66 protein-coding genes, 6 tRNA genes and 1 pseudogene (1 of these 73 running past the window's edge) are annotated in these 57,671 nt (G+C 44.4%); 1 reads left to right on the top strand and 72 read right to left on the bottom strand.

Annotation, left to right across the window (positions count from 1 at the left end):
- The 11 genes from ACZQK9_RS10170 to ACZQK9_RS10120 form a co-directional block, all read right to left on the bottom strand.
- Positions 1–209, bottom strand: partial view of a sensor histidine kinase gene (locus tag ACZQK9_RS10170; RefSeq protein WP_483270485.1) — the beginning only. It extends 1,015 nt beyond the left edge of the window; only the first 209 of its 1,224 coding nucleotides appear in the window; its start codon is at positions 207–209; its stop codon lies off the left edge, out of view.
- Positions 202–864, bottom strand: a complete 663-nt coding sequence (locus ACZQK9_RS10165) for a response regulator transcription factor (RefSeq protein ID WP_118374750.1) — start codon at positions 862–864, stop codon at positions 202–204. The genes ACZQK9_RS10170 and ACZQK9_RS10165 overlap by 8 nt, the downstream gene beginning before the upstream one ends.
- Before the next feature lie 8 nt (positions 865–872).
- A complete protein-coding gene (locus tag ACZQK9_RS10160) occupies positions 873–1,751 on the bottom strand; it encodes a DUF4097 family beta strand repeat-containing protein (RefSeq protein WP_483270484.1) in 879 nt (292 codons plus the stop codon).
- Positions 1,752–1,754: 3 nt separating this feature from the next.
- Positions 1,755–2,348, bottom strand: a complete 594-nt coding sequence (locus ACZQK9_RS10155; RefSeq protein ID WP_483270483.1) for a DUF1700 domain-containing protein — start codon at positions 2,346–2,348, stop codon at positions 1,755–1,757.
- Positions 2,341–2,676 carry a PadR family transcriptional regulator gene (locus ACZQK9_RS10150; RefSeq protein WP_483270482.1) on the bottom strand — a complete coding sequence of 112 codons (336 nt, stop codon included), beginning with the start codon at positions 2,674–2,676 and terminating at the stop codon, positions 2,341–2,343. Before ACZQK9_RS10150 ends, ACZQK9_RS10155 begins: the two co-directional genes overlap by 8 nt.
- 118 nt (positions 2,677–2,794) lie before the next feature.
- Entirely contained in the window at positions 2,795–4,477 is a 1,683-nt protein-coding gene (locus ACZQK9_RS10145; protein ID WP_483270481.1) for a methyl-accepting chemotaxis protein, read from the bottom strand.
- 330 nt (positions 4,478–4,807) lie between these two features.
- Positions 4,808–5,206 (bottom strand): 30S ribosomal protein S9, encoded by a 399-nt coding sequence (gene rpsI, locus ACZQK9_RS10140; RefSeq protein ID WP_021984664.1) that lies wholly within the window; start codon positions 5,204–5,206, stop codon positions 4,808–4,810.
- 17 nt (positions 5,207–5,223) lie between these two features.
- Entirely contained in the window at positions 5,224–5,658 is a 435-nt protein-coding gene (gene rplM / locus ACZQK9_RS10135) for a 50S ribosomal protein L13 (protein ID WP_021984665.1), read from the bottom strand.
- A 327-nt stretch (positions 5,659–5,985) separates the two neighbouring features.
- Complete coding sequence (gene truA / locus ACZQK9_RS10130) at positions 5,986–6,723, bottom strand: tRNA pseudouridine(38-40) synthase TruA (RefSeq protein WP_483270480.1); 738 nt, start codon at positions 6,721–6,723, stop codon at positions 5,986–5,988.
- Between the two features lie 167 nt (positions 6,724–6,890).
- The gene (locus tag ACZQK9_RS10125; protein WP_118734893.1) at positions 6,891–7,670 is read right to left on the bottom strand and encodes an energy-coupling factor transporter transmembrane component T family protein; all 780 of its coding nucleotides are present in this window, start codon (positions 7,668–7,670) and stop codon (positions 6,891–6,893) included.
- Between the two features lie 29 nt (positions 7,671–7,699).
- Entirely contained in the window at positions 7,700–9,607 is a 1,908-nt protein-coding gene (locus ACZQK9_RS10120; RefSeq protein WP_483270479.1) for an energy-coupling factor transporter ATPase, read from the bottom strand.
- A 309-nt stretch (positions 9,608–9,916) separates the two neighbouring features.
- Between ACZQK9_RS10120 and ACZQK9_RS10115 the strand changes: the two genes are divergently transcribed.
- Positions 9,917–10,459 (top strand): hypothetical protein, encoded by a 543-nt coding sequence (locus ACZQK9_RS10115; RefSeq protein ID WP_483270478.1) that lies wholly within the window; start codon positions 9,917–9,919, stop codon positions 10,457–10,459.
- Positions 10,460–10,628: 169 nt separating this feature from the next.
- Here the strand turns inward: ACZQK9_RS10115 and ACZQK9_RS10110 are convergent, their stop codons facing one another.
- From ACZQK9_RS10110 to ACZQK9_RS09810, 61 genes and pseudogenes are all read right to left on the bottom strand, one after another.
- Positions 10,629–11,258, bottom strand: a complete 630-nt coding sequence (locus ACZQK9_RS10110; RefSeq protein WP_483270477.1) for a type II secretion system protein — start codon at positions 11,256–11,258, stop codon at positions 10,629–10,631.
- 97 nt (positions 11,259–11,355) lie between these two features.
- Positions 11,356–12,189 carry a S66 family peptidase gene (locus ACZQK9_RS10105; RefSeq protein ID WP_483270476.1) on the bottom strand — a complete coding sequence of 278 codons (834 nt, stop codon included), beginning with the start codon at positions 12,187–12,189 and terminating at the stop codon, positions 11,356–11,358.
- A 62-nt stretch (positions 12,190–12,251) separates the two neighbouring features.
- A complete protein-coding gene (locus tag ACZQK9_RS10100; RefSeq protein ID WP_178017658.1) occupies positions 12,252–12,788 on the bottom strand; it encodes a bL17 family ribosomal protein in 537 nt (178 codons plus the stop codon).
- Positions 12,789–12,854: 66 nt separating this feature from the next.
- A complete protein-coding gene (locus ACZQK9_RS10095; RefSeq protein ID WP_177981985.1) occupies positions 12,855–13,811 on the bottom strand; it encodes a DNA-directed RNA polymerase subunit alpha in 957 nt (318 codons plus the stop codon).
- 60 nt (positions 13,812–13,871) lie between these two features.
- Positions 13,872–14,465 (bottom strand): 30S ribosomal protein S4, encoded by a 594-nt coding sequence (gene rpsD / locus ACZQK9_RS10090; RefSeq protein WP_178017659.1) that lies wholly within the window; start codon positions 14,463–14,465, stop codon positions 13,872–13,874.
- Positions 14,466–14,485: 20 nt separating this feature from the next.
- Positions 14,486–14,884: a 30S ribosomal protein S11 gene (gene rpsK / locus ACZQK9_RS10085; protein WP_021984675.1), complete on the bottom strand. Its 399-nt coding sequence runs from the start codon at positions 14,882–14,884 to the stop codon at positions 14,486–14,488.
- A gap of 15 nt (positions 14,885–14,899) precedes the next feature.
- Positions 14,900–15,268: a 30S ribosomal protein S13 gene (rpsM, locus tag ACZQK9_RS10080; RefSeq protein WP_021984676.1), complete on the bottom strand. Its 369-nt coding sequence runs from the start codon at positions 15,266–15,268 to the stop codon at positions 14,900–14,902.
- A gap of 307 nt (positions 15,269–15,575) precedes the next feature.
- Positions 15,576–15,689 carry a 50S ribosomal protein L36 gene (rpmJ, locus tag ACZQK9_RS10075; RefSeq protein ID WP_117781418.1) on the bottom strand — a complete coding sequence of 38 codons (114 nt, stop codon included), beginning with the start codon at positions 15,687–15,689 and terminating at the stop codon, positions 15,576–15,578.
- Between the two features lie 83 nt (positions 15,690–15,772).
- Entirely contained in the window at positions 15,773–15,991 is a 219-nt protein-coding gene (gene infA / locus ACZQK9_RS10070) for a translation initiation factor IF-1 (RefSeq protein WP_021984677.1), read from the bottom strand.
- Positions 15,992–16,021: 30 nt separating this feature from the next.
- On the bottom strand, positions 16,022–16,789 hold the full coding sequence (gene map / locus ACZQK9_RS10065) for a type I methionyl aminopeptidase (RefSeq protein WP_216507930.1): 768 nt from the start codon (positions 16,787–16,789) through the stop codon (positions 16,022–16,024).
- A gap of 20 nt (positions 16,790–16,809) precedes the next feature.
- Positions 16,810–17,451: an adenylate kinase gene (locus ACZQK9_RS10060; RefSeq protein ID WP_021984679.1), complete on the bottom strand. Its 642-nt coding sequence runs from the start codon at positions 17,449–17,451 to the stop codon at positions 16,810–16,812.
- A gap of 118 nt (positions 17,452–17,569) precedes the next feature.
- Positions 17,570–18,883, bottom strand: coding sequence for a preprotein translocase subunit SecY (gene secY / locus ACZQK9_RS10055; protein WP_216507929.1), 1,314 nt, complete (start codon positions 18,881–18,883; stop codon positions 17,570–17,572).
- A gap of 1 nt (position 18,884) precedes the next feature.
- Positions 18,885–19,325, bottom strand: coding sequence for a 50S ribosomal protein L15 (gene rplO, locus ACZQK9_RS10050; protein WP_021984681.1), 441 nt, complete (start codon positions 19,323–19,325; stop codon positions 18,885–18,887).
- A 23-nt stretch (positions 19,326–19,348) separates the two neighbouring features.
- The gene (gene rpmD / locus ACZQK9_RS10045; RefSeq protein WP_021984682.1) at positions 19,349–19,531 is read right to left on the bottom strand and encodes a 50S ribosomal protein L30; all 183 of its coding nucleotides are present in this window, start codon (positions 19,529–19,531) and stop codon (positions 19,349–19,351) included.
- A gap of 14 nt (positions 19,532–19,545) precedes the next feature.
- Positions 19,546–20,055, bottom strand: a complete 510-nt coding sequence (gene rpsE, locus ACZQK9_RS10040) for a 30S ribosomal protein S5 (RefSeq protein ID WP_021984683.1) — start codon at positions 20,053–20,055, stop codon at positions 19,546–19,548.
- A gap of 18 nt (positions 20,056–20,073) precedes the next feature.
- Positions 20,074–20,442: a 50S ribosomal protein L18 gene (rplR, locus tag ACZQK9_RS10035; RefSeq protein ID WP_021984684.1), complete on the bottom strand. Its 369-nt coding sequence runs from the start codon at positions 20,440–20,442 to the stop codon at positions 20,074–20,076.
- 17 nt (positions 20,443–20,459) lie between these two features.
- A complete protein-coding gene (gene rplF / locus ACZQK9_RS10030; RefSeq protein ID WP_178017664.1) occupies positions 20,460–20,999 on the bottom strand; it encodes a 50S ribosomal protein L6 in 540 nt (179 codons plus the stop codon).
- A 43-nt stretch (positions 21,000–21,042) separates the two neighbouring features.
- Positions 21,043–21,444 carry a 30S ribosomal protein S8 gene (gene rpsH, locus ACZQK9_RS10025; RefSeq protein WP_178017665.1) on the bottom strand — a complete coding sequence of 134 codons (402 nt, stop codon included), beginning with the start codon at positions 21,442–21,444 and terminating at the stop codon, positions 21,043–21,045.
- 31 nt (positions 21,445–21,475) lie between these two features.
- Positions 21,476–21,661, bottom strand: a complete 186-nt coding sequence (locus tag ACZQK9_RS10020) for a type Z 30S ribosomal protein S14 (RefSeq protein WP_021984687.1) — start codon at positions 21,659–21,661, stop codon at positions 21,476–21,478.
- Positions 21,662–21,674: 13 nt separating this feature from the next.
- Entirely contained in the window at positions 21,675–22,214 is a 540-nt protein-coding gene (gene rplE / locus ACZQK9_RS10015; RefSeq protein WP_178017666.1) for a 50S ribosomal protein L5, read from the bottom strand.
- Positions 22,215–22,237: 23 nt separating this feature from the next.
- Positions 22,238–22,555, bottom strand: a complete 318-nt coding sequence (rplX, locus tag ACZQK9_RS10010) for a 50S ribosomal protein L24 (RefSeq protein ID WP_021984689.1) — start codon at positions 22,553–22,555, stop codon at positions 22,238–22,240.
- A 12-nt stretch (positions 22,556–22,567) separates the two neighbouring features.
- Positions 22,568–22,936, bottom strand: coding sequence for a 50S ribosomal protein L14 (rplN, locus tag ACZQK9_RS10005; RefSeq protein ID WP_021984690.1), 369 nt, complete (start codon positions 22,934–22,936; stop codon positions 22,568–22,570).
- A gap of 15 nt (positions 22,937–22,951) precedes the next feature.
- A complete protein-coding gene (gene rpsQ, locus ACZQK9_RS10000; protein ID WP_177982119.1) occupies positions 22,952–23,209 on the bottom strand; it encodes a 30S ribosomal protein S17 in 258 nt (85 codons plus the stop codon).
- A 21-nt stretch (positions 23,210–23,230) separates the two neighbouring features.
- The gene (gene rpmC / locus ACZQK9_RS09995; RefSeq protein WP_177981955.1) at positions 23,231–23,440 is read right to left on the bottom strand and encodes a 50S ribosomal protein L29; all 210 of its coding nucleotides are present in this window, start codon (positions 23,438–23,440) and stop codon (positions 23,231–23,233) included.
- On the bottom strand, positions 23,424–23,864 hold the full coding sequence (rplP, locus tag ACZQK9_RS09990; protein WP_021984693.1) for a 50S ribosomal protein L16: 441 nt from the start codon (positions 23,862–23,864) through the stop codon (positions 23,424–23,426). Before rplP ends, rpmC begins: the two co-directional genes overlap by 17 nt.
- A complete protein-coding gene (gene rpsC, locus ACZQK9_RS09985) occupies positions 23,864–24,529 on the bottom strand; it encodes a 30S ribosomal protein S3 (RefSeq protein WP_021984694.1) in 666 nt (221 codons plus the stop codon). The genes rplP and rpsC overlap by 1 nt, the downstream gene beginning before the upstream one ends.
- Before the next feature lie 10 nt (positions 24,530–24,539).
- Positions 24,540–24,926 (bottom strand): 50S ribosomal protein L22, encoded by a 387-nt coding sequence (gene rplV, locus ACZQK9_RS09980; RefSeq protein WP_021984695.1) that lies wholly within the window; start codon positions 24,924–24,926, stop codon positions 24,540–24,542.
- Positions 24,927–24,946: 20 nt separating this feature from the next.
- Complete coding sequence (gene rpsS / locus ACZQK9_RS09975) at positions 24,947–25,228, bottom strand: 30S ribosomal protein S19 (RefSeq protein ID WP_021984696.1); 282 nt, start codon at positions 25,226–25,228, stop codon at positions 24,947–24,949.
- Positions 25,229–25,239: 11 nt separating this feature from the next.
- Complete coding sequence (gene rplB, locus ACZQK9_RS09970; protein ID WP_178017667.1) at positions 25,240–26,082, bottom strand: 50S ribosomal protein L2; 843 nt, start codon at positions 26,080–26,082, stop codon at positions 25,240–25,242.
- Between the two features lie 61 nt (positions 26,083–26,143).
- Entirely contained in the window at positions 26,144–26,443 is a 300-nt protein-coding gene (gene rplW / locus ACZQK9_RS09965) for a 50S ribosomal protein L23 (protein WP_177981945.1), read from the bottom strand.
- A complete protein-coding gene (gene rplD, locus ACZQK9_RS09960) occupies positions 26,443–27,063 on the bottom strand; it encodes a 50S ribosomal protein L4 (protein ID WP_178017668.1) in 621 nt (206 codons plus the stop codon). The genes rplW and rplD overlap by 1 nt, the downstream gene beginning before the upstream one ends.
- A gap of 29 nt (positions 27,064–27,092) precedes the next feature.
- The gene (gene rplC, locus ACZQK9_RS09955; RefSeq protein WP_021984700.1) at positions 27,093–27,776 is read right to left on the bottom strand and encodes a 50S ribosomal protein L3; all 684 of its coding nucleotides are present in this window, start codon (positions 27,774–27,776) and stop codon (positions 27,093–27,095) included.
- Between the two features lie 105 nt (positions 27,777–27,881).
- Positions 27,882–28,193, bottom strand: a complete 312-nt coding sequence (gene rpsJ / locus ACZQK9_RS09950; RefSeq protein WP_021984701.1) for a 30S ribosomal protein S10 — start codon at positions 28,191–28,193, stop codon at positions 27,882–27,884.
- A 387-nt stretch (positions 28,194–28,580) separates the two neighbouring features.
- Positions 28,581–29,408 (bottom strand): DUF6709 family protein, encoded by an 828-nt coding sequence (locus tag ACZQK9_RS09945; protein ID WP_483270475.1) that lies wholly within the window; start codon positions 29,406–29,408, stop codon positions 28,581–28,583.
- Positions 29,409–29,504: 96 nt separating this feature from the next.
- Entirely contained in the window at positions 29,505–30,716 is a 1,212-nt protein-coding gene (locus ACZQK9_RS09940) for a class I SAM-dependent methyltransferase (protein ID WP_483270474.1), read from the bottom strand.
- A 212-nt stretch (positions 30,717–30,928) separates the two neighbouring features.
- Positions 30,929–33,121: a hypothetical protein gene (locus ACZQK9_RS09935; protein ID WP_483270473.1), complete on the bottom strand. Its 2,193-nt coding sequence runs from the start codon at positions 33,119–33,121 to the stop codon at positions 30,929–30,931.
- Between the two features lie 87 nt (positions 33,122–33,208).
- Entirely contained in the window at positions 33,209–35,299 is a 2,091-nt protein-coding gene (locus ACZQK9_RS09930) for an efflux RND transporter permease subunit (RefSeq protein WP_483270472.1), read from the bottom strand.
- A 220-nt stretch (positions 35,300–35,519) separates the two neighbouring features.
- The gene (locus tag ACZQK9_RS09925) at positions 35,520–36,092 is read right to left on the bottom strand and encodes a TetR/AcrR family transcriptional regulator C-terminal domain-containing protein (protein WP_483270471.1); all 573 of its coding nucleotides are present in this window, start codon (positions 36,090–36,092) and stop codon (positions 35,520–35,522) included.
- Between the two features lie 65 nt (positions 36,093–36,157).
- The gene (cls, locus tag ACZQK9_RS09920; protein ID WP_483270470.1) at positions 36,158–37,747 is read right to left on the bottom strand and encodes a cardiolipin synthase; all 1,590 of its coding nucleotides are present in this window, start codon (positions 37,745–37,747) and stop codon (positions 36,158–36,160) included.
- A gap of 77 nt (positions 37,748–37,824) precedes the next feature.
- Positions 37,825–38,688 (bottom strand): class I SAM-dependent methyltransferase, encoded by an 864-nt coding sequence (locus ACZQK9_RS09915; protein WP_178017674.1) that lies wholly within the window; start codon positions 38,686–38,688, stop codon positions 37,825–37,827.
- 174 nt (positions 38,689–38,862) lie between these two features.
- Complete coding sequence (locus ACZQK9_RS09910) at positions 38,863–40,221, bottom strand: citrate/2-methylcitrate synthase (protein ID WP_178017675.1); 1,359 nt, start codon at positions 40,219–40,221, stop codon at positions 38,863–38,865.
- Positions 40,222–40,237: 16 nt separating this feature from the next.
- Entirely contained in the window at positions 40,238–42,646 is a 2,409-nt protein-coding gene (locus tag ACZQK9_RS09905; RefSeq protein ID WP_483270469.1) for a serine/threonine protein kinase, read from the bottom strand.
- A 148-nt stretch (positions 42,647–42,794) separates the two neighbouring features.
- Positions 42,795–43,385, bottom strand: a complete 591-nt coding sequence (locus ACZQK9_RS09900; protein WP_178017677.1) for a metallophosphoesterase family protein — start codon at positions 43,383–43,385, stop codon at positions 42,795–42,797.
- A 5-nt stretch (positions 43,386–43,390) separates the two neighbouring features.
- The gene (locus ACZQK9_RS09895) at positions 43,391–45,466 is read right to left on the bottom strand and encodes a BMP family ABC transporter substrate-binding protein (RefSeq protein ID WP_483270468.1); all 2,076 of its coding nucleotides are present in this window, start codon (positions 45,464–45,466) and stop codon (positions 43,391–43,393) included.
- 569 nt (positions 45,467–46,035) lie between these two features.
- Positions 46,036–46,344, bottom strand: a complete 309-nt coding sequence (locus tag ACZQK9_RS09890; protein WP_483270467.1) for a hypothetical protein — start codon at positions 46,342–46,344, stop codon at positions 46,036–46,038.
- A 147-nt stretch (positions 46,345–46,491) separates the two neighbouring features.
- Positions 46,492–47,265: a hypothetical protein gene (locus tag ACZQK9_RS09885; protein WP_483270466.1), complete on the bottom strand. Its 774-nt coding sequence runs from the start codon at positions 47,263–47,265 to the stop codon at positions 46,492–46,494.
- A gap of 100 nt (positions 47,266–47,365) precedes the next feature.
- Positions 47,366–47,662, bottom strand: coding sequence for a type II toxin-antitoxin system RelE/ParE family toxin (locus tag ACZQK9_RS09880; RefSeq protein ID WP_178017681.1), 297 nt, complete (start codon positions 47,660–47,662; stop codon positions 47,366–47,368).
- Between the two features lie 3 nt (positions 47,663–47,665).
- Positions 47,666–47,914: a type II toxin-antitoxin system prevent-host-death family antitoxin gene (locus ACZQK9_RS09875; protein WP_178017682.1), complete on the bottom strand. Its 249-nt coding sequence runs from the start codon at positions 47,912–47,914 to the stop codon at positions 47,666–47,668.
- A 220-nt stretch (positions 47,915–48,134) separates the two neighbouring features.
- Positions 48,135–49,496 carry an NADP-specific glutamate dehydrogenase gene (gdhA, locus tag ACZQK9_RS09870; protein WP_483270465.1) on the bottom strand — a complete coding sequence of 454 codons (1,362 nt, stop codon included), beginning with the start codon at positions 49,494–49,496 and terminating at the stop codon, positions 48,135–48,137.
- Between the two features lie 353 nt (positions 49,497–49,849).
- A pseudogene (locus ACZQK9_RS09865) lies at positions 49,850–50,296 on the bottom strand (Lrp/AsnC family transcriptional regulator); the annotation flags it as partial.
- Between the two features lie 226 nt (positions 50,297–50,522).
- The gene (locus ACZQK9_RS09860) at positions 50,523–51,392 is read right to left on the bottom strand and encodes an N-acetylmuramoyl-L-alanine amidase (RefSeq protein ID WP_483270464.1); all 870 of its coding nucleotides are present in this window, start codon (positions 51,390–51,392) and stop codon (positions 50,523–50,525) included.
- A 399-nt stretch (positions 51,393–51,791) separates the two neighbouring features.
- Positions 51,792–53,240: a glycoside hydrolase family 1 protein gene (locus ACZQK9_RS09855; RefSeq protein ID WP_483270463.1), complete on the bottom strand. Its 1,449-nt coding sequence runs from the start codon at positions 53,238–53,240 to the stop codon at positions 51,792–51,794.
- A gap of 19 nt (positions 53,241–53,259) precedes the next feature.
- Positions 53,260–54,957, bottom strand: a complete 1,698-nt coding sequence (locus tag ACZQK9_RS09850; RefSeq protein ID WP_483270462.1) for a methyl-accepting chemotaxis protein — start codon at positions 54,955–54,957, stop codon at positions 53,260–53,262.
- Positions 54,958–55,081: 124 nt separating this feature from the next.
- Positions 55,082–56,128, bottom strand: a complete 1,047-nt coding sequence (locus ACZQK9_RS09845; protein ID WP_483270461.1) for a hypothetical protein — start codon at positions 56,126–56,128, stop codon at positions 55,082–55,084.
- Entirely contained in the window at positions 56,125–56,655 is a 531-nt protein-coding gene (locus tag ACZQK9_RS09840) for a sigma-70 family RNA polymerase sigma factor (RefSeq protein WP_483270460.1), read from the bottom strand. Before ACZQK9_RS09840 ends, ACZQK9_RS09845 begins: the two co-directional genes overlap by 4 nt.
- A 198-nt stretch (positions 56,656–56,853) precedes the next feature.
- Positions 56,854–56,939: transfer RNA gene (locus ACZQK9_RS09835), tRNA-Leu, on the bottom strand.
- Between the two features lie 30 nt (positions 56,940–56,969).
- Positions 56,970–57,043, bottom strand: a tRNA-Asp gene (locus ACZQK9_RS09830).
- Positions 57,044–57,048: 5 nt separating this feature from the next.
- Positions 57,049–57,122: transfer RNA gene (locus ACZQK9_RS09825), tRNA-Ile, on the bottom strand.
- Positions 57,123–57,195: 73 nt separating this feature from the next.
- Positions 57,196–57,268 (bottom strand) — tRNA-Thr (locus tag ACZQK9_RS09820).
- A 93-nt stretch (positions 57,269–57,361) separates the two neighbouring features.
- Positions 57,362–57,433: transfer RNA gene (locus ACZQK9_RS09815), tRNA-Glu, on the bottom strand.
- 8 nt (positions 57,434–57,441) lie between these two features.
- A tRNA-Asn gene (locus tag ACZQK9_RS09810) sits at positions 57,442–57,513 on the bottom strand.
- Positions 57,514–57,671 lie beyond the last annotated feature (158 nt).

The raw sequence follows: 57,671 nt of genomic DNA, 5'->3' as shown, positions 1-57,671 counted from the left end.
CTTACCCGTGTAAGTGTCGGATAATCTGACAACTTAATCTGTTCCAAAGGAATTCCTGTTTCCAGCTCCTGTACACATCGTGCCACATCCACCCGGTATGAATATTCATCCTTGGATTTCAGAGCTTGTACCACGAAAAGGTTGCAAATCCCTATCAGACAGATTTCCAGCAATAAGAAAATTATTACAAATCTACGATATTTATTCAAACCGATACCCCGTTCCCCATTCCGTGATAATATGCTCCGGATGTTTTGGATCTTTCTCTATTTTCTGTCTGAGCCACTTAATATGTACCGTCAGTGTCTGCATCTCCGATTCACTGTCGCTGCCCCAGATCGTGCGGAACAAATATTCTTTTTTCAGTGTCACGCCTTTATTTTCCATCAGTAATTTCAATAACTCAAATTCTTTTGCTGTGGAATCAACCTTTTGATCTGCAACATAAATCGTCTGTGTCGCCGTATTCAGCCGGATCGTTCCGGAGATCAATTCCTCCTGTGCGTATTTGCGTTTGAAGATACCATGAATCTTCGCGAGCAGGATATCCATATCGTAAGGCTTTTCAATGTAATCGTCAGCACCCAGATTCAAGCCTTTTAATTTGTCGTTCTTTTCTGTCTTGGCACTCACAATCAGAATATGCGCATTGGATGTCTCACGGATTTTTGAACAGACTGCAAAGCCATCCATCCCCGGCAGCATCAGATCTAAGATTACAAGCTTCGCTCCGTATCGTTCAAAAAGCTCCAATGCAGCCTCGCCATCCTTTGCAACGCTCACAATATAATTTTCTTTCCGCAGAAAATCCGAAAGCAGCTCGCCGATTTCATGATTATCCTCTACTATAATGATATCTAACATATATACCTCTACTTCTGCTTCACATCCACATCGCCACTCGATGTTACAATCTTGCACAGATAGCCGGAATCCGCATCTCCATCCGGAACATCCACAGCTCCGCTATTGGTTTTCGTCTCAAACCGATATGTGCGTCCCGCTGCAATCTCCATATCGACATCACCGCTCGATGTTGTGATATCGAATTTCTCGGCATCACAGCTCTCCAGATCTATGTCTCCGCTGGACGTCGACATACGCAAGCTTTCTGCGGTTATATCCTGCATCTCAATATCTCCACTATTAGCTCCAAGTTCTATCTGCTTTGCTGTTGCATTTTTCAGATCAATATCTCCGGAAGAAGATGTTGCCATAATGGAATCCGGGGCATTTATATTCTTCATATATAGATCTCCACTGGATGCAGATACATTTACAGTTTCTGCATTCACATCCTGAATTGTAACATATCCGCTCAAGGTTGTTACAGAGATTTCTTTGTATTCCGCATCTGCCAGATACAACCGTGCCGTCGTATCTTTTCCAAATCCCAGTGATACAACCGCTTTATGTTTGCCCTTGTCGTCCGTTGTGAATTTCAGCACATGTTCCTTCACATCCACATGACTTGTCCAATCATCCGTATCATAATACTCCACATAATTCTTACCGGTCTTTGATTTGCAGATCTCGATATCCATGCTGCTTGCCCCGGCTATCTCTATTTTATCAAATGCATCCGCAATCTGCACGGTTTTCTTCTCGGCATGAAGTGCTTTCATCGTGGTCAGATCGACCGCTCCATTCGGAAACTTAAATCCACCTATTGCAATTCCGATAAATCCTATAATCACACCGATACCGACTAGCACGGAACCAATGATGACCGCTTTTTTAGTTTTGCTCATATCTTAGCCCTCCTTTACGAACTTTCTTTTGATGCCGCTCACAGCTGCCTTACACAGATTCCAGAATCCAACCGTTACCGGCTTCACTGCGACAAAGAACAGAATCGTAAGTCCGACACCTGCGAATCCGCACCCAAGCATAAATACCGCTGCCGGAACATTGCTGATCATCAGGAATGGAACTACTGCTAAAACTCCCGCAATTCCCGCGACTGCTGCTGATATGACTACTGCATAAAATGTAATCAATAGCGAAAGCACAACGACTACCATACTCAGCACTAAAATCCCGGCAGAGATCAACAGCGGCACCCAAACCGGGGAACCAAGTACAATCAGAACAATCTCCCATGCACGCAGGCGATGCGTCGGTTTGATCTTCTGCTTAACGATTTTGCTAAGTGGCGTATCTTCCAGAATCTGATCCACCGCATCATCCGGTGCATCCATCGTGGCAACCGCCTCTTCCTCTGTCATGCCATCTTCCATCCGGTCATCAATCATCTCACTGTAATAAGCGATGAACCGCTCCATATCTTCCGTCGGCATCTTCGGAATCCGCACCCGGATTGCCGACAAATATTCCTGTTTATTCATGTTTCTGTGCCTCCTTCATAGGTTCTTCCCGAACGATAAACCGATAAATGGATTCCAGTTCCTTCCATTCAGCCTTAAACTCATCGATTCGCGCTCGTCCTGCGTCTGTAATATGATAATATTTCCTAAGTCGTCCGTTATGCTCCACCGATTGTACCGTCAGATACGCATTTGCTTCCAGACGTCTCAAGATCGGATACAGCGTCGACTCAGAAATCGTCACATACGGTTTCATATCTTTGATGATCTGATATCCATAGGAATCTTCATCTTTGATTGCCGCCAGCACGCATACATCCAACATGCCTCGTTTTAATTGAATATCCATATGTATACCTCCTTACGCCATATACTATATAACGCATAGTATTATATGTCAAGTAGTATTTTGTTTTTCTGCATAAAAAAGAGAACCTGAAGATTCAGGTTCTCCAAATATATTTATCTTATTCAAAATACTTCATCATTTCTGCCAGTTCATCCGACACCTTGCTGACATGTCCGGTTGCCGTGTTCATCTGGTCGATTGCTTCGGCAATACTTGTAACATTGGCAGATACTTCCTCGTTGCTTGCCGCATTTTCTTCGGAAATCGCACTGAGATCAGTAATATTTGCTATGATGGACTGCTTGATACCATCAAGCTGCTTTGATTTCTCACTGATACGGGACACCGCCACGATATTGTCACTAATCGTCTTGCTGAGTGTTGCGAAGCTGCTGCATGTTGCAGAGATATCATCCTGCTCTTTTCCGAGCAATGTCTGTACATCACGTACCATACTCACACACTCATTTGATTTCGCAAAGATATTATCAGCCACCTGTTTGATCGTATCCACACCCTCGGCACTCTGCTCTGCCAGCTTCTTGATCTCACTTGCCACAACCGCAAATCCGCTTCCCGACTGTCCGGCACGTGCCGCTTCGATTGATGCATTTAACGCAAGCAGACTTGTCTGTCCTGTAATATCCATAATCAGGTTGACTGCCTCATTGATTGAGAGAATTGCCTGATTCGTCTCTTCTATCTGATTCGTAATCCGACCGATAATTTCCGCCGACTGATTGGAGCTGTCCAGCACAGTCTCCATTGACTTGGTTGCTGTGCTGTTCGCCTTACCCATCTGCTCGGAATTTGCACTTAATACCTGCACATCATTATCGATATCCGTGATTGCATTTCCCATCTCGATGGACTTCGCGTTGACATCCTGCACATTATCTGCCAGTGTCACCGCGGTCACAGATAATTCCTCCATCGCCTGGCTGATCTGTCCGGCACCCTCATTACTGAAATCGGCGCGCTCATTCAGTGAAGATGTATCCTGCTGCAGATTCACGACATGATCATTTACGCTTGTTACAATATTATTCAGTTTTTCCTTCAGTATCTTTGAAGAATCAATCAATGTATCAATCTCCGCAATTGCTGAAGATCCTTCCACGTCCTCTGAAATACTTCCGTTCGCAATCCGTTCAATATGTGCTGTCGTCTTCGCCAGTGACTTCCGGATCTTCAACGCAAGGAGAATCAGGGCACCCAGGTATAGAATGCCTATCGCCGCAGAGATCAGTAACAATGTACGCACAAGTCCCTTCTTTGCCGCGTTGACTGTCGCTGTTTTCTCGCCGGCAAATCCCATTCCAATCACATCACCGGCATCGGAATACACCGGTGTGTAGTATACATAGTAATCTGCGCCTGCAATCTGTACACCATCTGCGTGGTAATCCTTACCCGCCTGGACAGTTTTCCAGATTGCAGCATCCGCCTTTGTTCCCTCCGGACGGTTTCCGTTCTCGTCAACAACCGAAGTGATGTATCGTTCATCTCCTTCAAAAAATGTAAGCTCGATATTGTCCTTTTTCAAAGAATCGATAAACTCGTAGCTGACATCGTCCCTGCATAAGATGTCTTCCCGGACATCCCACTCAAAGTATTTCTCTACCGAAACTGCACATGCCTTTAATCTTGCATATGTACTGTCTTCCAGTTCCTGTTCCATTTTTCTTGTAGAATAAATTGTCAGAATCAGAATTGCCGTGAGTAGCGGAACGCTGCCGATCAGGATAATCACCCATAAGATATTTAATCGTTTTCCTTTTGTATTTTTGATAGTTCCCATACATTTTCGGAAGATATGAAATCTCCCCTCCCCCTTTTCTATGAATTTCTATTTATTATACTCGCTTTTTTCGACGGGTTCTATCAAATATTTGAGGTTTTCATGGCAGTTACTTGTGTCTAGCCTCATTTGCGAGCTGGATTGATGAGAACCTCCCCTGCGCTACCATTCTATCTATACGGATTATCTGCGAATCTAGCACATGAACCTCCTCTGCGCTCCGCTCCGAGTCGGTCATCTGCTAGATTCCTATGAATTTGCAGGCATGAAAAAAGAGTCCTGCAAGTAAACTTGCGGACTCTTTTCCATACCTGCAATTCGCAGATAATCCTATCTCTTTGAAAACTGCGGTGCACGACGAGCTGCTTTGAGACCGTACTTCTTTCTTTCCTTCATACGAGGATCTCTTGTAAGGTATCCTGCCTTCTTGAGTGCTGGTCTGTACTCAGCGTCTGCCTCAAGGAGTGCTCTGGAGATACCATGTCTGATAGCACCAGCCTGACCTGTAAATCCGCCACCCTTAACATTTACAAGTACGTCGAACTTTCCTTCTGTACCTGTTGCTGCGAATGGCTGCTTAACGATGAGCTTCAATGTATCAAGACCGAAATACTCATCCATGTCTTTCTTATTAATAGTTACCTTACCAGTTCCTGGTACAAGGTAAACTCTTGCGATACTGCTTTTTCTTCTACCTGTTCCGTAAAATCTATTACTATTCTTAGCCACGAACGTTTCCTCCCTTATTAATACTTAATCTCTAATACTTCTGGCTTCTGAGCCTGCTGCTTGTGCTCTGGTCCAGCGTAAACATAAAGCTTCTTGATCATCTGTCTTCCGAGAGGTCCCTTTGGAAGCATGCCCTTAACTGCAAGGTAGATAACATCCTCTGGCTTCTTAGCCATCTTCTCTTTGAGAGTCTGCTCTTTCATACCGCCGACATAATCAGAATGGTGATAGTAAACCTTCTGATCCATCTTCTTACCTGTTACCTTAATCTTATCAGCATTTACAACTACGATATAGTCACCTGTATCGATGTGTGGTGTAAATGTTGGCTTGTTCTTTCCTCTTAAAATGCTTGCGATCTCTGATGATAAACGACCTAATGTATGTCCTGTAGCATCTACTACATACCACTTTCTTTCAATGTTTGATGGGCTTGCCATAAAGCTCTTCATTGTGGTGTTCCTCCTTAAAATTATTCGAATTGTTCTGCATCATACCCATGCCTTCAAGCCGAAATGTCCGAAACAGCCTGTCCGCACAGTGCCGAATGCGTACTGTACATTGTAGCAAAAGAGTATTCCGCAAGTCCCGGGGCTATTGGGACGCACTTCACCTGTCTTTTGTCACATTTAGGTATTATATTATACGTGCCCGCGTGTGTCAACGCCTTTTTACCGGAAATGCGGATTTTTGTACAATATTCTTAACTTTCATATAAAATCATCTCAAATCCGGCAATAAATTCTACATATTTCATATGTAATTATATACGCCACATCCTATAAATACTCAATTCCAACCAACTGCAGTCCACACGCTTCCACTTTCGGTCCTGCTGCCGCGCGGTCCTTCGCATCGAGAATCTCCTTCACATGCTCCGGCGGATACATATTCATACCGCATTTGAGCAATGTACCCATGATGATCCGCACCATATTATATAAGAACCCGGTTCCGCGGATCGTCATAATGATCATCTTGCCTTCTGTCCGGAAGGAGATTTCTGTGACCGTGCGCACCGTAGATTCCACCTGTGTCCGTGGCGTACAGAATGATTTGAAATCATGTTCGCCGACGAGATATGCCGCTGCCTGCTCCATCTTCGCTACATCGACATGGAAATAACAAAATTTCGAGTAAAGCCGCACAAGCGGATTCGGGAACTTGTCATTCCAGATGCGATACTCATATGTCTTGATCGTATCGCAGAACCGCGGGTGAAAATCGTCCGCCACCTGACACGATTCCTGAATCCGAATATCGTCCGGCAACCGCTGGTTTAACGCGAAGCTGATCTTCTCCGGCGGAATCCGTGTCTCCGTATCAAAGACCGCCACATTTCCCAGCGCATGCACACCGGAATCCGTCCGGCTTGCGCCAATGATCTTGATATCTTCCTGCAACAGCTTCGACAATTCGCGATTCAGCACTTCCTCAATCGTAATCCCATTATCCTGAATCTGCCAGCCGCAGTAATTGGTGCCGTCATAGGCGACGATTAATTTGATTCGTTTCATGGAGCGAATCTCCTTTCTCTTTCTAATATCTTATTTCAATTCAAAATACAGACACATAAAACATCTCATTACTTCTATTATAAATATAAAGTCACTTGACTACTATCATAAACAATCTACATCTTTGTGATTTTTCTATTTATTACACTTATCATCCCTATGCAAAGCTAAAATCTTATAATTAAGATAATCGACACAACCGTCATCACCAGCATGCACACATATGCAACCACATCGCGTCTCTCATACACGAGTGGATGCAGCTTCGTCCGTCCTATGCCGCCCGTATAACAACGGCTATCCATCGCATCGCCTAGATGTCCGGCACGCAAAATCGCATTCTGGAACAGTGGCAATATCACCGTCCGCAGCTTCTTTAAGCGCACGACCGGATTGCCCTTCTTAAAGTCCGCACCACGCGCCATCTGCGCTTTCATGATCCGGTCTAACTCTCCAAATAATATCGGCACAAACCGGAGCGCGATCGTGATTCCCATTGCCACGCCGCCACTTAGATGCATACACTTCTCCATGCCATCCGTGAGCCGCGTCGGTGTCGTTGTATACATCAGCAGGCTCGACATCAGAATCAAAAGCAACATCCGCCAGAACACGAATCCCGCTTTCATTAAACCTTCCTTCGTAATCGCAAGCACACCAAGCTTTACCAGCGTCGTTCCATGCACGGTAAATGCATTTAAGGCACTACAGATCAGTATAAACAAAAATATCCCGCGTGTTCCGCGTATCATCTTGCGCATCGGCACCCGGCTGCACACCCACACACCGGCAAATACTGTGGTGAGAAACACAAAAAGCGGAAGGTTCCGATCCAGCAAAAGCAGGATTATATATACAATTGTAAATCGAATTTTGACACGGGGATCCAGCCGGTGGATCATCGAATCCACGCTGTGATACTGTCCCCATGTGATGTCCTTCATCATGTTCCTACCTCTTTTTAGACATTACGAAATCATCTTCCAACCGCATCCGCGATTGCCTGCACCGTCTCCGCAGGCAGTGTATGCTTACACGATACCGGAAGCCCCATCATACGCAGGCGGATGAGTAGCTGCATGCAGACCGGAAGCTCACAGAGTGCTTCGGAGAGTACTTCTCCGGCTGACTTCCGGGTGCTTCTGTCTCCTGTCTGCCCGGAAACCAACTGTCCTGCGTTTTCGTCCCCTGTCTGACCGGCAGCCGGCTGTCCTGCGTTTTTCTCTAACGTCTGTCCGCCCGTCAGCCCCGAGGGATCATCCCGCGTCACATGTTCCATCTCCCGCAGCCATAACCGGTAGAATATATCCGCAGGCGCCCCCTGCTCCACGATTCTTCCATCCTTCAGATAGAGCACCTGCTCTGCGTCCTCCACAACTGCATCCGCATCGTGGCTGACCACAACTACTGTAATCCCTGCATCCCGGTGTAATGCACGCAGGATCTCCAGCATCTTTTTCTTTCCAACCGGATCAAGCCCTGCCAACGGTTCATCTAGGATCAGATAATCCGGCTGCATCGCGATTACGCCCGCTAATGCCACACGCCGTTTCTGTCCGCCCGACAGCTTATCCATCGGCAGATCATAGACATCCTGCGGCAGTCCGACAAACTGAATCGCCTCATATGCCCGCTTCTCCGCTTCCACTTCGCTGATACCGACATTCCGCGGTCCAAACACTACATCTTCGTATACATTTTTTGCAAATAACTGCTGCTCCGGATACTGGAAGATAAACCCGATTTTCTTACGCAGAGCCGTAATATCTGCCGAAGCATCCGTCACTTCCACTCCATCCACGTAGATGCTTCCATCCGTCGGTGAAATGAGTGCCGGAATCATCTGTAACATCGTTGTTTTTCCTGCGCCCGATGGTCCGATGATTGCTGTATAGCTGCCTTTCTCGATCGAGCAGGAAACATCGGTCAGTATCGGCTTCTTCCCATATGACAAATTCACCTGTTGAAATACAATCGCCTGTGCCGATACTTTCGCATTCTTCCCTGCCGGTGCAGGTTCCATCGTCTTCTCCTTCAGAAATGCATACGGATGTTCCTTGTATATACGATTCGCAATTGCCTCAAGTGAGAACAAATCTTTCGTCCGCACACACCCGCACTTTGCTAAAGCATGTGCCAGCTGCACGGTCATCGGCAATTCCAGGCCAAACTCCCGCAGCTTCTCCGGTTGTGTAAAAATCGCTTCCCGGCTGCCCTTCATGGCAAGCCTGCCCTGATGCATCACATAGATCCGGTCCGCCAGCAGAAGCTCCTCCATCAGATGCGTGATCAGAATGATCGTGATTCCCTGCTTCTGCAGTTCCTTCATCAACTGCAGCACGTCCCGTCTGGATTTCGGATCAAGCATGCTGGTCGCCTCATCGAGCACGATACAGCGTGGCTTCATCGCAAGTACCCCTGCAATCGCCACCTTCTGCTTTCCACCGCCGGACAATTCCTCGATCCGCATCGATGCCGCAAGACCTACCTGTGCAAGTGCATCCTCCACCCGCTTCACCAGTTCCTTGTGTGGCACGCCGATATTCTCCGCGCCGAAAGCAACATCCTCTTCCACAACACTTCCGATCAACTGATCGTCGGGATTCTGGAACACCATGCCCACCATCTTCCGGATCGGAATGATATTTCCCTCCTGCATCGCATCAAGTCCGCCGATCAGAACCGTACCTTCAATCGGCAACAACAACCGGTTTAAGATCTTGGCAAATGTGCTCTTCCCGCTGCCATTCACCCCCGCTACAGCGATAAATTCCCCCTCATCCGCATCAAAATTAATCCCACGGATGGCATTTACCATCTCGGTCAGATTTCCTTCTTCATCCCGGTCAAAATATTCAAATGTAAGATCTCTGATTTTAATCATATTATTCCATGTTCCTGACTAACTTTTCAGTTCAGGCTGTCTGCCTTATAACATATCCATTACTATACCATTTTTTCTGCATATCCCGCAATTTTTTCTCAAAAGAAATATAAAATATTCAAAATATATATTTATATATCCATACTACCATAGCAAAATATTTTCATCATTTAAGATTGATTTTTGTCTCTTCTATGCTATAATTTATATGATTTTGACATTATCTGTAAAATGTAGAAAATAACAACAAGTTCAGATTATTTGTCAAGATGATCTGAACTATATTCTTTACACATTGGGAGGGTACATATGGATTTTTCAAATTTTCCAAACATTAACGCACGGATTACTGCCTGGGGCGGTATCAAGCAGACTGCATTTAACAAGAAAAAATACGCAGCCGCTGAAGCGTCATGGAATTTGCTTTCTCCACAGGAGATTGCAATGCTTGATCAGCAGATTCCTTACGGCGTGGAAGCGTTCTCATTCGTAGCAACACCGACAGCAATTCTCGTCTATGAGGCGAAGACGGTGCGCGTGATTCCGATTCGCGATATCATGTGGATCTATGGAAATGTAGTTAAACAGACGATGAATTTTATTCCGACAAGCAAATTCCATACCTTATATCTGCTTGCACGAGATGGTGGAACTTATTCACTCGGGCAGATTACAACCGGTGGTTTCTCCAAGAAAGCATCGCTGGACGAAGCGGTCGCCCAACTGCAAAACCTGTTATTTCCTTACAGAAAAGGAATTGTATATGGATATTCCGATGAAATCGCGAACTATTTCCATGGGAACTTCGCCGGAGCCATCCAGATGGTTGACGCGAAATCTATGGAGCCTTAGACCCGCGTCAGGTATTCCATATGCCGGTCTGATTGCCAGTCAATGCAATCTCACATAGCGGATAAAAAAAGGATTAGCTGTATCTATACAGTCAATCCTTTTTCTTTTATATTCATATATTCTCATCAATTATTGCATCGTCTGTATCGGCAGATTCGGGCAAACCGCTCTAATGAATCGTTGTACTCCCTACGAATTCCGTCGTATCATCCAGATAGGTATAGCCATCGCCTGCCTCATACTGAATCAGACACCCGGAATTATAATACTGTGCAAACAAGACTTTCCCTTCACCTCCATACACAACAATCACACCCGGACACCCAAACTGATTATAAAAGGAATTGCAATTCATTCCCAAAGGTTCGTCCTCATCCCCTGTAAAATTCAGGAAATGATAATCACTTCCATTCTCCGCATTCAGTTCCTCCAGAACCTTCTGTGCAAAATAATAATCTAACGCATTATCCTCATTCACACCAGATATGCTATTATTTTGCGCGCGACTAATCATATAATTCGTCAGCATACCACATGGCAATGTGTTTCCATCTGAATCCGTGTAACGTTTATTCAGCTTCATCTCATGATCCTCTGCATACGAGGATATCAAACCTGTCTCAACCGCTGACACAATCGTACGTAACTCTTCCATCGCATTCGATGCCCGCGCTTTCCGTATATACCGAATTACAATCAGACCAACGGTTCCCGCAAGCACCGCCATAATCGCTATTACAATGATTAGTTCTACAAGCGTAAAACCTGCATTTTTTGAAATACTTTTCTCTTTCTTCATACCCTACCCCATAAATAATAAAATCAATACCTATGGTCATCATATCATCATATGTTCTACATGGCAAACGTATTTCCATAAAATGCACAACAAAAAATTACAATTCTGCACCGATCACGATTCCTTTTGCATCCGTCCCATGTCCGATCTGTCCCGTGAGCGCAATCGGCATGTTATCTCCGGCGTACCGCTTCACAAGCTGCACGATATCCGGCGTACACGGCTTTGCTTCCATCTCCGTAAATGTTCCAAGCATGATGCCCGCAATCTGCTCAAATGCACCAATCTGCTGCAACTGACTCAGATAGGTTTCCATGCGCGCCACTGTCCCGGATCGACTCTCCAGAAGCAGAATCTTCCCATGTAGATCCGGCATATATGCCGTCCCTGCGAGTTTCAGGAAACAACGGATATTTCCGCCGACAACGATTCCATGCATCTGCGTTCCCTGTACATAACGATAATCAATCCGATACAGTGCATCACCATCATCGCACAGGACATTCTGCACATCCGCCATCTGTTGTTCCCGCTCCTTATAGAGCACATTTCGTATCTGATACAGCACACCTGTCTGCCCGGTCTTCGCATAGATCGCATTCAATACGGTCGTCAGGTCACTGTATCCCCAGAACGGTTTGTTCGTCTTCGCAATCACGCTGTAATCCAGATACGGCAGGATTCCATTCGCGATATCCCCACCGGATATGTCGCAGATTGCGTCAATCGTATCATCCTTGTAAAAATCCATCACTGCCTTCGCACGTTCCTCTGCGGTTCCGCTCGCCACGCCGTCACGCGCATACAGGAATGGACTGATCACACTCTCAATCCCCATATCCGCCAGCGTCCGATGCAATTCCTCTATCTCATCTTCATATCCCTGCCGGATTCCATCCGAACAACAAACAATTCCAATTTTCTTTGTCATAATAATTCTCCATTAAAAAATAAACGGGCTGCCTTTCGACAACCCGTCTGGTTTTATATAGATTAAACTAACTCAAGAATAACCTTCATAGCACCGTCGCCACGACGCTCGCCAATCTTAACGATACGTGTGTAACCACCCTTGCGGTTAGCATACTTTGCAGCATACTCATCGAAGAGCTTAGATGTAAGGTCTACCTTCTTTGTAGCAGCTTTCTTTCCTGCAGCATCTGTAGGAACCTCAACTACCGGGTAGAGAACCTTAAGCATCTGACGTCTAGCGTGCAGTCTGGAAGGCTGATCCTTCTTCACTGTCTTCTCAACTTCGTCGTACTGTGTAACCTTCTTACCATCTACAACTTCCTTGATACGCTTGCCATCTTTGTCCTTCTTAGCAACCTTAGCTGTTACCTTGATCTCGTCGAAGTTATCCTTCTCCTTAACAGCCAGTGTGATAAGGTGCTCAGCGATCTTACGAACTTCCTTCGCTCTAGCCTCTGTTGTCTCAATCTTTCCATGATAGAGAAGCTGTGTTACCTGATTACGAAGTAATGCGATTCTCTGATCAGACTTTTTACCAAGTTTTCTATACATTGCCATTTTAATTTTCCTCCTTACCCTTTCGGGTCTTCACCATGCTTACTAATCCTTCAGCTTTGGTGGACATTATTCATCACCAGTACGAAGCGACAAACCAAGTTCTTTTAATTTCGCATAAACTTCATCGAGAGACTTACGACCAAGGTTACGAACCTTCATCATATCGTCCGGAGTCTTATTTGTCAATTCTTCAACTGTATTAATACCTGCTCTCTTCAAGCAGTTATAAGAACGAACGGAAAGCTCCAGTTCGTCGATACTCATCTCAAGTACCTTTTCCTTCTGATCGTCTTCCTTCTCAACCATAACGTCTACTGACTTGGCATTCTCAGAAAGATCGATGAAGAGGTTCAAATGCTCACTAAGCACCTTTGCTGCAAGGCTGACTGCCTCATCCGGTGCCAATGTACCATTTGTAAATACATCAAGTGTAAGCTTGTCATAATCTGTAACCTGTCCAACACGTGTGTTCTCAACAGTCAGATTTACACGCTCTACAGGTGTGTAAATAGAATCAACTGCGATAGCATCAATAGAGGAATCCAGTCCCTTATTCTTATCAGATCCAACATAACCTCTACCGTTTGTGATCAGAAGCTCCATCTCAAGCTTTGCTTCCGGACCACTCAGATTAGCGATTACAAGATCCTTATTTAAGATCTCAAGGTCTCCATCCACCTGAATATCACCAGCTGTCACAACCTTATCACCTGAAGCATCAATATATGCAACCTTAGGCTCATTTGTAGTAGCATTGTTCTTAATACACAGATCTTTGATATTCATCACGATCTCTGTAACATCTTCCTTCACGCCCGGGAGAGAAGAAAACTCATGCAGAACGCCCTTAATCTTAACCTGGCTGACTGCAGTTCCCGGAAGAGATGATAACATAATTCTACGAAGAGAATTACCAAGTGTAATACCATAGCCTCTTTCCAATGGTTCTACTACGAACTTACCATATTTGTTATCGTCTGAAATCTCTACGATTTCAATTCTAGGTTTTTCAAATTCAAACACGACTGACCCTCCTTCTGGATAACTGGTGTTACTTAGCTACAAACCCTTTACTTACGCGAATTACTTAGAGTACAACTCGACGATAAGTGTATCATTTACAGGAACATCGATCTGCTCTCTAAGAGGAAGCTCCTTAATTGTACCTGTCAATGTCTCAACGTCTGACTCCATCCATGCTGGAGCTACAACGCCTGCGTTTGCCTCTACGATATTCTTAAATCCCTGAAGAGACTTGCTCTTCTCTTTGATTTCAATCTTATCACCAGCACTAATCTTGTATGAAGGAATATTTACGCACTTGCCATTAACCAATACATGCTTGTGATCAACAATCTGTCTTGCCTCACGTCTTGTTCTTGCAAATCCCATACGGAATACAACGTTATCCAATCTGGACTCAAGAAGGATCATAAGGTTTGGTCCTGTAAGACCTGGCATACGCTCTGCCTTTACATATAAATTACGGAAAGGCTTCTCAAGCATACCATAAATAAACTTAGCCTTCTGCTTCTCACGAAGCTGTAAACCGTACTCACTTACTTTTCTATTTGCTCTAGTCATTTTTCTTCTTGACTTCTTATTTACACCGAGAACGACTGGATCCATATCTAAGGATCTACATCTCTTGAGAATAGGTGTTCTATCTACTGCCATTATCATGTACCTCCTTATTATTAGACTCTTCTTCTCTTTGGTGGACGGCATCCGTTATGTGGAACCGGAGTTACGTCTCTAATACTTAATACTTCCAAACCACAAGCTGCGAGCGCACGGATAGCTGCCTCTCTACCTGAACCTGGTCCCTTAACCATAACATCTACTGACTTCAATCCATAAGGAAGAGCTGCCTTTGTAGCTGTCTCTGCTGCCATCTGTGCAGCATATGGTGTAGACTTTCTGGAACCTCTGAATCCAAGTCCACCTGCACTTGCCCAAGATAAAGCATTACCTTCGGCATCTGTCAATGTAACGATTGTATTGTTAAAAGATGACTGAATATGAGCCTGTCCACGATCAACATTCTTTCTAACACGCTTCTTAGCCACTTTCTTAGTAGTAACTTTCTTAGCCATTAACCTGAACCTCCATTACTTCTTCTTATTTGCTACTGTTTTCTTAGGACCCTTACGAGTTCTTGCATTTGTCTTTGTCTTCTGTCCACGAACAGGTAATCCTCTTCTGTGACGGATACCACGGTAGCAACCGATTTCCTGTAAACGCTTAATGTTAAGAGCTACTTCTCTACGCAGATCACCTTCTACGACCTGAGTTTCGTTGATAACTTCGCTGAGTCTCTTAACCTCATCGTCAGTCAGATCACGAACTCTCGTGTCCGGATTTACGTTTGCTTCTTTCAGAATTCTTGTAGCTGATGTTCTTCCTATACCATAGATATAGGTAAGTCCGATTTCGATTCGCTTTTCTCTTGGTAAATCAACACCTGAAATACGAGCCATTCTTGTTATACCTCCGTAAAATAACTTAATGAAACAATTTTTGACACATGCTATGTGTCCAGCCGCTTTTATCAACTCCAGCCAAGAGCTGATGTCCGTTGTCGTCCACCCGAATACCGGCGTGGCGTCAATCGAAGTTGGTATGTAATGTGGAATACCATTACACGCACAAATACAAGGCATAGTTATAGATGGGCTATCATCCTACATACCTTGTTCCAACTGTCCTGTCAGATTGTAAGACCTAATGTCTAACAATGACCCATGTCTGATCATAAATAGCATTTATGATACACGCGAACATGAATTAACCCTGACGCTGTTTGTGCTTTGGATTTTCGCAGATTATACGAATACTGCCTTTTCTTTTAATGACTTTGCACTTATCGCAAATTGGTTTAACTGATGCTCTAACCTTCATTAAAATACTCTCCTTTCCAAAAAGTCCGCTACGAAAACCTATAATACCATTTTCTATAGCGAAATGCAAGTGAAAATGTAAATTTATTTTGCTCTCCAGGTGATTCTTCCCTTTGTAAGATCATATGGAGATAAAACCACAGTTACTTTGTCGCCCGGAAGGATTTTAATATAATTCATTCTGAGCTTTCCACTGATATGGGCAAGTACTTTAAGCCCATTCTCTAATTCTACCTGAAACATTGCATTTGGAAGCTTCTCCAATACGGTTCCTTCCATTTCGATTTCGTCTGCCTTTGGCATATCATATCCTCCTTAATTTATTGATTTATATTATAATTCCAATCCCTCTGCACGTGATAAGATCTCCGGATCTCCCTCGGTGATCAGCACTGTATTTTCATAATGTGCGGAACGTGAGCCATCCATTGTAACGACCGTCCAGTCATCATTCAACCAGCCTACCTTATAGCTTCCGATGTTAATCATCGGCTCAATTGCTATGACCATCCCCGGTTTTAACTTTGGTCCTTTGAACAGCTTCGGGTAATTCGGCACGTTCGGGTCTTCATGGAGATGTGCACCTACACCATGTCCGACCAGATCACGGACAGCCGAATATCCTCTTTTTGTAACGTACCCAAAAACCGCTTTGGATATATCATTTATATGTTTTCCCGCCCGACATTGTGCCAGAGCCTGAAAAAAACTCTCTTTTGTCACCTGAATCAATTGCTCCGATTCCGAATCAATCGTTCCGACACCGTACGTTCTTGCAGCATCCGAGTGATATCCTTTGTATATAACTCCGGCATCGAGGCTGACAATATCGCCTTCCTGCAAAATCCGTTCCTTGGACGGTATGCCGTGTACAACCTCATCATTCACTGAGACACAGATGGATGCCGGATATCCCTGATAATTCAGGAATGACGGTTCACATCCGCAGCTTCGGATAAAATCCTCACCGCATTTGTCAATCTCATATGTGGATATGCCCGGTTTTATAATTTTCTTCAATTCCTCATGCGTCTGGGCGAGAATTTCTCCCGCCTTACGCATAAGCTCTATCTCATGTTCTGTTTTGATTATGATCGCCATTTTGAACTCCGATACAGATATTAACCTAAAATAGCTACAATCGCATCAAATACGTCCTTCATATCCTTTGTTCCGTCTACCTCAGCGATGACACCCTTCTTTGTATAGAAGTCGATCAGCGGCTGTGTCTGCTCATGGTAAACCTTCAAACGGTTCAGGACTGTCTCCGGCTTGTCGTCATCACGCAGGATCAAATCAGCGCCACAAGTATCACACTTACCTTCTACCTTAGTTGGGTTATATACGATGTGATAGGTTGCACCACAGCCTACGCATGCACGTCTGCCGGACATTCTATTTACAATGTTCTCATCTGGTACTTCCACATTCACTGCATAGTCAATCTTCTCGCCATTTGCAGCAAGTGCAGCATCAAGTGCCTCTGCCTGTGGAATGGTTCTTGGGAATCCGTCCAGGATATATCCGTTCTTACAGTCATCTGCTTTGAAACGATCCATGATCAGATCTACAACCAGTTCATCCGGAACAAGCAGACCCTTATCCATGTATTCCTTTGCCTTTGCGCCAAGCTCTGTACCATTCTTGATGTTCGCACGGAAAATATCACCTGTTGAGATGTGTGGAATTCCGTACTTCTCAGCTAACATCTTTGCCTGTGTTCCTTTACCTGCACCAGGTGCGCCTAACATAATAATCTTCAAATTATTGTCCCTCCATACTTTCATTCTCTATGCTTTTTGGTTCCACAAAATTTATTTCCCTATAACTAGGAATAGGAATGTACCCATAGAATACACTCCTGCTTCCTTTTATCGACATTTAATCATTCAAGAATCCTGAATAATTTCGTACAATCATCTTAGACTCGATCTGATCAATCGTCTCAAGAACTACACCTACGATAATGATGAGTGAGGTTCCGCCGAATGATACATTTGCACCAAACATTCCATTGAAGAAGATTGGAATAATCGCAACAATCAACAGACCAACCGCACCGATAAATACGATGTAATTCAGTATTTTATTTAAGTAATCCTGTGTCGGCTTACCCGGACGGATACCCGGGATAAATCCACCGCTCTTCTTTAAGTTGTTTGCTACTTCCATCGGATTAAATGTAACCGATGTATAGAAATATGCGAAGAATACAACCAACAGGATGTATATAATCAGACCTACACTTGCCCATGGATATGCAGAGTTAAACCAGTAATTAGAATTCATACCTCTTAAAATCTTTGCCCATACACCACTGGTATTAATGTTGAACAAGTTTACAACAACCATTGGTACAGACAGAATAGAGGATGCGAAGATAACCGGGATAACGCTTGATGTATTGACTTTCAGAGGAATATGGCTCTGCTGTCCGCCCATCATTCTTCTTCCCTGTACCTTCTGTGCATGCTGTACCGGAATCTTTCTGACTCCGCCCTGTAACAGAACAACCAAGATTGTTGTTACAAGTATAACTGCCAGAATAATCGCACCAGCGATTACCTGATCTACAATATCCTGACCCTTCATGAACTTCGTATATAAATCTGAAAAATCACTCGGCATTCTGGATACGATGTTTATCAACAGGATAATGGAAATACCGTTGCCAACACCTTTTTCCGTCACGCGTTCACCAAGCCACATAACGAATGCACTACCGGTTGTCAATGTAATGATAACCAGCAGATATCCAAGTGGTCCGGTAACTGTCATATAATGTCCACGGTCGAAACCGATAACAAGTCCGAGACTCTCAATTACTGCCAAAAAGATTGTTACATATCTTGTAATGGCTGTAATCTTCTTTCTTCCGTCTTCGCCGTCCTTCTGCATCTCCTCCAATGCCGGAATTGCAATGGTAAGAAGCTGGATGATAATGGAAGAAGTAATATATGGTGTTACATTCAGTGCAAAAATAGACATCTGTGTAAAGGAACCACCGGTAAACGAGCTCAGGAAGCTGTTTGCATCACCGAGCGCGCTCTCCAAATATTCCTTGATTGCGACTGTATTCAGTCCCGGTACCGGGATCAATGAACCAAAACGGATGACTATCAGGACAAAGAATGTAAAGAGTAATCCCATACGGATCTCTTTGACCTTAAAAGCGTCACGTAAGGTTTTGAACATACTAAATCACCTCTGCTTTTCCACCAAGAGCTTCGATCTTCTCTGCAGCGGCCTTACTGAATGCATTTGCCTTAACAGTAAGCTTTTTAGTCAACTCTCCATTTCCTAAAATCTTAACACCATCTCTAGGATTCTTTACAACACCTGCCTCGATTAATGAAGCTACAGATACTTCTGCACCATCTTCAAATCTCTCGAGAACGGAAAGGTTGATTGCAACGATCTCCTTGTGATTTCTGCTTGTGAATCCTCTCTTAGGGATTCTTCTGTAAAGTGGCATCTGTCCACCTTCGAAGCCTGGTCTTGGAGCTCCAGAACGAGCCTTCTGACCCTTGTGGCCCTTACCGGCAGTCTTACCATTTCCTGAACCATGTCCACGGCCTCTTCTGAAGCTATCGCTTGATACAGCGCCTTCAGCTGGCTTTAAACTTGATAAATTCATGACTGTTCCTCCTTCTAACAAAATTAAGCTTCTTCTACTTTTACTAAGTGACGAACCTGCTGTACCATTCCCATTGTAGCATCATTGTTTGGAAGTTCAACAGTCTTATGCATCTTTGTAAGACCAAGTGCTTTCACAGTTGCTCTATGCTTAGGAATTGCACCAATTGGTGACTTTACTAATGTTACTTTTACCTTATCTGCCATCTCAAATTACCTCCTTAGTTAAGAATCTCGTCTAAAGACTTACCACGGAGTTTTGCAATCTCTTCTGGGGACTTAATTGCCTTAAGACCCTCGATTGTAGCAAGAACAACATTCTGCTTGTTGTTAGAGCCGAGAGACTTTGTACGGATGTTCTTGTATCCTGCAAGCTCCAATACCTTACGAGCAGGACCACCAGCGATGATACCAGTACCTTCTGGTGAAGACTTCAGCAGAACGCTTGCGCTGCCGAACTTACCTGTATAATCATATGGAATACTTCCATTCTCATTGATATCAACTTTTACAAGTTTCTTGATTGCGTCCTCTTTTGCCTTGCGGATTGCCTCAGGGACCTCAGCTGCCTTACCTAAGCCGGCACCTACGTGTCCGTTCTTATCTCCGACAACTACAAGAGCAGCAAATCTCATGTTACGTCCACCTTTTACAACCTTGGTGACACGCTTAATGTTTACTACGCTATCTTCCAATTCTAAATTAGAAGCATCGATAATTTCACGTTTCATGTGTTGTTCTCCTCCCTATTAGAATTCAAGACCAGCTTCTCTGGCTGCATCAGCCAAAGCCTGAATCTTACCCTGATATATAAAACCGCCTCTGTCAAAGACTACTTCTTTGATGCCAGCATCAAGTGCCTTCTGTGCAATTACCTTGCCAAGATAAGCAGCTGCTGCTACATCATTTGTCTTCTCTAACTGATCCTTTACGTCCTTCTGAACTGTTGAAGCTGACACTAAAGTGTTACCAACTGTATCGTCAATAATCTGAGCGTACATATGATTATTACTTCTGAATACAGCAAGTCTTGGTCTTTCAGCAGTGCCGCTAAAACGGTTACGAACTCTTAAATGCTTCTTAATACGAATAGCACTTCTTGATTCCTTTTTAATCATATCTTTTCACTCCCTTATTATTTCTTACCAGTCTTACCAACTTTACGTCTGATAACTTCATCAACGTACTTGATACCCTTGCCCTTATATGGTTCTGGGGCTCTCTTCTCACGGATTTCGGCAGCATACTGGCCAACCTTTTCCTTGTCGATACCGCTAACAGTGATCTTGTTACCATCTACAGTTGTTGTGATACCTTCTGGATCAACCATCTCAACTGGATGAGAGTAACCAAGTGCAAGGTTCAGCTTGTTACCCTGCTTAGCTGCTCTGTAACCAACACCATTAACTTCCAAAACCTTTGTATAACCCTCAGTTACACCGACTACCATGTTGTGGATGAGAGTTCTTGTAAGACCATGAAGTGAACGCATCTTCTTCAAGTCGTTTGGTCTGTTTACGAGGATCTCTTCGCCTTCCTGCTTGATCTCCATCTCTGCTGGAAGTACTCTCTCAAGAGTTCCTTTTGGTCCCTTTACAGTCACCTTATTATTTTCTGCTATCTCAACAGTTACGCCTGCCGGAATAGCGATAGGCATTCTTCCGATTCGTGACATTTCGCCTTGTCCTCCTTAATTATTCTCTTGTGGAAAATCCCGACTACCAAATGAAAGCCAGTACTTCTCCACCAACATTTTCTTTTCTTGCTTCCTTGTCTGTTAATACACCCTTATTTGTAGAGATGATTGCTGTACCGAGGCCACCGAGTACCTTTGGAAGCTCATCCTTTGATGCATATACACGAAGACCCGGCTTAGAGATTCTCTTAAGACCTGTAAGGATCTTCTCGTTCTTGTTTGCACCATACTTAAGTGTAATCTTGATTGTCTTGAAGTTTCCTTCCTCAACAACGTCAACTGCCTTGACATAACCTTCCTTGAGGAGAATGTCTGCAATCGCCAGCTTCATCTTAGAAGCAGGTATATCTACTGTATCATGTTTTGCAGTATTTGCATTACGGATTCTTGTAAGCATATCTGCAATTGGATCGCTCATTGACATAGCTTTGTTTCCTCCTTATTCTTCTTCACTCTTACCAGCTTGACTTCTTAACGCCTGGTATCTGTCCCTTGTATGCTAACTCACGGAAACATACTCTACAAATTCCATATTTTCTCAAAACTGAATGTGGACGACCACAAATCTTGCAACGAGTGTACTCTCTGGTAGAAAACTTCTGAGGACGCTGCTGCTTAACCTTCATAGATGTTTTAGCCATAGTTCATTTCCTCCTACTTCTTAAATGGCATACCGAACAAAGTCAATAACTCACGAGCTTCCTCGTCTGTCTCAGCTGTGGTAACGAAGATGATATCCATACCTCTTACCTTATCAACCTTATCGTACTCGATTTCAGGGAAAATAAGCTGCTCCTTGATACCCAATGCATAGTTACCTCTACCATCAAAAGCATCTGGATTTACACCTCTAAAGTCACGTACTCGTGGAAGTGCAAGGTTTACAAGTCTGTCTGTAAACTCATACATCTTCTCGCCACGAAGTGTTACCTTACATCCGATTGGCATACCTTCTCTTAACTTGAAGTTCGCTACGGACTTCTTAGCACGTGTTACAACTGCCTTCTGACCTGTGATTGTCTCAAGATCCTTGATTGCAGTATCTAAAACCTTTGCGTTTTCCTTTGCTTCTCCAACGCCCATGTTGATAACGATCTTATCAAGCTTTGGAATCTGCATTACATTCTTATATCCAAACTTCTTAACCATAGCATCTTTAATTTCGTTGCTATATAAATCTCTAAGTCTGCTCAAAATCTTCTGCCTCCTTCCCTATATTAATCGATAACTTCTGTCTTGCCATCGATCTTGGCTACTCTGACCTTATCTTTCTTCTCACCCTGGAAGCCTACGCGAACTGGCTTGCCCTTGTAGAGATACATAACGTTTGAAAGGTCGATAGGAGCTTCCTTATCAATGATTCCGCCCTGCTGGTTCTGCATGCTTGGCTTGCTGTGCTTGTGAACGATGTTTACACCCTCAACAAGTACCTTGTTGTTCTTAGCATCAACAGATAATACCTTACCTTCTTTGCCCTTATCCTTACCGGCAATGACCTGAACCATATCGTCTTTTTTAATCTTCATAGTTGCCATCGTCGCTACCTCCTATAATACTTCTGGTGCAAGAGACACGATCTTCATGAACTTCTTGTCTCTCAATTCTCTAGCGACAGGTCCAAAAATACGTGTTCCTCTTGGATTTCCGTCATCCTTAATAATAACTGCTGCGTTCTCATCAAACTTGATGTAGGAACCGTCCTTACGACGAGCACCCTTCTTAGAACGTACAACTACGGCTTTCACAACATCACCTTTTTTTACAACTCCGCCTGGTGTTGCGTCTTTGACTGAGGCAACGATGACATCACCGATATTTGCATATCTTCTTGTAGAACCGCCTAATACACGAATGCAGAGGATTTCCTTAGCACCTGTATTATCAGCAACTCTAAGTCTTGTTTCCTGCTGTACCATTTTGTCTGCGCCTCCTTACTTAGCCTTCTCGATAATCTCGACAAGTCTCCATCTCTTATCCTTTGACAAAGGTCTTGTCTCCATTACTCTTACTCTATCGCCAACTTTACACTCATTATTCTCATCATGTGCCTTGAGCTTGTAAGTTCTCTTTACAATCTTACCGTAAAGAGGATGCTTTACATTATCAACGATTGACACAACGATTGTCTTGTCCATCTTATCACTTGTAACTAAACCTACACGTGTTTTTCTCAGATTTCTGTCCACAATATGTTCCTCCTTTTACGATAATTATGCGTTCGCCTTCTGAGCGATCAATGTCTGAATTCTGGCAATGTTCTTACGAACAACCTTAATTCTGCTTGTATTCTCAAGCTGGTTAGTGGCGTTCTGGAATCTCAAGTTGAATAATTCCTTCTTAGCAGCTACTAACTCGCTCTGTAATTCTTCCAGAGACTTTGCGTTTAATTCGTTCTTATAATCCTTAAGCTTCACCGCCATTAACCTCCTTGTCTAAATCTGCTTTTGATACGATCTTACACTTTACAGGCAGCTTGTGTGTAGCGAGACGAAGAGCTTCCTTTGCTGTCTCCTCTGGCACACCTGCGATTTCAAACATAACTCTGCCTGGCTTAACGACTGCTACCCAGTACTCCAGAGCACCCTTACCAGAACCCATACGAGTTTCAGCAGGCTTTGCTGTTACCGGCTTGTCAGGGAAAATCTTGATCCAGACTTTACCATTACGCTTTACATATCTTGTCATAGCGATACGGGCAGCCTCGATCTGATTGGACTTGATCCAAGCAGGCTCAAGCGCTACGATACCATATTCACCGTTTGTAATCTTATTTCCACGAAGCGCCTTACCAGCCATAGTGCCTCTGAACTGCTTACGACGCTTTACTCTCTTAGGCATTAACATTATTTATCGCTCCCTTCCTTGTTTCCTTTAGTAGGAAGTACTTCACCGTGGTAAACCCATACCTTAACACCAACTTTACCGTAAGTTGTGTTTGCCTCAGCAAAACCATAATCGATGTTAGCACGAAGAGTCTGAAGAGGAATCTTACCCTCTGTATAGAACTCTGTTCTAGCCATATCTGCACCACCAAGACGTCCTGAACAGCAAGCCTTGATACCAAGTGCGCCCATCTTCATTGTTCTGCTCATGCAAGACTTCATAGCACGTCTGAATGAGATACGATTCTCAAGCTGCTGTGCAATGTTCTCTGCTACTAACTGAGCATCAAGATCCGGCTTCTTAATCTCCTTGATGTCGATGAAAAGCTTCTTTGAAGTAAGCTTCTGAAGCTTAGCCTTGATCTCGTTGATTCCAGCGCCGCCCTTACCGATTACTACACCAGGCTTAGCTGTATATAAGTTTACTCTTACCTTATCAGCAGTTCTCTCGATCTCGATCTTAGAGATGTTTGCTGAGTAAAGCTCTTTCTTTAAAAACTCACGAATTTTATAGTCCTCAACAAGGTTGTCTGAGAATTCTCCGTCCTTGGTATCAGCATACCACTTTGAATCCCAATCCTTGATGATTCCGACTCTTAAACCATGTGGATTAACTTTCTGTCCCATTGCTTACCTCCTATCTTGCATCCAGCACAACAGTGATGTGGCTTGTTCTCTTCTCGATTCTGTAAGCTCTACCCTGTGCTCTCGGCTGAATTCTCTTCATTGTTGGTCCTTTGTTTGCATAACACTCAGCGATGTAAAGATCTTCTACCTTCATACCGTTGTTGTTCTCTGCATTCGCAATAGCGGACTTCAATAACTTCTCAATTACCTTTGATGCATAACGATTGTTGTAAGCAAGAATACCAAGTGCTGAAGTTACATCCTTGCCTCTGATCGCATCTAATACGAAACATGCCTTTGTTACTGATACTCTAGCGTATGAAACAGTAGCCTTAGGTCTTGTATCCTTATTCTCATTTCTGAGTCTCTTAATCTGGGATCTATGTCCTTTTGCCATGAATGTGTCCTCCTTTCGACTTATCTCTTCTTACCCTTCTTCTCATCCTTGCCATGTCCTCTGTATGTTCTTGTTGCAACGAACTCACCGAGCTTATGACCAACCATATCCTCAGTTACATATACAGGCACATGCTTTCTTCCATCATATACAGCGATTGTATGACCAACGAATGATGGGAAGATTGTTGAACGACGTGACCATGTCTTAATGACGTCCTTCTTGTTGTCAGCGTTCATAGCATCTATCTTCTTTAACAAATAACCATCTGCAAATGGTCCTTTCTTTAATGAACGAGCCATAACTTACCTCCTTACTTAACGTTCTTACCGTCTCTTGTTCTTACAATATACTTGTTAGACTGCTTGTTCTTCTTTCTGGTCTTAAGTCCCAGTGCCGGCTTACCCCAAGGAGTAGATGGGCCAGAACGACCGATCGGTGCTCTACCTTCACCACCACCATGTGGGTGATCGTTCGGGTTCATAACAGAACCACGTACTGTTGGGCGGACACCCATGTGACGCTTACGTCCTGCTTTACCGATGTTAACAAGTCCGTGCTCGATATTACCAACCTGACCGATTGTTGCACGGCAAACGATAGGAACCATTCTCATTTCTCCGGATGGAAGTCTGAGTGTTGCATACTTGCCTTCCTTTGCCATGAGCTGAGCGGAGTTACCTGCGGAACGTACAAGCTGTGCGCCCTTTCCAGGATAAAGCTCAATATTGTGAATCTCAGTACCAACTGGGATATTTGCAAGTGGTAAGCAGTTACCAACCTTGATTTCTGCATTTGCACCATTCATAAGCTCGTCGCCAACCTTAAGTCCAACTGGAGCAATGATGTATGCCTTCTCACCGTCTGCATAGTGAAGCAGTGCGATGTTTGCTGTTCTGTTTGGATCGTACTCGATTGCAGCTACCTTAGCAGGGATATCATCCTTTGTTCTCTTGAAGTCGATCATTCTGTACTTCTGTCTGTTTCCACCGCCGTGATGTCTTACTGTAATCTTACCCTGGTTATTACGTCCTGCTGTCTTATCCTTCTTTGCAAGAAGAGACTTCTCAGGAACACTCTTTGTAATCTCAACGAAATCAAGACCTGTCATGTTTCGTCTGGAAGGTGTATATGGGTTATATGACTTAATTCCCATTGTTGTTCTCCTTTCGAATCTCAATTTATTATCGTGCTTTTATTGCACATAGTGTTAAATCTTAAAGACCTTCGAATAACTCGATGTCAGCGCTCTCAGCTGTAAGCTGAACGATTGCCTTCTTAGTCTTTGCTGTCTTGCCGTAGGTCATTCCACGTCTCTTTGTCTTACCATCCTGGTTCATTGTGTTGACCTTAGCAACCTTTGCTCCCTCGAACATCTTCTCTACAGCTTCCTTAACCTGAGCCTTGGTAGCTTCCGGATGAACAAGGAAAGTGTACTTCTTCTCAGCCATAGCGTTCATACTCTTCTCTGTAAGAACCGGCTTAAGGATAACGTCATAATACTTAATATCTGCCATTATGCATACACCTCCTCGATTGCTGCAACAGCATCCTTAGTGATTACAAGCGAATCATACTTAAGAATGTCATATACGTTAATTGAATTTGTCATAGTTGTCTTAACTGTTGGGATGTTTCTTGCTGAAAGAACAACCTTCTCATCCTTATCCTTTGTTACAACCAAAGCCTTAGGAGCCTTTAAGTTGTCAAGGATCTGTACAAACTTAGATGTCTTAATCTCATCAAGCTTGAACTCATCAACTACGATAAGCTTAGAATCCTGAACCTTTGATGTGAGTGCAGACTTGATAGCGATCTGCTTCTCTCTCTTGTTCATCTTCATAGAATAATCTCTTGGCTTTGGTGCAAATACAACGCCACCGCCTGTCCACTGTGGAGATCTTGTAGAACCCTGTCTTGCATGACCTGTTCCCTTCTGTCTCCAAGGCTTTCTTCCGCCACCTGATACTTCAGAACGTGTCTTTGCGCTCTGTGTACCCTGACGACCGTTTGCTAACTGGCTTACAACTGCCAGATGTACTAAATGCTCATTTATCTCAACACCGAATACGTTGTCGTTAAGCTCAAGCTTGTCTACTTCTTTACCTTCGATGTTATAAACTGCTACTGTTGCCATCTAATGATCCTCCTTCCTGAAAGCCCGGCTTATTTGCCAGTCTTTACTGTTTCCTTAATCATTACTAATGATTTCTTTGGTCCAGGTACGGCACCCTTTACCAAAATTACGTTGTTCTCTACATCTATCTTAACAATCTCAAGGTTCTGTACTGTAACTCTTACATTACCCATATGTCCAGGCATCTTCTTACCCTTGAATACTCTACCTGGTGTTGTTGCAGAACCATTGGAACCTGCATGACGATGATACTTGGAACCGTGAGCAGAAGGACCAGACTTCATACCGAATCTCTTGATACCGCCTGCGTATCCCTTACCCTTTGACTTTGCAGTAACATCAATCTTGTCACCCTCTGCAAAGATATCAGCCTTGATCTCATCACCTGCGTTGTAATCAGCTACGTTCTCAAGTCTGAACTCACGAACAAACTTCTTAGGTGTTGTGCCAGCCTTCTTGAAGTGACCAACCTCTGCCTTACCAGCGCCATGTGGGTTTCTGATTACTTTCTTTCCAGAAACATCCTTTGTTGTTACTCTTTCTTTCTTTTCGCCGAAACCAACCTGTACTGCATCGTAACCGTCGTTGTCAACTGTCTTTACCTGAGTTACAACACATGGTCCAGCCTGTAAAACTGTTACTGGTGTTAAAACACCATCTTCGTTGAAGATTTGAGTCATTCCGACTTTTGTTGCTAAAATAGCCTTCTTCATGAAATTTTTCCTCCTAATTTTAATTCACAGCGGATTGCCGGAGCAATCATTCTAAATTCGCTTTCGCGTAATTAGGTACTGCAATAAACTTTTTGATTTGATGAATTACTTCATCTTTACATTAACATATACACCAGCTGAAACATCAAGCTTCTGAAGAGCATCGATTGTCTTCTGTGATGGTGTAAGTACATCAATGAGTCTCTTGTGAGTTCTCTGCTCGAACTGTTCTCTGGAATCCTTATACTTATGAACAGCTCTGAGGATTGTGATCTTCTCAACCTTTGTAGGCATTGGAACAGGACCTGAAACCTTTGCTCCTGTACTCTTGATCGTCTCGATGATCTGCTTTGCAGCCTGATCGATTAACTTGTGATCGTACGCCTTCAATGTGATTCTCATTACTTGACTTGCCATAAAAAAAGCCGCCTCCTTTTCGCACTTTTTGTAGTACGACAAGTGGTGACTGTACAACTTTCCCGTGTGTTTCTTATCTTATCTCACACTGAAGTGTTTCAGATATCTTCACACGTCATCTCTGGCATTGCCAGATGGTTATTGAGTACAGTGACTTGTCGCCAGTTATCGTTAATTGACATTCGCTCCACGAAAAACCTATGTCTTACATAGCAACCTTCGCTTCTACGCTATCAATGTCACAGCAAGGGTTATTATACTCAATACCACCTGTAAATGCAAGAGTTTTTTTTATTTTTTTGTATTTTTTTCGATACGCTGGTATTGTCTGCCAGATTCCGTATCTTTTTGATATTTTTGTGTGTTTCTTCTATAATAATACACTTGTTATGAATATGGGGTGTTGTCTGTATTCTGTCCCGGTGTATATGGAACACTTGAGGTTCCATCCGGTGTCTGGTTGTACGTCTGTCCCGTGACTGGATTTACTACGCCTGCATCATACGGCTGTCCGGTTACCGGATTTACATACGGATTGCCCGGCTGTCCCATCGCCGGTGTTGCATTTGTATAAGCAAGATTCTTCTCATTCTTGATCTGCTTGTTAATCTTTGCAAACGCTACAATGCAGAGCACACCGATTGCCAGCACACCAATCACCAGAAGCCAGCCGAATAATCTTGTCTGGGTTGCATCGACTGCGACTGTATAATAATCGCAGTAATCTGTAATGCCGGATGACGCCAGTGCATCTCTGTAATAGCCTTCGATTTCCGGATCCAGTGTACGGATCTGTCCTTCAATCGCAATTGCATCGCTGAAGTTTGCATTATCATCATTTGCAAGTTCATCGAGTTTTTCGATTGTCTTCTTGTTTTTGACTGTAAGCACAATCACCTTTGCCTCGGAAATATCCGTCATGCTATCATCGCCAAGGACAATCGCATAATGCTGTTCTTTCCCTACCGGAATGATTCCGTTGATCTTATGCTGTGTCTCTGCAAAGTTTCCAAGCACAAGATAGCTGTCTGTTCTTACGTGATCATCCTTCTGCGGGCGGACATTGGCTGCAATCTCATTCAAATCTTTTGCTTTTCCGCCGAGCAGATATTCCATGTCGCCGATGAAAAGTATACCTGCTAAAAGCACAAATATAATTCCAATCACCAGGCTTAAGACTGCCCCGCCTTTTTTGTTCTCTTTCTTTGGTTTCATAATTTCCCTCCTCTTTGTGTTTTGCCGCTCGGCGGCATTTCGTCGGAACCATTTGTATTAATGAAACTTCGTTTCATTGGGCTCCTCCTCTCTCTTCTACTTTAGTAGATTATATATAGAAGGAACGATGTGCATCTCCTCGCACATACGTTCAACTTCCTGCAAACTGCGTTCCCGCTTTTCTTTCGGGATTGCAGATTTTACAGCGCGGATCAGCAGATTCTTCGGTGAATGTGCAAAATCGACAAATTCCAGAACCTGTGTCTTGTATCCCCGGTATATTAACATGTTAGCGCGTATCGCGTCTGTCGCAAGCGCCGCCATGCGTTCTTTAATGATGCCGTAGTCCATCATCGGTGCCAGCAATTCGCTTTCAATCTGTCCATTTACCTCATGCTGGCAGCATGGCACAGACAGGATGTATTTTGCATTCCACTGTACTGCATTAAAGAGCGCATAATCGGTCGCCGTATCACACGCATGCAGCGTCACAACCATGTCTACCGGCATCTTCGTCTTGTAGCCGTTGATATCGCCGAGTTCAAAATGCAGGTGATCATAGCCGTATTTTTCTGCGGTTTCATTGCAGTGTCGAATCACATCTTCCTTCAGATCCAGTCCGATGATCTCTGCCTTTTTCTTTCGGATTTCTACTATATAATAATAGAGGACAAACGTCAGATAGGATTTGCCGCATCCAAAGTCTAAAATATGTATCTCATCCTTCGTTTCGTTCTTCAGCACATCATCGACAAGCTCCACAAACCGGTTGATCTGTTTGTACTTGTCGTACATCGGGCGGACAACCTTTCCCTCTTTCGTGAAAACTCCCATATCCACGAGCGGCGGGATGATCATACCCTCCTGCAGGATATAGTTTTTCTTACGATTATGCTCCCCCCGGCGGCTATTCATCTTATCCGCTAAGTCTGCCACATCACTGCCACTTGTCTTTGCAAGCTTCGACCTACCGGACTGCTTCGCCGGAAGTCTGGTTGCATTCGTCAGAAGTTTTCCCTTCTTTGTCATCTTGAAGCTATATTCTTTTTCTTCTGTGAATATATTCATCTGGCACAGATGCTCCGGAAAATGCACCAGCAGTTTGTCTGCAAGTTCATCTATAGCAACATTTTCCTGAAAGACCTGCTTTTCGGTATACGCCGCAATCTGGCACAGCTCTTTTCCACGTACCGTCGTCCATGTGACTTCCACTTTCCGATATTGATATGTTTTATCCTGCCGGTTGCTCACAATGACCCGCGTCATCTGAGGAAGCAGCCGTTTAATCTGTTCTTTTACTTTCTCCATAATGAAGCCTCTTTTTCCATATATGGTTTTATTATATCTAACCATCGTACATGTTTCAACTGAATTTTTGTGCTGGTTGGGGAGTTTTTCCGTTTTCTTGCCACTTTGCTCCTACACGCTTGCTTCCGCAACGCAAAAGACATAAGAAAACGCGCCGGCATAAGCCGACGCGTTTTGCGGGGGAGAAGAATTGGTTTAGAAACCAATCTATATTATTCAGCAGATATAGCTGCTGTCTTGATAATGAACTTTGTCACACCTGCTGTATTATCTGACTTTCCGCCAAAGCTGTCATACTCTGTTGCAGCTTCCATCGCCGCCTGTAATCTCTCAACAGAATCCTTCACATCACCGTTATATGCGCTTACCATCTTCTTGATTGCTTCATTGTTCAAAGTTACAAGGCTCTCATTTAAAGTACCTGCACCATCTGCGACCTGAGAAGCGCCATCCGCAAGTGTCACAGCGCCATCCTTCAACTGTCCGGCACCACTTGCCAAAGCATTTGCGCCACTTACCAACTGGCTGATACCTTCCTTCAAAGCCGGAACAGATCCTGCCAGAGTCGATGTTCCCTGTGCCAGAGCATTCGCACCACTTACTAAGCTGTAACCGTTTGCCTGGGTTGCTTCAATCTGGGAAGCAATCGTTGCCTTTGCTGTTTCAGCGCCCTGTACAGCTGCCTGACCTGCTGCCTGAGAAGCTGCTGTTGTTGCAGCAGACTTACATGCATCTACAACGGACTGACCAAGGGCCGCCTTGCCACCCTCTGCAAGACCGGAAGTAGTACTTTCAGCCAACTGCTTCAACTGTGCATCCACCGCACCTGCAACCGCTGCCTGATTATCCGTATTTGCCATATATGCCTGATAGCTCTGTGCAAATGCAATGGCTCCTGCAGCCTGTGCCTGTTCCTGTGTCTGCCCCGCCTGAATTGCGTTTGCTGTTGCAGTCTGTGAAGCGCTTTGCGCTGCAAGTGCTGCTTTTCCTGCCAGCGCTGACTGAACCATCGTATCGTACATTGCAGCCTTATACTGCTGATACAACGTATCAGTCGCATTGCTCATGCTTGTTGTGTAATTATTCACTGCTGAATTGTAAATATAATTGTATGTGTCAGTTCCTGCTGCAAACTGTGCTTCCACGCTTGCGGAAACCTGTGAGGCTGCTTGCTGTGCAACAGCAGCTTTCTCTGCATCTGTCATCTTTGTATTTACGGCTGTATCTAATGTATTAATACCATTTGCGATGGACTGTGCGCTCTGGTCAATGACTGCAACGCCACTTGCCAGATCACCGGATGAGCTTGACAGGGTTTCCATGCCTGCCTTCAGACTGCCGGCACCCGTTGTCAGATCACCCATCTTGCTTGCCAGTGTTCCGGCACCTTCGGATACCTGACCGGCGCCATCGGAAAGCTCGCCGGAGCCATCGGCTAACTGATTACCGGCACTGCTCAGAGCCTCTGTCAGATCATCCAGATCTGTCAGATCCAGATCGCCGGAGTAGTCCATCTCAGAACCATTGACTAACATTGTCACTGTCATATCGAGCGAGAAGTCTGTCACATCTGCGCTTACTTCTACATAATCCGGAATCTCTGTATCAAGATCCTTAGCTGCGTCCTTCACGCCACTGTCAAGGCCGGGAACTGCGTAACCGACTACGATATTGCTCTCGCCCTGTGCAAGGTATTTACCATTAGTCACCTGAATGTTCGTGAAGTTATCGCCGAGCACCATGCCAGATACTGCGACGAATGGTACGGAGATATCCTCTTCCTTGCCATTTACTTCTTTGGTTACCTTCTCATTGCTTGTATAATCCAAACGAATCTTTACCTTACCACTCTTACCAGCGAGTTCCTCTGGTGAGATCTCATTTCCATCCAGATAATACGTTGCCTTTACAGAGACCGGAAGCTGCTTATCGGTTGTACCCTGGTAGCTGATCTCATTTCCGGCAGCATCCCACGTAATCTTGTTTCCGTTCTGTGTAAATGTCTCGTCTCCCTTGACATTTACGATATCCTTCAGATCGGTTGTGTCTTCAATCTTATCGCTCTTGTCGCGGTTCTTCAAAGTCTCGTTGACCAGGATGTTGTCCACGTCACCGTTTGCCTTGGCAAATACATAGACGGTCTCATCCTTATCAACATCTTTCTCTTTGAGGTTTACGTTATCTGCAAGCTGATCTGCCAGATCATCAGTGTTCATGATCGTTGTTGCGTCTGTATCGCTTGCCTTGTCATCGCCTGCCAGATACTCCTTGTCGTGCTTTGCAACATCTGTGCCGGTACCTGTGATACCTGCGACACAGGAAGCAACCGCAAGTGCAACCGCGCCGGTCGAACCTGCAATATATTTTGTCGTTTTCTTCCATTCGTTCTTATTTAAATGTTTCATAATATAATCTCCTTCCTATATTCCATCCTTTTCCAATATGGTTGATTAAGTCTATTTCCAACTGTGCCCGATCTTCTTCAAAATATCTTACTGCTCTGCCCGCTTTTCCTTATTGATAAATCCAGCACTTGTATGAATGATCACCTTATCGAAGATCATGAACATGGTTGGAAGCAAGAGAATAACAACTACCATACTGATCAACGCGCCACGTGCCATCAGTGTACACAGGGAGCTGATCATATCAATGTTTGAATACATACCAACACCGAAGGTTGCGGCGAAGAAGCTCAATGCACTGACAACGATAGACTGTACAGAGCCCTTCATTCCTTCGATGACCGCTTCCTTCTTTGCAAGGCCGTTATGTCTTGCACGCTTATATTTGTTCGTCATCAAAATTGCATAATCAACAGTTGCACCAAGCTGGATCGTGCCGATTACGATGGAGGCGATAAATGGAATCGCTGTCTTCGTGTAGGTTGGAATACCCATGTTGATAAAAATTGCAAACTCGATAACCGCAACCAGGATAACCGGAAGTGTAATGGACTTGAATACAAATGCAATAATTACGAAGATAACACCGATGGATACGGCACTTACCATCTTGAAATCCTCATCTGTGATCTCAATCAGATCCTTCGTACATGGTGCTTCACCGATTAACATACCGTTTTCATCACAATCCTTGACCATCTGCTTCAAGGTATCACACTGCTCATTTACTTCATCCGAAGCCACCTTGTATTCCGACATAATCAAAAGCATCTTATATTTGCCGCTCTCAAACACTTCACGGATCTGATCCGGAAGCATATCCTTCGGAATTGTAGAGCCGACGATACTGTCAAGACCAAGTACCGCCTTAACACCGTCTACCTTCTCCATTTCCTTTGTCATCTTTACAACATCCTTTGTCGGTGTGTTCGCATCCAGAAGCACCATGTGGGTTGCACCCATGTGATACTGTTCTTCCAGTTTGTTGTTCGCTGTGATACTCTCCAGACTCTCCGGAAGTGTACCTGCCAAATCATAATAGACGGTATTGTGTGTGTAACCATAAACGGCCGGTCCGATCAGCACGAAGAACAGAATCAGGAATATGTAAAAATGCTGTGTTACCCATTTTGAAATACCGGACAAGTCCGGAAGGATAACCTTGTGTTTTGTCTTCTCGATTGCATTGTCAAATATCAAAATCATAGACGGAAGAACCGTTACACAACAGATTACGCCGAACACAACACCCTTTGCCATAACGACACCCAAGTCCATGCCAAGTGTGAAGCTCATGAAGCACAGAGCGATGAAGCCTGCCACGGTTGTGATGGAACTGCCGACAACCGAAGATATCGTGTTTGAGATTGCATGTGCCATCGCACGTCCCTTCTCGCCCGGATATACCTGCTGCTTCTCTTCGTAGCTGTGCCACAGGAAGATGGAATAGTCCATTGTGACACCGAGCTGCAGTACCGCCGCCAGTGCCTGTGTGACATAGGAGATTTCTCCTTTGAACACATTCGTACCTAAGTTGTATACGATCGCCATACCGATACTAAGCAGGAAGAATACCGGGATAATCGCCGAGTCCATTGCAAGTGCAAGAACGATTGTTGAAAGGATGACCGCGATCAGTACATAGATTGGTGTCTCCTTGTTCGACAGATTCTTCGTATCTGTTACGACTGCAGACATACCGGAGAGGTAACACTGCTTATTCATAACCTTACGTAAGTTCTCGATGGCATCCATCGTCTCATCGGCTGAAATGGAATTCGGATACAGAACAAACAGGATCGTAGAATCCGCATCCTTGTTGATGAACACATCCTTGATGCTGTCCGGAAGCATCTCCACCGGTACTGACAGATCAAGGAAGGAATCATACCATAATACATCCTTTACCCCGTCTACCTTGCACATTTCCTTCCGCATCTTGGAGATGTCTTTGTCGGACATTCCCTCGACGACGCACATGGAAAATGCACCGGTTCCAAATTCGTCCACCATAATCTCCTGGCCTTTCATTGTGTCAATCTCATCCGGAAGATAGTTCAAAATGTCGTAGTTTACACGGGTATGAAAATATCCGAAGGCTGACGGAATCAGTAAGAGAATACCGATTATCAAAATCAGACTTCTGTGTTTTACTACCCACTTTCCAAATCGAATCACGATTCATCCACCTTTCTTTCTTTTCTTTCTTGATTCTTTTTTGTTGCAACCCTATAATAAAAAAGAGATTGAATATATGGAACATTCAATCTCTCTTTAATGTATTATGCCTCTATACAGACCTATTCTTTTGTATAATTATATCAACATCCGTGTGTTTGTGTATGGCTATTTTATATCTTTTATCTCAAATTCCCTCTTGACAAAAACACATCTTATCTTAAACAAGTTCATTCAATACATCCATCATAGACGATTTCGTCAGATATTTATAAATCTCCGACAAATCCTTCGGTGCAATCATATAATCCCGTTTGATCCACGCAATCGCCACATAACACATGGAGTTTGCGTAGTATTCGGCAATGATCTGACGGTCAAGCCATGGGTATTTGTGATTCTTACCCTGTTTCTTCTGGTCAATAATGTCTAACAAAAGTTTTGAAACCTCGCTTCGCGCAATGCTTTCAAACGAATTCTGCCCCTCTATGCGGACAGCACGCTCGTAAAAATGCCGGTCATTCTGGATATTCGAGAACAACAATGTCAGTCCTTCCTGTATCATATCATTCATCAAAAGCGGCTTGATCGGTGCAAGCAGATCATGCCGGACAATATACTCCAAAAGCGCGTATTTGTCCGAAAAATGATTATAGAATGTTGGCCGAATCACCCCCGCCTTATCGGTGATGTCCTTGATCGTGATCTTCTCCATCGGCTGTTTGCAGAGCAGCTCCTTAAAGCTTCTTGCAAGCAGTTCGTCCGTTGTTTCTCTTTTCCCTTTTGGCTGCATACTTATCCTTCCTTCTCTGTTTCCTATTCTGTGAGCTACCCACAACTATTTATTCTCCACGTCCTCTACATAAGTGGTGCCACCAACCGCAGCAGGCTCTGTCCGAACATCTTTGTTTTACTGGTCTTCCGGATCTCCTCCAACGTCACCTCGTCACACTTCGCAAGTGTCAGCATATAGTCTTCCTTAATTTCATAGATGACACTGCTGTTGAACATCCAGACGCCACATTCAAAATGCAGATACAGACTCCGATAGTCAAAATTAATCGTTCCGACTGTCGCGACCTTATCATCCACGACTACCGTCTTCGCATGAATAAAGCCCGGCGTATACTGATAGATCTTCACGCCCGCTTCAATCAGCTGATAATAATACGACTGCGTCACCAGATACACAAGCTTCTTATCCGGGATTCCCGGTGTGATAATCCGCACATCGATCCCGCTTTTTGCCGCAAGTGTCAGTGCGGTTACCATCTCATTGTCGATAATCAGATACGGCGTTGTAATATACACATAATGTTTCGCCTTGTTGATCATATTCAGGTAGATATTCTCACCGACGATTTCATTGTCCACAGGCGTATCTCCATATGGCTGTATGTAGCCATCCGAGAAAAATGCAATCTCCTGATGTTTCTCCGGCGAATACGAAGAATAATCATCCTTCTCTCCGGTTAACATCAGCCATGTCTGCAGGAACATCAGTGTAAGATTCCAAACCGCTTCACCCTTCAGCATGATACCGGTGTCCTTCCAATGTCCGAACCGCGATTTCTTGTTGATATATTCGTCCGCGAGATTGATTCCCCCGGTAAATCCCACATATCCGTCAATAACCGTAATCTTCCGGTGGTCACGGTTGTTCTGCCGCAGGTTAAAGAACGGTCCGATCGGGTTAAATGCGGCAACCTTGATTCCCTTCTCCCTCATATCCTTGATAAATCGGGACGGAATCCACATCGAGCAGCCAAAATCATCATAAATCAGCCGGACATCCACGCCTTCCTTCGCCTTTCGCTCCATGATTTCTAAGATCGTATCCCACATCTCGCCCTGCTTGATAATAAAATACTCCATGAATATAAAATGCTTCGCATTATTTAATTCTTCCACCAGCTTTGCGAAATTATCCTCGCCGAGCGGGAAATACTTCACCACTGTATTCTTGTAGACCGGATAGCCTGCCGTCTTCGAGATATATGTTGACTGCACACTCGCACTCTGACTGAGCTTCCGGATCTCCCGCTGCCGACTCTTATCGCTTGGCATATACTGAAATGTATCAAGATGATTCTTCTGCGCATCCCGGATAAACTTCATGCGCGTCCGGTTGCCTGCGATTGCGATATATAGCACGCCTCCTAAGATCGGCGTAACTGCCATAAGCAGAATCCACGTCAGCTTATACGCAGGATTCTCCTGTTTATTGACGATATACAGAACGACCGATGCCGAAAGCAGCAACGCAAGCGTCTTCCAGTAGATCATATAATTCTTGGCAATTCCATACAGAAATACCCAGAAAAAGATCTGCAGAATCAGCGTAAATACAACAATGGCAATCTTCGTGATATAAACAGACTTCGCTTTATTCTGATGTCCATATCGCAACTTCTCATGTTCCTTATCATCATGATGTTTTGCTTTCACATCCAACGGTTCCTGCAATCTTCCCAGTCCTTTCTTATCTCTTCCTGTAAACTGTATCTATCAGGCTCTTACATCCATTATTCCCTGCTCCAGCGTCCCGACGCCCCACAAGGCAGAATCAATCCGCTTTCCTTTACCGGAAGTCCAATCTCCTGCGACTCCACGCATCCGCCAAACTTCGCACAGACCTCTGTAGAGATCATATACGTAAGCACCGCCGGTGCCAATCCGGTTGTATACGAATTCACAAGGAAAAATAATGGATCATCCGACAAAAGCTGACTTGCCAATGCAATAAATGGATGAATTTTCTCCTCTAATTTCCAGATTTCTCCCTTCGGTCCACGTCCATACGATGGCGGATCCATAATGATTCCATCATAATGATTGCCACGGCGGATCTCACGTTCCACGAACTTTACGCAGTCATCCACAAGCCAGCGGATTGGTGCATCACCAAGGCCGGAGGATACCGCATTTTCCTTGCCCCAGGTTATCATCCCCTTCGATGCATCCACATGCGTAACCTTCGCACCGGCCTTCGCCGCCGCAAGCGTCGCACCTCCGGTATATCCAAAGAGATTCAGCACTTTAATCTCCCTGCCGGCATGTCGAATCTTCTCTGAGAACCAGTCCCAGTTTGTTGCCTGTTCCGGGAAAAGTCCGGTATGCTTAAAGGTAAATGGTTTCAGATGAAATGTCAGATCCTTATAATGGATGCTCCATTGTTCCGGCAGATCAAAGAATTCCCACTCACCGCCACCTTTGTTGCTTCTATGATAATGTCCATTCAACTTTTTCCACGCCGGATTCTTACGCGGTGTATCCCACAATACCTGCGGATCCGGACGCAGCAGCACGTATTTTCCCCATCGTTCTAGTTTCTCCCCCTTGGAGCAATCTATAATTTCATAGTCTTTCCACTGATCGGCTACCCACATATACTTTTTATCCCTTTCGTCTATTTTTTTATACAGATACTAGCATTTTTTTATACTTGCAATACTAACACACTCTTTATAGATTATGCAAGAAATAAAAGATTCATCCACATCAAGATGTATTCAAAAAAAATACAGTTTGCATGATTTGTAGTTCATGCAAACTGTATACTCTTACCAGTCACGTTTCTCAATTGGTATATATTCCTTATGATGTCCAACGAATTTGTAAGCTGGACGGATAATCTTGCCCTTGTTCACAAGCTCCTCAATCCGGTGTGCAGACCAGCCGGAGATACGGGAAATCGCAAAAATCGGTGTGAATATCTCGATTGGCAGTTTCAACATCGTATAGACGAATCCACTGTAGAAATCGACATTCGCACAGACGGTCTTGAATGTCCGGCGATGCTCACTGATCAGATCCGCTGCAATACGCTCCACTCTGTCATACAGCGCGAACTCATCCTGCAAGCCCTTCTCCTCAGAAAGCTTCTTCGCATATTTCTTCAAGATTACCGCTCTTGGGTCAGACTCGCTATAAACCGCATGTCCCATACCATAGATCAAACCGGAATGATCGAATCCCTTCTTGTCAAGGAGCCCCTGCAGATACTCAGAAATCTCATCCTCGTTCTCCCAATCCTTCACATGCATCTTCATATCATCAAACATCTGTTGAACCTTGATATTCGCGCCACCATGCTTCGGTCCCTTCAGAGAACCAAGGGAAGCCGCGACGGTCGAATACGTATCGGTTCCTGTCGATGTTAGTACGTGTGTTGTAAATGTCGAGTTGTTACCACCACCATGCTCCGCATGGATAACCAGACAGACATCTAAAACTTTTGCTTCTAACGCCGTGTATTTGCCATCGGTACGAAGCAGACGCAGGATATTCTCTGCGGTCGAAAGCTCCTTCTTCGGTCTGTGGATAACTAAGCTCTTATCGAGGTAATAATGTCTATAAGCCTGATAACCGTACGCCGCCATAACCGGGAACTGGGCAATCAGCTGCAAGCACTGCATCAGCACATTTTTGATATCCAGATTGTTCGGATCCGGATCATAAGTATATAAAGTCAAAACACATTTCTGCAGGACATTCATCATATCACGGCTCGGTGCCTTCATGATAACGTCACGGTTAAAGCTCTCCGGAAGCTGGCGAAGCTCGCCAAGCACTTCCTTGAAGCAATCGAGCTGTTCCTGACTTGGCAGATCACCGAACAAAAGCAGATATGTCGTCTCTTCAAATCCATATTGACTGTTTCGGAAACCCTGTACGAGCTGCTGTACCTCATACCCCTGAAAATAAAGCTCTCCTGGAATTGGCACACGATGTCCATCCACTACGCTAAATCCCATAACGTCGGACACCTCTGTAAGTCCGGTCAGTACGCCTCGTCCGTTGGAGTCTCGAAGTCCCCGCTTTACGTTGTACTCTTCGTAGAGATTTAAGTCAATCTTTCCCGAATCGTTACAGAAACGTACATATTCATCTAGTATCTGGTCAAACTTCAAATCTGACATGCCATCAACTCCTATCTTATTCGATCTTTTTGCTCGTAGAATAGCTGTAATCTGTTATCTTTCCCGTTTCCGGATCAGCATAAGCACTTATACTGATATAATCCGTATCTTCATACTTGTATATATAATATGAAATAAACGATGAATACTCATCCTTCGAGAAGTCATCTTCGCCCAGATCTCCATAAACAGATTCAATCTTACTTCCATCATCGGTCATGGAAATCCCTCCCGGAAATACGGCATTTCCTGTATAATAATTCTTATCTATATCAATTTTTGATATGTATGCGTGTTCAGGCAAAATAGCATTACCGGTATAATTCTCCAACGTGATTCCAATCTTTTCCCCATTCTTCTCCATGTAAGTACTCTCACTGCTTTTCCCACCGATATAAGCCGATACAGCAGTATCCAGCGCCCAACCATCTGCGGCAAACTCAGAGAACGTAACCGGAAGCACATAATTCTTGTCACCGATTGTAATAATTCTGTCAAAGCGGTCTGTACTCGGTCCTTCCGGAGCAACATACTTATCATTGATTGCCGGAGCATCCATACTAATATCACTCACATTCGCTCCGATATCCGGCAGTTTTGAATTCACAAGGCTGATGGAATACAGGTTCTTTTCATCCGATACCTCTAAATCCATGCCATCTTTGATTTCATCTCCGGCATAATCAATCGCAACATACTGGCTGTCATCAATAGAATGCGTTCCTTCATAACGGCTCTCCGGTGCACCAAAAACAGCCTTAATATCGTTCTCTGTCGAAGTAAACAGTTGGATTCCATTTGAAAGCTCGATTGAAAAATCATCCTTATGGTCGTCTGTTCTTGCATTAAATGAAAATCCGACAACAAAACAACTGTTTATGTCTGCCTCATTCATTCCAGGGTTCGCCACAACTATTGTTAATTCTGCACGATCTGTATAACAATTCAGATAATCCCAATCGCCCGATGCCACTTTGACAACAGAGCTATCTGTCTGCCAGCCCTTTGATTTCCACTCCGAATATGGAAGCGGGAACTGGTAGATCGTACCATCAATATTCGCTGTATAATCTCTCCACGAATCAGAGAGCTCCGTTGGCCAGACATATTCACCTGCACCACTTACGTCTGCCTCTGTCGTTGCTTCCGTTGTATTCTCTGTCGTCGCATCTGTCGTGCTGGCAGCTTCTGTCATCTCGGCCGGCGATTCTGTCGTCGTTGCATCGTTATCTTTTTTCTTTCCACCGCCTAAGATCAGAACCAGACCTACAATCAGCGCCACAACAGCTGCTGCAATCCCTGCGATCAATCCAATCTTCTTTTTATTATTTTCCGGTGCAGCATCGTTCTGTCCTGGTGTCAGATGCATCGACTGCATCGACGCAGACATCGAATTGTTTCCTGATGTTGTATACGGATTTGCCTGTGGCATTGCATTGCCCGCAGCAACCGGTCCACTTCCATATAAATCTGTGAGCAGCTGTCCGATATCCTGATAACGTTCCGAAGCCTTTACTGCCAGTCCCTTGCGAAGCACAGCCTCTGTCCGCTCTGATACGGAGATTCCCCTCTTCGAAGGATCTGTATAGGTATCCTCTTCCATACGTTCTACGCCATTCGGCGGAACCTCACCGGTAAGCATCTTATACATCGTCGCACACAAGCTGTAGATATCGGTCCAAGGTCCCTGCTTCCCCTTCGCATAATACTGCTCCGGTGGTGCATACCCATGTTTTAATATCACGGTATAAGTTTTATCAGTCTCCGCAGATTGTCCACGCACCGAGCCAAAATCAATCAGCTTGATCTTGCCCTCGTTATCTACCATGATGTTATCCGGGCTGATATCCCGGTGTACCAATCCATTTTTATGTACCTCATACAAAGACTCAAATACAGGTTTCATCAAAGTAAGCACAGTCGCCTCATCTAACGTGCCTCCCATGCCCTTCAGATAATGCTTGAGATCCACGCCATTGATATACTCCATAACAATATATCCGGTGCCATTCTCATAGAAAAAATCTTTAACGGATACAATACCCTGCAGCTGATAGAATTTTGAGAGATTTCTCGCCTCTTCCACATAACGCTTCAAACCTTTGTCATAGATTTCCTGCTTGTTCTCATTCGTTGTAACTGTCGTTGTCGCCATTGTATCACGATGCGCGAAACTCTCCGGGAAATATTCCTTAATAGCAATATAGGTCTGAAGATTCAGATCCCAGCCGATATAAGTGATTCCAAAACCACCCATACCAATTACCCGGCCAATCATGTATTTGCCCTGTAACACTGTAAACGGACGTAAGCAGTTTGGTTTCTCTTCGTATCCACTCACGTCAAATCCGCAATACGGACATGTGTCTTCCCCTTGTCCAAGGGGCTGCATACAATTCGGACATTTGTCGTATCTATTCTGCATGACTTTCCTCTCATTCTCACCCATAAGCAACCGGTCCGCCCCTCTGTGCAAACCGGTTATTTTACATATACTTGTTAATTATAGCAAATTTCATAGGTCGCTACAAGTTTTTTGTCACAAATGCTTCACCCCGGTCAGATTTATGTGCTCAGATCTCAATCAGATATTTCTCGAATGCATTCACAACCTTGGTGTTCTTATATTCGGAGATCCTTTTAAAATCTCTTCCATAATTAATATGCACATGTCCGTGTGCAAACAACATCGGTTCATACTCATCCAAAATCTGATAGAACGCCTGAAATCCTGTATGCGGCAGATCGGTACTATCATTTAACTCAAACGCCGGAGAATGTGTGATCAGAATATCCAGTCCTCCCGCCTTCTTAATCTTCTTCCGCAGCTTACGCACACGTTTCTTCATCTCGTTCTCGGTAAACTGATAAGTTCCGAAATTATAGCACATGCTTCCTCCAAGCCCCGCAATCCGGACACCATTGTACACATATACATCATCGTCAATACAGATACACCCATCCGGCGGTGTCTCATCATAACAGGAATCATGGTTGCCATGCACATACAAAATCGGCACCTTCGCAAATGTCGCTATAAAAGACAGGAACTGTGGAGCCAGATCGCCACAGGAAATGATCAGATCTATCCCCTCTAATTTACTTTTCTCAAAATAATCCCAATAATACTTGGACTCTTCGTCTGCAAGTAACAAAATCTTCATTTATCCTAGCCCTCGTCCTTTACCTTTTTTTGTTTCACATCCGGATTTGTCTCATTCTTACTCTCATTCTGCCCGGCATCTGCTTTCGTGTCATTCTTACCATCGTTCTGCCCGGCATCCGCTTTTGTGTCATTCTTACCATCGTTCTGCCCGGCATCCGCTTTTGTGTCGTCCTTGACACCCTTCTGCTCAACGAAGGATTTCGCCTCGTCCTTCATATCTTTGATGTCCGGAATCTCACCCTCTACGTTATCGACCAGCCAGTTCATCAGCATGATTTCTTCCGGTGTCATGATTTCCTCATCTTCATTTTTTATCGTGTTGTCCTGTGCACGGAGCACACCATAAAACGGATGAAAGCTATTCTCGCGGATCAATTTACCGATGATTCCGACTAACTGTTTCGTTCCCTCCGGCACCTTGTTCGAACAGATAATATCAACGACTTCTGCGGAAAGCCCCCACCAGTAGTTGATTGCCTTTGTTTTCACAGCATCATCCTGCTTGATTGCGCCATTTACCACGCTCTCAATCAGTTTCGCATAAAACTCGCCCCACTGATATAGCGGGAATGCCAGGTTCACTGTTTCCTCCCCTTCCAGCTTATACAATCCATACCGGCGATTATGTGAATTCGGCTTGATCATAACCTGATCGGAGATGTATTCGATTCCGTTCTCCTCGAATTCACGCAGTACATTTTCACGCGTATTTCCCTTCACGGTCGTCCATTCGAGATAGACCTTTGCATAAGGGTTCACCATGCGCGCACCGAGTGCAAACGCATTGATATTCGCAGTCATACCGACAATCGGATAATCCGCCACATAACCAATCTTTCCACTTTTTGACATCGCACCTGCGATCATGCCGGCAAGGAACTTCACCTCATAAAGTCTGGCATAATATGTGCTGATAACCTTATGTGATGTATTCAGTGAGCAGTTCATAATCGTGACTTCCGGGTGATTGACTGCAACCTTCACGCTCGCGCTGATGAGCTGTGGCGTCGTCGTGAAAATAATCGACACACCCATCGTGATCAGATCTTCCATCGCAGAGATTGCTTCCTCCTCAGATTCGATATTATGCACCTTCAGTGTCTTAATCGTATCCGGATAATGTTCATCCAAATATAATCGTCCAAGTTCGTGTCCATACAGCCACTCAGATTCCTGCGGATCCTTGTTGAACACGAACGCTACCATCACTTTCTTCGGGGTCGCGCTTCGGAAATAATCCATCAGTTTCTTGCGTCCAAGCTTCGTCGGCTCCATATGCAGTTCCACTTCCCTGCCTTTGGACTCGATCAGAAACTCATCCCACAGAAGCTTGATCTTCTCCTTCATCTCCGCTTCGGTCATCTTCTTCACGGCTTCATATCCGTAGATGTCAATAAAGATCAGCAAGGTATCACTGGTAGTAAGCGGCAGCTTATCTCCGCCAAGTGCCTTAAACGACACGCAGAACCGATGGTTTGCAGATCCGAAATCTATCTTCTGCTCATCTGTCCACTCCGCATCCGGATCCGGACTGGTCAGCTCCAACAGACGGCGGAAACATCCCTCCTGCGAAAACCAGATATAGTTAATCTCCGTCAACTTGTAAAAATCCATGAATTCATAATAGATCTTTACCTGCAGATCATCCGTTTTCTTCGGAATCTTTCTGGTTACCTGTGCCGGGATCGTGACCGCATCAAAATATTTCATCACGGATACACGCTTATTTCCCTCTACAACATAGAATTTATTCATATATTCGTAAACCTTGATTGGATCACGAATTCCCTCTTCGATCTGGCTGTCACACAGTGCCGACCATTTGGCACCAAATTCTGTCTTATAATCAAGCAGTGGCATAAAGTTGTTCGCAAACGCGTATGTTCTGCCGACATTGCTTGTTCCCACGATACGGTCAAGTGGAATCTGTACGATGCCAAGTGGCATCTCGCCCACGATATCAACACCTTCTAATATTTCATCCAAAACCGGAAGGTATTCATTTTCTCCCTTGGATACTGCATTTTTAAATGCTTTCAATCCCAATTTCTGTGCTTTTTCGTATTCTACATATGACATAATCGATCCACCTCGTCTCTCATATTGCAACGCAATTGTTTTCGTCTCTTAAGTCTTTGTTTGCATACTTGGTTATTATTATATGCGGTTTCTGCATATTATACAAGAGATTTTCCCCTAACAGCGGGGATATTCGACACGGACGCTTTCTGTGGGGTGATGGTTCTGTTCCGGGACCGCTTCCGCTTAGTTGCTCCGAGCAGCGGTACTAAATTCGCGCACGCGCTCATTAAGTACCGACTGTCGCAAATGTCCCTGCACAGAATCCATCATCCCACACAGAAAGCTGTGCATGATCCGCGAAAAGCCCCGCTGTCCTCGCCACGCCCGAAGCCAACCGGGGCTTTGTGGCTGGTTTTACGTTTTTCCTCCAATTTACTTGCTTCTCAATAGCTTCCGGTTGGGGGGGCTCCGGTTTTTCAACTTTTCCCAAAACTCGCTTGCTTCTCTTAATAGCAAAAACGCCCGGTTTGCAACCGGGCGTTTCCAAACCTAAATTAATAATTATAGCAATTCAACTCTTTCACTTCTTGTTTACCCGTGTCCGTATAGTTCAGCCCCAGAGCTACCTATGCATCATCACAGCTTACACCATTCATGATCTGGAGTATTAACAAAGCGGCTATATCCTGTGACAACAGTACCCTCTCTTGTAAATCCTTCTCCTGCCCCGACACAACCAGTCTTATAAAATCTTTGCTATACGCGACAGACAGATCCGCGGTTCCCATAAGATCGACAGAGGGATTCATGTTCAAAACATCAACCATACTTTTCTTAGCATTTTCCAGCTGTGCATCCGTATATTGAACTTCAATCCTGCGCTCCGAATTGATTCTTGCACTTTCGCACTCGCCATTTTCTTCCCACGATTTCAAATTATTCTGTTCATACAGTTTCAGATCCGAATCAGAAACACCATCTTTCTCTTTTTCATTGTATTATAGAATTTCTTCAATTTGCACCCCTCTTATAATCGCTCATTTAAACTTATTTCAATCCCATTCTATTGTTCTGATTCCATTCTAATTTAACACCAGCGATTCCATATCACTTACAAACCCGTCCATGTCTCCGGTACTATTTTCTGACCTGTAAGAAATTCCATAGCACGTATCATCTGACATTTTTATAATAATCGTACAGCCTGCTTCTATTCCCGTGATATCCGAGTCCTCATCTACGTTCTCTGCTTCCCAACTACAGATATTTCGATTATTCATGCTATTGATGATTGCGTCCTTCGTCGCGTCGTCCGCATCTCCCACAATATCGTCGGCAGACAGGTTTTCGATGTTTCCATTTGTAGTGAATACTTTACCAAGCTTCAAATCAATCACGGTTGTCTGGCATGTTTCTCCTTCTACATGTTCCACAATGACCGTCTCTACCTGATCCTGATATTCTGGCAGGAATTTGTTCGTCGTAATCTTCAGTGCAGCATAATCGGGAATTTCTGTTCTATCTTGTAACTCCTTATAATCATTAAGCAGAAATCTCGGATCTCCCTCGCCGATATTCTCGTAGGTCAATCCGTAATAGCTGACAAATGCGTCGAAATCAACGCCATCAAATTCCGATTCGTCGATGTTGAATTCCTCACATACATATTCCAGTGTTAGCTTCTCATCCTTCGCCTGCGCTTGTCCATGTTCTGTCGTAACATTATCCTGATCTTTCTGACTGCCTTCTGTTGTGATATTTCCCTGTTCCTTTTGATTATCCTGCTTATCTGACACGCACCCTGCAAGGGAAAGCATCAGGGCTGCCACTATCACATAATAATATTTTCTTCTCATATCTTGCTCCTATCTGAAATCCCGCTTTATTCTAAATTCTAAGCATGCCCATACGTTCTACCATTCCTTGCACCCTTAGAATGACTGTTTCTAGTTTAATTTAAAATATCTTCGTAATATCCCGATACCGATTCATTACCCGGTAAATCTCTACACACTCGTCGCCAATCTTATACAACACTACATAATTCCCGCAAATCACATACTTATAATCCGTCCGGAAGCTGACTCTCTTGGCAAGATCCGCTCCCATATACGGAAACTGCTGTATATTCTCAAATCGGGCATATATCTCCTGAATGGTTTTTACCGCCATTTCTTCATTATCTTCGGCAATATACTCTTTAATATTCTTTAAGTCCTCTGCCACAATAGGGTTAATCCGTAATTTCATCATAAGCTATACCCCTACAGATTTCTTAAGTTCATCCACGCTCATCCAAGCACTTTCATCCTTAACTGCTTCTTCTGCTTCCTGCAGCTTCATGAGCAATTTCTTTTCCGCCTTTTCACGTTCATAATCTTCCATATCCATAACCACAAACCTGCCTCTGCCATTTTTGGTCAAAAACACAGGTTCTCCGACTTGGCAATTTTTCAACACTTCATTATAATTTCTTAAATCTGATACAGGTAATATATTCGGCATAAAATCAACTTCCTTTCTTAGATATTGTTCCTTCACTTATATATTATACAAAAATAAGCTGTAAAATTCAACGTAGAATTTTACAGCCAAAAATAATGCAAATTTTCTTCTATTTATGAATATTCTGACAATTCACATTTCTTATACATAAAGAAAAGTCCCATAAACACTAGGTTTACAGGACTTAACCTTATCTTTTATTATCTTAAAAATTCAAGAATTAGCAAACACCCTGTGCAAGCATAGCGTTTACAACCTTCTCGAAACCAGCGATGTTAGCACCGGCTACATAGTCATCGTTTCCGCCAACTGTTGCATTGTATCTCTTAGCAGCATCTGAAATGTTAGCGTAGATTGTCTCCATGATTCCCTTAAGCTTTCCATCAACTTCCTCAAATGTCCAAGAAAGTCTCTCAGAGTTCTGGCTCATCTCAAGTGCAGAAGTAGCAACACCACCTGCATTTGCAGCCTTACCACCTACGAAGAGAACACCATTCTCCTGAAGGTACTTTGTAGCTTCCAATGTTGTAGGCATGTTAGCACCCTCTGTTACAGAGATAACGCCGTTTGCTACAAGCATCTTAGCATCGTCAAGGTTCAACTCGTTCTGAGTTGCACATGGAAGAGCAAGGTCACACTTAACAGACCATACACCGTGATCATCTGCGTTCTTCTTCTCATGATACTGCGCAGATGGACGAGCTGCAGCGTACTCTGTAAGACGTGCCCTCTTAACTTCCTTAACCTCCTTCAGAAGGTCAACATCGATTCCTTCTGGATCGTAGATCCAGCCTGTAGAATCAGAACATGTTACACACTTCGCACCAAGCTGATGTGCCTTCTGGATTGCGTAGATTGCTACGTTACCAGCACCGGATACTGCACAAGTCTTACCAGCGATATCGATATCGTGATCCTTCAGAAGTGCACTTGTAAGGTATAATAAACCATATCCTGTAGCTTCTGTACGAGCAAGTGAACCACCATATGTAAGTCCCTTACCTGTAAGAACGCCTTCGAACATTCCACGGATTCTCTTGTACTGACCGAACATGAAGCCGATCTCTCTTGCGCCTGTTCCGATGTCACCGGCAGGTACATCGACATCAGCGCCGATATATTTGCAAAGCTCTGTCATAAAGCTCTGGCAGAATGCCATGATCTCACGGTCTGACTTGCCCTTTGGATCAAAGTCAGAACCACCCTTACCACCACCGATTGGAAGTGTTGTAAGTGAGTTCTTGAATACCTGCTCAAAACCTAAGAACTTGATGATACCAAGGTTTACGGATGGGTGAAGTCTAAGACCACCCTTGTAAGGTCCGATTGCATTGTTGAACTGTACACGGAAACCTCTATTTACCTGAACCTGACCATTGTCATCTACCCATGGAACACGGAACATGAGCTGTCTGTCTGGCTCTGTAATTCTCTCAAGAATTGCATTCTTCTTGTATAATTCCTCGTTCGCATCGATACATGGTCTAAGAGACTCAAGTACTTCTGTTACTGCCTGTAAAAATTCTGGCTGATCTGCATTTTTCTTTCGTACTACCTCGAGTACCTCGTCAACATATGACATAGTAAATTTCCCCCTAGGAATTAAATATTTCGGCATCTTTCAACCGATAGGCACATTATAATACTAAAACAAACAAATGTAAAGGAAAAACTTTAGAATCTTTCGTGAAATTTATTTTCACTTAATAAAGCTCTGCAAAATTGTCCGTTATGTTGTCATTCTGATTCTGGTTCATCCGTCATGTGCTTCTCGCATCCTGTCCCAGCTCCCATTGGGTTCTCTATCTACTCAGTTTTAGAAGCCTTCTCTGCCTTCGCGGTTTTCTCTGCCTTATCAGCCTTCTCTGTCTCCTGGTTTTCTGCAACTTTGGCATGAGACTCAAAATCCCTGCCATCGACCTTCCAATACCGGCATCTATGTTTTACAACTGTTGAAAATACAATCTGCGTCTTTGTCTTTCCAAACTTCTGAAGCTCGCCTACGAAATGATCAAGCTCGGTTGTTGTTGGGAAACGAACCTCAATCAACATCGAGAAATCACCTGTCACGCAATTACATTCTACAACATTCAGCACGCCATTGATATACTCATTAAACTCTTCCCTCTGCTCCGGCTGCACCTCCAGATTGACAAATGCCTTGATATAATGTCCCATTGACTCCGGATTCAACCGCGTTGTAAACCCTTCCAGTACGCCCTCCTGCAGCATACGGTCAATACGGGCGCCAACAGCCGTTGGAGATAAAAACACCTGCTCTGCAATCTCCTTCAGGGATGCTCTAGCGTTTCCCTGCAGGATATCCAGAATCTTACCATCGATCTTATCCAATCTGTAATATACCAGCTCTCTTTTTTCCATTTTGTAATCCTCCTATTTCATACATTCGTGTTCCGCACCAAATGTATATCTGAAATTTATCTGTCTGACAAATCTCCATGATGTCTGTGTCTCACCCGGAAATCTCGTTTCATATCACTCTGATTTCCTATATTCAGCCACAGCCAATATTGTATAGATTATAGCACAATATTATCAACTTGAGAATCCTTTGTGAATTTTTATTTTTGATTTTAATTGTCAAGTGTTACACTTTTTTTGTGTAGGCAAGACAGATCCATCCGGCACCGCTTTTCAGTTTTCCCCATTTCTGCCCGGATACCGTCTTTTCAGCCACGATCGTGTATACCCCCTTGTCGCGGATTACCCCTGTTACTGCATGGGATATACCTGCGTCCTTGCGGATATTCAAGCCATTTGCTGTTACCTTTACCCGGTATTCGTTCTTATATGTTTTTTCTTGCGGATTGATTGGTTCCACGCCTTTCCGGGTTGTTGTTCCATTCCCGGACGCAGGATTCTCTCTGCCCGGTGTGACAGCTGTTTTTCCGGATGAAATATCCTCCGTGGCGACATCTGCAATCCCAAGTGTAGCCAGGATTCCACGAGCATATGCCTCCCCAAATGCGCAGCACTCCACATCGGTATCTGCCTGTGCCGCATCTGATCTGTTATCTACAAATACCCCCTCGCAGATGACTGCCGGGCATTTCGTGCTCCGGATAAATCCGAAATAATCGCGCCCATAGGAATTTTTCTTAGTCTTTATGCCCCGGCTGTTCTGTCCAATCTTCACAATCTCTTTCTCGATGTTTTTTGCAAGCTCCTTTCCTTTGCCGCCAACGACACTGTGAAAGATCTCGAATCCATCTCCGCCGCCGGCGTTGTTGTGAATATCCAAAGCGAGATCCGGTGCAAATGCATTACAACGGTCGATCTTCGACACCAGCCGGTCGGTCACATCCCCTGTTCGGGAAATCTGTGTGTCAACGCCCCTTGCCCGCAGATAATCGTAGCAGGCTTTCGCCATCTTCAGATTCACATCCTTTTCGATAAGATAGCCGACGGCGCCGGGATCGGCGCCTCCATGTCCTACACCAATAAACACACGTGCCATATTGTTCCCTCCAAATATTTTTTTGAAACTTCGAATTTTATCGCAACTTCCGTTGGATATATGTATTTTCATCGCAGACGCGCGCTCGCTCACTTCCGCATGTAACGGTACTAAATTCGCAGGATCAGTCAACAAATTGACTTCCCTGCTTATTAAGTACCGACATGCTCCAATGGGCTGCTTATGAATAATACATATACCCAACTCGCATTGCGAAATATCTGGTCGAAGTTTCTAATATACTATATGCAAGTACGGGAACATTGGCACGCAAACCTTGTGTAGCGTGCGAGCGTTTATAAATAACATTTATTAAGATAAACTGAAAAAAGACTGCAGCGCAGATACGTTGCAGTCTTTGAATTACTATTCTTAATTTTGTCGAGGATCACGTATTTCTTACAGTTCCTCGCCATTTGTCTCGATGACATGCTTATACCAGTCGAAGGAGTCTTTCTTGTAACGGTTGAGTGTTCCGCTGTTCTCGTCCTCCTCGCGGTCAACATAGACAAAGCCATACCGCTTCTGGTAGCCGTTCAGCCAGCTAAGCAGATCTGTATAAGACCATGTACAATAAGCAAGTACCCGGCAGCCGTCATCACATGCTTTTTTTAGTTCTTCGATATGACGCTTCAGGTAATCGATACGATATGGATCATGAATCTTTCCATCCTCGAACTTATCGAACGCGCCCAGACCATTTTCGGAAATCACAATCGGCAGATCATAACGGGATGTGATCTCACGGCAGCACATACGGATGCCCATTGGATCGATCGTCCAATCCCAATCCGTTGTTGGAAGGAATTCATTGGAAGGGTTCTTGTAAAGTCCCGGTACACCCTGTACCTTCGCAGTCCCCTTCTTACCGGTTGTGTTCATCTCATGAGAAGTTCCTACACCATCGATCGGGTTATACTCTACGACAGTTGTCTGGTAATAGTTTACACCCATGAAGTCAACCTTTGCGGCTGCTTCTTTCAAAATCTCAGCATCACCCGGCTCCATCTGTGGTGCGATTCCCTGACTCTCCAGATAGGCGATCGCTGCACGCGGATATCTGCCATATGCATACATATCCATCCAGTAATAATTCCGCAGATCATCGTAGTCCGCTTTCGCCATCGCATTTTCCGGATGACGGTCATATGCGTAGGATGGTGAATATGCGAAGGATGAGCCTACCAGCGCATCCGGATACAGCTTCTTTAATGCAAGCACGCTCTTCGCATGTGCCAGAAATGCATGGTGATTGACCTGATAGAACGTCTTGTCATCATCAACCTTTCCTGGTGGATGCATACCTGCCTGCCAGCCAAGTCCGGTAAATACATTCTGCTCATTCATGATGATCCAATGCTTCACACGATCTCCAAAATGTTCAAATAATGTCGTTGCATAACGAACGAAATCATCCACGATCTGACGGTTCTCCCAGCCATGATACTGCTCTTCAAGTGCCTGTGGCATATCCCAGTGGTACACCGTCACCATCGGCACAATGTTATTCGCGATCAGTTCATCGATCAGGTCATCATAGAACTTCAACCCTTTCTCGTTGATCGCGCCATTTCCATCCGGAATGACTCTTGGCCAGGAAATTGAAAAGCGATAGGTCTTGAGTCCCATCTGGGCCATCAGTTTTACATCTTCCTTGTATCTGTGGTAATGGTCAACCGCCTTATCACCGGTTGTTCCCTGAAATGTCTTGCCCGGAATCCGAACGAACTTGTCCCAGTTCGACATACCCTTTCCATCTTCATCCCAGGCGCCCTCTACCTGATATGCAGCAGATGCACTGCCCCATAAGAAATCAGCAGGGAAGCCTTTTGTCTTCTCAAAATACATCGCGTTCCTCCTTGTCGACTTATAATTTGAATATATTCATGCCTTCATCCAGTTCCTGAGCCGCCTGGCGCATCGCTGTTGATTTGCCTGTGATATCTTCCATGATTGCACCAACCTCGGTCGCGGATGCGGATGTCTGCTCGGTTCCGGCTGCATTTGCCTCTGCAATGGATGTCAGGTTCTGCACGATTCCTACAACCTTTTCTCTTGCATCATTCAGTCGGGTTGTATGCTCCGAAATGCGGTTGATTCCTTCGATTGACTGTTCAACCCCTGACTGTACCTGTTCGAATGCGCTCTCCGTCTGTTCCACATGGTCACTCTGTGTATGCATGATTTCCTTCACGCCATACATCGTCTCCACTGCCTTTTCTGCATCACGCAGCAGTTCCTGTACGATTTCTTCGATATGCGTCGCTGACTCATTTGTCTGCTCCGCAAGCTTCTGAATTTCACTTGCAACAACGCCAAAGCCCTTGCCCTGCTCACCGGCTCTCGCCGCTTCAATACTGGCATTTAATGCAAGCAGATTCGTCTCCTCCGCAATGGATGTGATCAGATGTGTGGCCTCACTGATCTTCATGGCTGCTTCATTCGTTGTATTCGTCTGTTCCGCAATTATGTCAATATGCTCCTCGGCACGTGCATTGACCTTCTCTAATGCCTGCAAAATGTCGGAAGCCTGAGAAGTACATTCCTGCATCTCCTGTGCAAATGCAAGCAGCTTCTCCACCTCGTCGCTCGTCTCCTGCACCATGTTGCCCATCTCCACAACATGCTCTTCTGCGCGCTGTGTCTCACCTGCCTGTGTCGTTGCACCTTCCGCAATATCATTGACCGCCTGTTCCACCTGTTCCATCGTCGTCGATGTCTCCGTGGCATCTGAGTCCAGTACATTAGCAGCGTCCATGACCTGCGCGCTCTTCTCCTTGATATTCTCTACCACACCCTTCAAAGACTGTGTCAGATAGTCAAGGCTTCGTCCCATGCGTCCGATCTCATCCCTACGGTTTGCCAGTCTGGTCTGAATCTCATTCTTCGTCAGATCCATATCTCCGACCTTCACCGTCAGTTCAGAAACCTCATTCATAGGCTTGACAATAATATGCGCAAATACAGATCCGATCGTTGCAACAATCAACAGTTCAAGTAATACGATAATTCCGATTTTTCCTTCTACCTTCCGGATACTGCTGAATACATCGTCATAATCGGCAGTTACTACCATGATAAAATCCTGTGTATCATTCACATAGATACCGGCATACTTGTCTACACCCTTAAATTCATATTTAACAACTTCATTTTCAACCTTCTCACCTTTAGCAATCTTGGCAACCGCATCACTGACCGCCTTGTTCTCCACAGGCTTGCCGATCTTATCTGCCGTTGGATGATACAGCATCGTACCATCGCCGCTGACTACATATATGTAGCTGCTTTCGACACCTTCCACCTGAACGCCTGCAAGTATCGAAGCCAGATGCTCACCGGACAGCGCATCATCACCTTCCGTGTCCAGCTCATTATCCAGCATAACGCCATAAGCTCTGGAAAGATCACGCATATGTCCACGTGTGACTGAGCCGATTTCCTCCTTTGCAGAAGAAATAAACAGTGCACACGCAAATCCTCCCGTTACGAAAGCAAAAAATGCCATCGCCAGTAACATCTTCAGACGCACAGAATGTAAAAAATTAACCTTTTTGTGTTCCATATACCAAAACCTCCTGTAACAAAAATACTATTCATATTTTACCACTTTTTGCGTCAGGATTCAATCATAAGAACACGAAAGACCGCAGATTCGATCCGCGGTCTTTCTATCTTTTTATGTGAATTTACTCCTTGATTGGAAGTCGTTCGTTTCCGATCACAACGAGCTCCACCTGCGAGATGTCAATCGGCATCGAAAATTCGATCACAAAGTCAATCTGTTGCCGTTCCTTGTCATAGTCTTCGGATCCACCTGCCTGAAAATCTTTTCCATCCAGATACGTTCCGTCCTTCATCTTGATCTTGATATACTCATGCAGAGAGAAATCACCGATACTTGTGAATTTCAGCATCCGCTCACTTAACGTTGCTTCCACGATTTTCGCCGAATTGCTGCAATCAAGCGTACCCGGTTCGAACTTACTTTCCTGTAATGCGAATTCCAATGTCCAGTCTGCTTCCTCGATCAAAACCGTATCAGAATACAGTGCCTCCAGATCCGCCTCATCCCGGTCTGCGCATTTCGGATCGGATTTATCAATATGTGTCGTCTCGCCATTTAAACCATCGAATTTCATCGTAAGCACATCGCCCTCCTCGAGTTCCATACCATCTGGAATCAGGTAAATGCTGTCATACATCCGCTGATTTTCTTTCAGATCACTTTCCTCTCCAAGGATCAGGGACGATGTCTCTTCCAGCTTCTGATCTCCGTAATAGAGGTCTCCTCCCCGCATCCGGAAATCCACATCATACGTTTCTGCGTCATAATCCGGATAGGTCACAGTCCAGATTACATCCACCATATCGCCTGTCGTAACTGCCTTCTCAATCTCAAATGTAAGTTTCGTCTTAGCATTTGTGATAACTTTCAATCCATTTGCGTAATCTTCTTCGATATATTCCTGGTCTACATACTGCTCCGGCACCTTCTTCTGATCGTTATGGAAGATTTTATCCAGCAAGCCTTCTGAGTTTGCGTAAGTAATTCCCCCGGATAATACCACTCCTCCGATCAGAGCCGCCGCAATTGTCCGCCATACATGTTTTTTTCGATTGTCCTGAAGCTTCGTCCGTACCCTCCGGATACATGCAGCTGCTTCCATCTCTGGAAATTCCATATATTCTTTCTCTGAATGAACCTGATTTAAAACCTCATATATATCCCTCATATCCGTTCCTCCAATCTTCTATGATTTTTCCACACTTTCTTCTTCGCCCTGGAGACCTTGCTGTAAATGGCGGAATCTGATACACCATATTCTTCGGCAAGCACGTCCACGTCTTCTTCCTCCGCATAATAACGAAGCAATATCTGACGTTCTTCTTCCTTCAGTCCTTCCAGAAGTTTCTCTGTCTCCATGGATATCTCCTGTTCCAGCGTATCAATCCGGTCATTTTTCGCCAACTCGCTCTCATAATTCGAGACATCCTCTTCCATGCATGTCCGGCTGTATCTGCGCAGATAATCAATCGAACGGAACCGGGCAATCGAGACAATCCAATTCTTGAAACTTCCTTTTGCCGCATCAAACCGCTCAATATGCTCCCACACATCCATGAATACATCATCCATGCACTCTTCCATTTCCTCCGGAAGTCCCGCAAGGTTGTGGTTCACCGCAGCCTTCACATAGCCGCCATATTCACGGATCACATACTCCAAAGCCTTCTCATTGCGTCTTTTTAATTTCTCCACAAAATTCTTTTGCGTAATTATTTGTTTCACCCCCGTATCAGTCTAAAGATATCTTCAATTTATTATCCGATCGTTTCTCCTGTTTTCTTGCAAAGAATAAGTAATTTCTGCACACCTTTTGCACACCTAGACAATTTTTAAGCATTAAAAAACGGCGGAAGCCCTTGATTCTACAAGGTTTCCACCGTTTAAGTTATATGCCGGCAACCGGAATCGAACCGGTACGGGAGATTAGTCCCGCAGGATTTTAAGTCCTGTGCGTCTGCCAGTTCCGCCATGCCGGCAAATTTGAACAACGCTTATGCAGTTGTAAGCGACCCGGATGGGGTTCGAACCCACGACCTCCGCCGTGACAGGGCGGCGCTCTAACCAGCTGAGCCACCGGGCCAAAAGTGGACGTTCAGGGACTCGAACCCGGGACCGATCGGTTATGAGCCGATTGCTCTAACCAGCTGAGCTAAACGTCCGTATTGTCGATATACCTGTATACCCACAACATACATCAATATGAAACTTTATAGCTTCGTATCTAATGTACAAAGCCGATGATCGGACTCGAACCGATAACCTGCTGATTACAAATCAGCTGCTCTGCCAATTGAGCCACATCGGCGTATGTATTTTATCAGCTGATTTGTAATCAGCTGCTCTGCCTCTTTATTTATAAATTCACATAAAAGGACCCTCTTTTGAGAATCCTTTCGAATGACCCCAACGGGAATCGAACCCGTGTTACCGCCGTGAAAGGGCGATGTCTTAACCGCTTGACCATGGGGCCTTAAAAAACTCCCCGAGTAGGGCTCGAACCTACAACAACTCGGTTAACAGCCGAGTGCTCTACCATTGAGCTATCGAGGATTATATGCCAGATACAATATTCATGTACCTTCAGAACTTCACACAGATACAAGACTTTCTTTCCGTTCTCAAAACCTCTAAGGATAAGCCCTCGACCTATTAGTACTTGTCAGCTGAACGTGTTGCCACGATTACACTCCAAGCCTATCAACCTTGTA

This window comes from Wujia sp., from assembly GCF_056872695.1.
Note: the sequence above shows the minus strand (reverse complement) of the source record. Positions and strands in the feature narration are given on the sequence as shown.

Bases quoted from the DNA above. Each gene is read 5' to 3' on its own strand.
- ACZQK9_RS09945 (WP_483270475.1), bottom strand. From the start codon at position 29,408: ATGAAACCAAAGAAAGAGAACAAAAAAGGCGGGGCAGTCTTAAGCCTG.
- rplD (WP_178017668.1), bottom strand. From the start codon at position 27,063: ATGGCAACAGTAGCAGTTTATAACATCGAAGGTAAAGAAGTAGACAAG.
- ACZQK9_RS09915 (WP_178017674.1), bottom strand. From the start codon at position 38,688: ATGTGGGTAGCCGATCAGTGGAAAGACTATGAAATTATAGATTGCTCC.
- rpsH (WP_178017665.1), bottom strand. From the start codon at position 21,444: ATGTCAATGAGCGATCCAATTGCAGATATGCTTACAAGAATCCGTAAT.
- rplM (WP_021984665.1), bottom strand. From the start codon at position 5,658: ATGAAGAGCTTTATGGCAAGCCCATCAAACATTGAAAGAAAGTGGTAT.
- rplO (WP_021984681.1), bottom strand. From the start codon at position 19,325: ATGAATTTATCAAGTTTAAAGCCAGCTGAAGGCGCTGTATCAAGCGAT.
- rpsM (WP_021984676.1), bottom strand. From the start codon at position 15,268: ATGGCTCGTATTTCAGGTGTTGATTTACCAAGAGAAAAGCGAATCGAA.
- ACZQK9_RS09905 (WP_483270469.1), bottom strand. From the start codon at position 42,646: ATGCAGAATAGATACGACAAATGTCCGAATTGTATGCAGCCCCTTGGA.
- rplC (WP_021984700.1), bottom strand. From the start codon at position 27,776: ATGAAGAAGGCTATTTTAGCAACAAAAGTCGGAATGACTCAAATCTTC.
- rplF (WP_178017664.1), bottom strand. From the start codon at position 20,999: ATGTCACGAATCGGAAGAATGCCTATCGCTATTCCGGCAGGCGTAACT.
- ACZQK9_RS09845 (WP_483270461.1), bottom strand. From the start codon at position 56,128: ATGAGGGATATATATGAGGTTTTAAATCAGGTTCATTCAGAGAAAGAA.
- ACZQK9_RS09885 (WP_483270466.1), bottom strand. From the start codon at position 47,265: ATGAGAAGAAAATATTATTATGTGATAGTGGCAGCCCTGATGCTTTCC.
- ACZQK9_RS09935 (WP_483270473.1), bottom strand. From the start codon at position 33,121: ATGAAACATTTAAATAAGAACGAATGGAAGAAAACGACAAAATATATT.
- rpmD (WP_021984682.1), bottom strand. From the start codon at position 19,531: ATGGCAGATAAGGTAAAAGTAACATTAGTAAAGTCACCAATTGGTGCA.
- ACZQK9_RS09925 (WP_483270471.1), bottom strand. From the start codon at position 36,092: ATGCAGCCAAAAGGGAAAAGAGAAACAACGGACGAACTGCTTGCAAGA.
- rpmC (WP_177981955.1), bottom strand. From the start codon at position 23,440: ATGGCGGTGAAGCTTAAGGATTATAAGAACGAATTAAACGCAAAGTCT.
- rplW (WP_177981945.1), bottom strand. From the start codon at position 26,443: ATGGCAGATATTAAGTATTATGACGTTATCCTTAAGCCGGTTCTTACA.
- ACZQK9_RS10160 (WP_483270484.1), bottom strand. From the start codon at position 1,751: ATGAGCAAAACTAAAAAAGCGGTCATCATTGGTTCCGTGCTAGTCGGT.
- rplP (WP_021984693.1), bottom strand. From the start codon at position 23,864: ATGTTAATGCCTAAGAGAGTAAAGCGTCGTAAGCAGTTCAGAGGCACT.
- ACZQK9_RS10125 (WP_118734893.1), bottom strand. From the start codon at position 7,670: ATGATGAAGGACATCACATGGGGACAGTATCACAGCGTGGATTCGATG.
- ACZQK9_RS09900 (WP_178017677.1), bottom strand. From the start codon at position 43,385: ATGAAGATTTTGTTACTTGCAGACGAAGAGTCCAAGTATTATTGGGAT.
- ACZQK9_RS09910 (WP_178017675.1), bottom strand. From the start codon at position 40,221: ATGTCAGATTTGAAGTTTGACCAGATACTAGATGAATATGTACGTTTC.
- rplR (WP_021984684.1), bottom strand. From the start codon at position 20,442: ATGATTAAAAAGGAATCAAGAAGTGCTATTCGTATTAAGAAGCATTTA.
- secY (WP_216507929.1), bottom strand. From the start codon at position 18,883: ATGTTCAAAACCTTACGTGACGCTTTTAAGGTCAAAGAGATCCGTATG.
- rplB (WP_178017667.1), bottom strand. From the start codon at position 26,082: ATGGGAATTAAGTCATATAACCCATATACACCTTCCAGACGAAACATG.
- ACZQK9_RS10120 (WP_483270479.1), bottom strand. From the start codon at position 9,607: ATGATTAAAATCAGAGATCTTACATTTGAATATTTTGACCGGGATGAA.
- ACZQK9_RS09880 (WP_178017681.1), bottom strand. From the start codon at position 47,662: ATGATGAAATTACGGATTAACCCTATTGTGGCAGAGGACTTAAAGAAT.
- rpsE (WP_021984683.1), bottom strand. From the start codon at position 20,055: ATGAAACGTGAAATTATCGATGCTTCTAATTTAGAATTGGAAGATAGC.
- ACZQK9_RS10105 (WP_483270476.1), bottom strand. From the start codon at position 12,189: ATGACAAAGAAAATTGGAATTGTTTGTTGTTCGGATGGAATCCGGCAG.
- rpsK (WP_021984675.1), bottom strand. From the start codon at position 14,884: ATGGCTAAGAAAGTTACTACTAAGAAAGTGGCTAAGAAGCGTGTTAGA.
- ACZQK9_RS10020 (WP_021984687.1), bottom strand. From the start codon at position 21,661: ATGGCTAAAACATCTATGAAGGTTAAGCAGCAGCGTCCTCAGAAGTTT.
- truA (WP_483270480.1), bottom strand. From the start codon at position 6,723: ATGAAACGAATCAAATTAATCGTCGCCTATGACGGCACCAATTACTGC.
- ACZQK9_RS10155 (WP_483270483.1), bottom strand. From the start codon at position 2,348: ATGAATAAACAGGAATATTTGTCGGCAATCCGGGTGCGGATTCCGAAG.
- ACZQK9_RS09940 (WP_483270474.1), bottom strand. From the start codon at position 30,716: ATGGAGAAAGTAAAAGAACAGATTAAACGGCTGCTTCCTCAGATGACG.
- ACZQK9_RS09895 (WP_483270468.1), bottom strand. From the start codon at position 45,466: ATGTCATATGTAGAATACGAAAAAGCACAGAAATTGGGATTGAAAGCA.
- ACZQK9_RS10100 (WP_178017658.1), bottom strand. From the start codon at position 12,788: ATGGCAATGTATAGAAAACTTGGTAAAAAGTCTGATCAGAGAATCGCA.
- rpsS (WP_021984696.1), bottom strand. From the start codon at position 25,228: ATGGCTCGTTCATTAAAGAAAGGACCATTTGCAGATGGTTATTTGTTA.
- ACZQK9_RS10110 (WP_483270477.1), bottom strand. From the start codon at position 11,258: ATGAAGAAAGAGAAAAGTATTTCAAAAAATGCAGGTTTTACGCTTGTA.
- rplX (WP_021984689.1), bottom strand. From the start codon at position 22,555: ATGGCAACTATGAAGATTAAAAAAGACGATATGGTTCAGGTCATTGCC.
- rplN (WP_021984690.1), bottom strand. From the start codon at position 22,936: ATGGTACAGCAGGAAACAAGACTTAGAGTTGCTGATAATACAGGTGCT.
- map (WP_216507930.1), bottom strand. From the start codon at position 16,789: ATGGCGATCATAATCAAAACAGAACATGAGATAGAGCTTATGCGTAAG.
- ACZQK9_RS09855 (WP_483270463.1), bottom strand. From the start codon at position 53,240: ATGTATTTTGAGAAGACAAAAGGCTTCCCTGCTGATTTCTTATGGGGC.
- ACZQK9_RS10115 (WP_483270478.1), top strand. From the start codon at position 9,917: ATGGATTTTTCAAATTTTCCAAACATTAACGCACGGATTACTGCCTGG.
- infA (WP_021984677.1), bottom strand. From the start codon at position 15,991: ATGCCAAAGGCAGACGAAATCGAAATGGAAGGAACCGTATTGGAGAAG.
- ACZQK9_RS09875 (WP_178017682.1), bottom strand. From the start codon at position 47,914: ATGCCGAATATATTACCTGTATCAGATTTAAGAAATTATAATGAAGTG.
- ACZQK9_RS10145 (WP_483270481.1), bottom strand. From the start codon at position 4,477: ATGGGAACTATCAAAAATACAAAAGGAAAACGATTAAATATCTTATGG.
- rpsC (WP_021984694.1), bottom strand. From the start codon at position 24,529: ATGGGACAGAAAGTTAATCCACATGGTTTAAGAGTCGGAATCATCAAG.
- rplV (WP_021984695.1), bottom strand. From the start codon at position 24,926: ATGGCAAAAGGACATAGATCCCAGATTAAGAGACTCAGAAATGAGAAT.
- gdhA (WP_483270465.1), bottom strand. From the start codon at position 49,496: ATGTCATATGTTGACGAGGTACTCGAGGTAGTACGAAAGAAAAATGCA.
- ACZQK9_RS09850 (WP_483270462.1), bottom strand. From the start codon at position 54,957: ATGGAACACAAAAAGGTTAATTTTTTACATTCTGTGCGTCTGAAGATG.
- ACZQK9_RS10150 (WP_483270482.1), bottom strand. From the start codon at position 2,676: ATGGATATTCAATTAAAACGAGGCATGTTGGATGTATGCGTGCTGGCG.
- rpsJ (WP_021984701.1), bottom strand. From the start codon at position 28,193: ATGGCAAGTCAAGTAATGAGAATCACATTGAAGGCGTACGATCACAAG.
- rpmJ (WP_117781418.1), bottom strand. From the start codon at position 15,689: ATGAAGGTTAGAGCATCAGTTAAACCAATTTGCGATAAGTGCAAAGTC.
- ACZQK9_RS10165 (WP_118374750.1), bottom strand. From the start codon at position 864: ATGTTAGATATCATTATAGTAGAGGATAATCATGAAATCGGCGAGCTG.
- ACZQK9_RS09860 (WP_483270464.1), bottom strand. From the start codon at position 51,392: ATGGCACGTGTGTTTATTGGTGTAGGACATGGAGGCGCCGATCCCGGC.
- rpsD (WP_178017659.1), bottom strand. From the start codon at position 14,465: ATGGCAGTAGATAGAACACCTATTCTCAAGAGATGTAGATCCTTAGAT.